The organism is Simplicispira lacusdiani (assembly GCF_003604195.1).
Taxonomy (GTDB): domain Bacteria; phylum Pseudomonadota; class Gammaproteobacteria; order Burkholderiales; family Burkholderiaceae_C; genus Simplicispira; species Simplicispira lacusdiani.
Genome location: NZ_QXGR01000001.1, coordinates 335,269 through 390,638 on the forward strand (window position 1 = coordinate 335,269; position 55,370 = coordinate 390,638).

Here is a 55,370-nt window from a genome sequence, read left to right on the forward strand (position 1 = left end):
TGGTCTTGCCCGCACCCGAGGGGCCGATCACGGCCACCTGCTCGCACGCGCCGATGCGCAGGCCCACGGCGCGCAGCGCCGGTGCCGCGTCCGCGCGGGCGGCCGGGTGGCGGGCGGAAATGCCCTGCAGTTCGATGTCCACGCCGGACGCTCCGGTGCTCTCAGGTCGTGAACCGTCAGAGCAGTTCGGCGCTGCGCGCGGCGGCCTCGATGCCCTTGTAGTTCTCGGCCTTGGTCGGCACGAAGCGGGTGGCGCGCTGCAGTTCCAGGATGCTCTTGCCCTCGGGCGTGGACGGGTTCAGCGCCAGCAGCGCCTGGGCGAGCTTGTCGCGCAGGGCGGCGGGCATGTCGGCGTGCACCGACCAGTTGTAGTCGTAGTACGGCGGCGTGGTGTAGATGACGCGCACCTTCGCCGTGTCCACCTTCTTGTCGGCCACGAACTTTTCCCACACCGAGATGTTGAGCGCCCCGCCCTGCACCTTGCCCGATGCCACGGCCGCGATCGTGGCGTCGTGCGCGCCGCTGTAGGCCACGCGCCGGAAGTCCTTGTCCGGGTGGATGCCGGCCTGCAGCAGGAAGCTGCGCGGCATCAGGTGGCCCGAGGTGCTGCTTTGCGAGCCGAAGCTCACGTCCTTGCCCTTGAGGTCGTTCAGCGACTGGACGGCCGGGTCGGCGGAGATGAACACCGAGCGGAACTTCGTGTCCTCCTCGCGCTGCACCAGCGGAATGACCTTGCCGCCCGAGCGCGCGCTGGCCTGCACGAAGGTGAAGCCGCCGAACCAGGCCAGGTCCACCTTGCGGTTCACCAGCGCCTCCACCGAGGCCGCGTAGTCGGTGACGGGGGTGTACTCCACCTTCACGCCGAGCTGCGCCTCCAGGTACTTCATCAAGGGCGCGGCCTTGCGCGCCAGTTCGGTCGGCGACTCGTCGGGAATCGCGGTCACGCGCAGAACCTGCTGGGCGTGGCCCAGGGGGGCCAGGCACAGCAGGGTGCAGGCGATCAGGGCGCGCCGTGCGCGCGAGGTGGCAGGCTGGTTCATGGGCTTCCGTGGGTGAGGGGGTTGATTGCTATCAATAAAATAGCTTATGGCGCCTGTCTGGCGTGCGCCACAGGCTATTTTCTTTCAATTCACGCGGCGGGATCGACCGCCGAGATCACCCCGCCCCCCAGGCACACCTCGCCGTCGTAGAGCACGGCGCTCTGGCCCGGCGTGACGGCCCATTGCGCCTCGGGGAAGTGCAGGCGGAAGGTGCTGGCGTCGGCGCCTTCCACGGTGCAGGCGGCATCCTGCTGGCGGTAGCGCGTCTTGGCCGCGTAGGCGCCGGGCGCGGGCGGGTGGCCGGCCGTCCAGCTCGCGTCCTGCGCGTCGAGCCGGTGCGACAGCAGCCAGGGGTGGTCGTGCCCCTGCACCACGCGGAGCAGATTTTTTTCCAGGTCCTTGCGCGCCACGAACCAGGGCTCGTGCGCGCCGCCGCCGCGCTGCGCGCCTTTCTCCTTCAACCCGCCGATGCCCAGGCCCTGGCGCTGGCCCAGGGTGTAGAACGACAGGCCCACATGCTGGCCCAGTTTGCGTCCCCGGTCGTCCAGGATGGGGCCGGGTGCGTGGCTGATGTAGCGGTTGAGGAATTCGCGGAACGGCCGCTCGCCGATGAAGCAGATGCCGGTCGAATCTTTTTTCTTCGCGTTGGGCAGCCCGATCTCGGCGGCGATGCGGCGCACCTCGGTCTTGTGCAACTCGCCCACGGGGAACAGCGTTTTCGAGAGCTGGGCCTGGTTCAGGCGGTGCAGAAAGTAGCTCTGGTCCTTGGACGGGTCCAGGCCCTTGAGCAGCTCGAACAGGCCGGTCGTGGCGTTCTGGCGCACGCGCGCGTAGTGGCCGGTGGCGATCTTCTCGGCGCCCAGGCGCATGGCGTGGTCGAGAAAGGCCTTGAACTTGATCTCGGCGTTGCACAGCACATCGGGGTTGGGCGTGCGACCGGCCTGGTACTCGCGCAGGAATTCGGCGAACACGCGGTCCTTGTACTCGGCGGCGAAGTTGACGTGCTCGATCTCGATGCCGATCACGTCGGCCACGGCGGCGGCATCCACGAAGTCGACGTTGGACGAGCAGTATTCGCTGTCGTCGTCATCTTCCCAGTTCTTCATGAAGATGCCGACCACCTCGTGGCCCTGTTGCTTGAGAAGGTAGGCGGTGACGGCGGAGTCCACCCCGCCGCTCAGGCCCACCACGACGCGGTGCTTGTTCATGGGCTCAATTATCCTGCCCCGGCGCGTTTACGATGCCGTCCAAGGAGACAACAACCATGGTCAAGAAAACCCTGTGGGGCCTGCTGGTCCTGCTCGTGCTGCTGGCGGTTGCGGTGGCCGTCAACACGCTGCGCAAGGGCACGCGCCAATTGCAGGTGGAGCCGCTGGCCCCCGTGGCGATCGATGGTGCCGCCGTGGCGGAGCGCCTGGCCGAGGCGGTGCGCCTGCAGACGATCTCCTCGCGCGACGACGCCCAGCTCAACGCCGACCAGTTCCAGGCCCTGCACGCCCTGCTGCAAAAGCGTTTCCCGAGGGTGCATGCCCACCTGCAGCGCGAGGTGGTGGGTGGCCTGAGCCTGCTCTACACCTGGCAGGGCGCCGACCCGAAGGCCCCGCCCATCCTGCTCATGGCGCACCAGGACGTGGTGCCCGTGGCGCCCGGCACCGAGGGCGACTGGCAGGTGCCGCCGTTCGCCGGCGTGGTGAAGAACGGTTTCATCTGGGGCCGGGGCTCCTGGGATGACAAGGGCAACCTGCTGTCGCAGCTCGAAGCGGTGGAGATGCTGCTGGCCGGTGGCTACCAGCCGCCGCGCACCCTCTACCTGGCCTACGGCGCCGACGAGGAGGTGGCCGGCCTGCGCGGCGCGGCGCGCATCGCCGCGCTGCTGCAGGAGCGCGGCGTGCGCCTGGACTTCGTGCTCGACGAGGGCCTGCTGGTGCTCGAAGGCGTGATGCCCGGCATCGCCAAGCCCACGGCGCTCATCGGCGTGGCCGAGAAGGGCTATATGTCGGTGGTGCTCAAGGTTTCGGCCACGCCGGGCCATTCGTCCATGCCGCCGCCGAAGGGCACCAGCGCCATCGCCATGGTGAGCGCGGCCCTCGCGCGGCTGGAGGACAAGCAACTGCCGGCCGGCATCCGAGGCGTGGCAGGCGAGATGTTCGACACCCTGGCGCCCGAGATGGGCGGATTTTCGCGCGTGGCGCTGTCCAACCTGTGGCTGTTCGGCCCGGTGGTGCAAAAGCAGCTCGAAGGCGCGGCCAGCACCAACGCCATGCTGCGCACCACCACGGCGCTGACCATCGTGAATGCCGGCAACAAGGAGAATGTGCTGCCCGGCAGCGCCGAGGCCACGGTGAACTTCCGCATCCTGCCCGGTGATACCAAGGAGGGCGTGCTGCAGCACATGCACAGCCATGTGGCCGACGCGGCGCCGGGCGGCCAGTTCGAGCTGGTGGCGCTGCCGGGTGCGGTGGATGCGTCCAAGGTGGCGCCCACCGGTTCGGCGCAGTACCGGGTGCTGAACCAGACCATCCGCGAGGTGTTCCCCGACGCCCTGGTGGCCCCGGGCCTGATGGTGGCGGGCACGGACTCCATCCACTACGGTGCCATCAGCGACCACATCTTCAAGTTCTCGCCCATCCGCGCGAACAGCGAGGACCTCAAGCGCTTCCATGGCACCAACGAGCGCCTGAGCGTGGCCAACTACCTTGATGCCATCCGCTTCTACCACCGGCTGATTCCGCAGGTGGCGGGGCTGTAGCGCACCGCGCAGGACGATCCCATGGAACTGCGACAGTTGCGTTACTTCGTGCGTATCGTGGAGCTGGGCTCCATGGGGCGGGCGGCGCTGGATTTGAACATGGTGCAGTCGGCCCTGAGCCAGCAGATCAGCCGCCTGGAGGGCGAGCTGTGCACCCGGCTGCTGCAGCGCACCGCCAAGGGCGCGGTGCCCACCGAGGCCGGGCTTGCTTTCTTCCGCGAGGCGCAACTCGTGCTGCGCCATGCCGACCAGGCCGCGCGCGCGGCGCAGCAGGCGCGTCTGACGGGGAGCGTGAGCGTGGGCCTGTCGCCCACCACGGCCTCGGTGCTGGGCGTGCCGCTGATGCGCGCCATGCACGAGCGCTACCCCGACGTGCGCCTGCACATGGTGGGCAGCCTCTCGGGCCACCTCTCGAACATGCTCAACGCGCGCCAGCTTGACCTGGCCGTGCTGTTCGACACGCAGCCGGCGCGCCGCTGGAGCGTGCTGCCGTTGCTGGAGGAGCGCCTGTTCCTGATCCGCTCGGCGCAGCATGGTGCGCGCCTGCCGCCGCTGGCTGGCAAGGTGGCCCTGGCGCAGCTGGGTGATGAGCCATTGATCCTGCCCACCGGTCCGCACGGCTTGCGCAGCCGCCTGGACACGGCCTTCGCCCAGGCGCGCGTGGCGCCGCGCATTGCCATGGAAATCGACTCGCTGGCGCTGCTCATGGACGCCGTGGACATGGGCCTGGGCAGCACCATCCAGCCCTGGGCGGCCGTGGGCCGCTACCCCGATGCGGCGCAGCGCTTTGCCATGGCCGAGATCGCGGACGCCCCGGCCTTCCGGCCCGCCGCGCTGTGCAGCCTGTCGGACGACGAGCTTTCGCCCGCCGCGCTGGCCGCGCGCGTGGTGCTTGGGGACTGCGTGCGGGAGCTGGTGCAATCGGGCCGGTGGATTGGGGCTCATTTGACGACCCCCTGAGGCGCTGCGCGCCTTCCCCCAAGGGGGGTGCCGCCAGCGCCCGCACTGGGTGATGGCGGCCCTTGCGCGGTGGCCGCTGGCTTTGGCCGCGCCCTGTCGAACGGATGTTGCGGTTGCAAGCAGGCAGGCATGAACCGGTTGGGTGGGCAACCCATCACGATCCGTGATGGGGCCATGCCGGCGCAGCCCCTGCGCAAGCGGGGGCATTCTTTCTACATTCAGGTCCCCATGAATGAAGAGAACTGCCCATGAGCCCCGACGTCCTGGTGATTGGCGGTGGCAACGCCGCCCTCTGCGCCGCGCTGATGGCGCGCGAGGCCGGTGCCAGCGTGCTGTTGCTGGAAGCGGCCCCGCGCGCCTGGCGTGGCGGCAACTCGGCCCACACGCGCAACCTGCGCTGCATGCACGATGCGCCGCAGGACGTGCTGGTCGATGCCTACCCCGAAGAGGAATACTGGCAAGACCTGCTCAAGGTGACCGGCGGCCTGACCAGCGAGCACCTGGCGCGCCTGGTGATCCGCGCCTCCAGCCACTGCCGCGACTGGATGCGCAGCCATGGCGTGCATTTCCAGCCGCCGCTGTCGGGCGCTCTGCATGTGGCGCGCACCAATGCCTTCTTCATGGGCGGCGGCAAGGCGCTGGTCAACGCCTATTACCGCAGCGCCGAGCGGCTGGGCGTGCAGATCCGCTACGAGGCGCCCGTGGACCGCATCGAGATCGAGAACGGCCGGTTCGTCGCCGCCCATGTGAAGGGCGAGCGCATTACTGCCAAGGCCTGCGTGCTGGCGGCGGGCGGCTTCGAGTCCAACCGCGAATGGCTGCGCGAGGCCTGGGGCCAGAACGAGCGCGGCGAGTGGCCTGCCGACAACTTCCTGATCCGCGGCACGGCCTACAACAAAGGCGTGCTGCTCAAGCACCTGCTCCAGGATCACGGCGCCGACCGCATTGGCGACCCCACGCAGGCGCACATGGTGGCCATCGACGCGCGCGCGCCGCTGTACGACGGCGGCATCTGCACGCGCATCGACTGCGTGTCGCTGGGCGTCGTGGTCAACCGCGACGGCGAACGCTTCTATGACGAGGGCGAGGACTTCTGGCCCAAGCGCTACGCCATCTGGGGGCGCCTGGTGGCGCAGCAGCCGGGGCAGGTCGGTTACTCCATCATCGACAGCAAGGCCATGGGCCGCTTCATGCCGCCGGTGTTCCCCGGCGTCAGGGCCGACAGCCTGCCCGAACTGGCGCAAAAGCTGGGCCTGCCGGTGGAGCGTTTCATGCGCACGCTCGATGCCTACAACGCCGCCTGCCGCGCGGGCCGCTTTGACCACACGGCGCTGGACGACTGCCATACCGAGGGCGTCACGCCCGCCAAGACGCACTGGGCCCGCCCCATCGACACCGGGCCGTTCCATGGCTACGCGCTCAAGCCCGGCGTCACCTTCACGTACCTGGGCCTGCACACCGACGACACGGCGGCCGTGCGCTTCAACAACCAGCCCAGCCCCAACCTGTTCGTCGCGGGCGAAATGATGGCGGGCAACGTGCTGGGCAAGGGCTACACCGCCGGCGTCGGTATGAGCATCGGCACGGCCTTTGGCCGCATCGCCGGTACCAATGCCGCTTTGGCATCAAAACGGCCTCCAGGGCTTGCAGATAAAGCGCAAGAAGCTACAAAACAAGGAGCGATCCATGCAAACGCTTGAGGCCCTGACGCGCGACGCCCGGGCGCTGGCGAATGGCGAGATCGTGCTGTCCGCACCCGAAACCGAGGTGGCGCGCCAGATGCAGATCTGCAACGCCTGCCGCTACTGCGAAGGCTTCTGTGCCGTGTTCCCGGCCATGACGCGCCGGCTCGAATTCGGCAAGGCCGACATCCACTTCCTGGCCAACCTGTGCCACAACTGCGGCGCCTGCCTGCACGCCTGCCAGTACGCACCGCCGCACGAGTTCGCCGTCAACGTGCCCCAGGCCATGGCCCAGGTGCGCGGGCAGACCTATGCCGACTACGCCTGGCCGCCCGCGCTGGGCCGGCTCTACCAGCGCCAGGGGCTCACGCTGTCGCTGGCGCTGGCGGCGGGGCTGGCGTTGTTCCTGGTGCTGGGTGCCGTGCTGCAAGGCGGCCTTGATGCGCTGTGGGGCGCCAACCTGGGGGGCAACTTCTATCACCTGTTCCCGCACAACCTGCTGGTGGGGCTGTTTGCCCCAGTGTTCCTGTTCGTGGTGCTGGCGCTGGGCCTGGGCGTGCGCCGCTTCTGGCGTGACGTGACGCCCGCCACCAGCGGCGCGCCGCTCTCCGCGCCCGCCACGGCCGAGGCCACCGATGCCGTGCTGCGCCTGAAATACCTCGACGGCGGCCACGGCGACGGCTGCCACAACGAGGACGATGCCTACACCCTCTCGCGCCGGCGGTTTCACCACCTCACGTTCTACGGCTTTCTGCTGTGCTTTGCCGCCACCAGCCTGGCCACGGTGTACCACTACGCCTTCGGCTGGGCGGCGCCCTACGACCTGCCCAGCGTGCCCAAGCTGCTGGGCGCCGTCGGCGGCGTGATGCTGATGCTGGGCACGGCCGGCCTGTGGCACCTGAACCGCACGCGCCACGCGCTGCATGGCGATGCGCAGCAAAAACCCATGGACCTCGGCTTCATCGCCTTGCTGTTCCTGGTGTCGTCCAGCGGCCTGGCGCTGTGGCTGGCGCGCGGCACGCCCGCGCTGGCGCTGTTGCTGTGCCTGCACCTGGGCGCGGTGATGGCGCTGTTTGCCACGCTGCCCTACGGCAAGTTCGCGCACGGTGTTTTCCGCACCGCATCGCTGCTGCGCCACGCCGTGGAAAAGCGCCAGCCCAACCCCATCGGCCTGAGCGCTGACTGACCTTTCCCGCAACACCATTTCACACCCAAGGAGACCCCGATGAACAAACGCCATCTGCTGCGCGCCCTTGCGCTTGCCGCGTCGTCCCTGTGGCTGGCCGGCACGGCCAGCGCCCAGGACTTTCCGCCCAAGAAGCCGGTCACGCTGGTGGTGGGCTTTGCCGCGGGCGGCGCGGCCGATGCAGCCGCGCGCCTGATCGCCAAGAAGCTGGGCGAGAACATCGGCCAGTCGGTGGTGGTGGACAACAAGGGCGGCGCGGGCGGCAACATCGCGCACCAGTTCGTCGCCAATGCCGCGCCCGATGGCTCGGTGCTGCTGTTCGGCTCGGTCGGCCCGCTGACCATCGCCCCGCACCTGATGAAGCTGCCCTACGACCCGTTCAAGGACCTGGCCCCGGTCTCGGGCGGTGTCAACTTCCCCAACGTGCTGGTGGTGCACAAGGCTGCGGGCGCCAAGACACTGGCCGAGTTCATCCAGCTCTCGAAAAGGAAGCCCGGCAGCGTGGACTTTGCCTCCACCGGCGCGGGCTCGGCCTCGCACCTGGCGGGCGAACTGTTCAACCAGCGCGCGGGCGTCGACATGACCCATGTGCCCTACAAGGGCGGCGCACCGGCGCTGCAGGACCTGCTGGGCGAACGCATCACCTCCTACTTCGCCGCGCCGCCCACGGCCATGCCCCACGTGGAAACCGGCAAGCTGATTCCGCTGGCCACCACGGGCCTGACGCGCCCGGCCTACCTGCCCAACATCCCCACCGTGGCCGAGTCGGGCTTTCCAGGCTTCGAGGCCCTGAACTGGTATGCCTTCGTGGCACCCGGCAAGACCCCCGCGCCGCTGCTCGACCGCTGGAATGCCGAGATCGTGAAGGTGCTGAACGACGCGGGCGTGAAAGAGGCGTTGACCAAGCACGGCCTCACCCCCCAGCCCACCACCCGCGCCGAACTCACGGCGTTCATGAAAAAAGAGTCCAACCAGTGGGCCGCCATCATCAAGGAGCGCAAGCTCACGGCGGATTGAACCGGCACGCCTGAGATCGCGCGGGGTTCGGCAGCGCAATGGCGCCCTGCCGGACCGACCTGACAAACCGGACGGGCTGCCAAAGGGCGCACCGTCCCCCAACGGAACCAAATCCATGTTCAAGAAAATCACCTTGGCCGCCGTGGCAACGGCGGCCTGCGGAATCAGTGCGGCCCAGTCCAGCGTGACGCTATATGGCGTGGCGGACGTGGCCCTGGCCAAAACCACCGGCCAGGAAGCCCAAATGGCCAGCAGCAGCACCTTCAACAACGGCACCAGCCGATGGGGCGTGCGCGGCGTCGAAGACCTCGGCGGCGGCCTGAAGGCGGCGTTCAACTTCGAGGCCCAGGTCGGCCTGACCAATGGCGCGGGTGCCAGCAACATGTTCTCCCGCGCGGCCCACCTGAGCCTTGCGGGGGCATGGGGCAGCGTCAAGGCGGGGCGCTCGCTCACGCCGAGCTATTACGGCACCAGTGCCTGGGAACTCACCGGCTCCGCCAACTACTCCGTCGTGAGCAGCCAGTTCGGCTATGGCGGTCTGGGGTCGCGGCACAACGCCGAACTGAGCTACGCCACCCCGCGGTGGCACGGCTGGAGCGCGACCGCGGGGCACGTGTTCGCGGCCGACAACGGGGGCGTGGGCAAGAAGGACCTGAACGTGATCTACCGCTCCGGCCCGCTGTCGGCGGCCCTGGTCTACAACAAGCTGGAGAACAAGGGCAAGAACCTCTCCCTGGGCGCGGCCTACCGCTTCGGTGCCATCAAGCTGGCGGCCAGCCTGCAGGATGCGACAGGCGCCCAGCTCGGCAGGGGTTTCACGGTCGGCGCCAGTGCGCCGCTGGGCCCGCTGACCCTGACGCTCGATGCCGCCCGCGACACGCGGAACAAAGACACCGATGTCCTGCTGGAGGCGAAATATGCGCTGTCCAAGCGCACCCAGGTCTACGGCGTGCTGCTCCACAACGGCGCGGGCAAGGCGCCCCAGTCGGTCCGGTCGGCGGCGGTGGGGGTGCGCCACAACTTCTGAGCATCCGCCGGGCGCCTGGTCGCGGGGGCGATGCACCCGCGCGGCAGGGCCTCAGCCCTTGGCGGGCTCCGTCACGGAACTGTCCGTATGCACCAGGCCCAGCGGAAAGCGCTGGCCCGCCAGGTAGTCCTCCAGGCAGCGCAGCAGCAGCGGGCTGCGGTGGCGCTCGCGGCAGGCGCGGATCTCGTCCGGGGTCATCCACACTGTGCGCACGATGCCCTCGTCCAAAGCGCGCCAACCATGGTGCGTGCCGAGCTGGCCGGCGAAGGCAAAGCGCATGTAGGTGATGTCGTCGCCCGTGCGCGTGCGCCGGAAGCGGTTGAGGTACACCCCCACCAGGGCCGAAGGCGCGAAATCGTGCGCGGTTTCCTCCAGCACCTCGCGGATGCAGGCCTCGATGGGCGATTCGCCCGGGTCCAGGTGGCCGGCCGGGTTGTTCAGGCGCAGGCCGTCGGCGGTGTCTTCCTCCACCAGCAGAAAATGCCCATCGCGTTCGATCAGGGCGGCCACGGTGACATTGGGTTTCCAGCGGTTTGGCATGGCGGCCATTATCGCCATGGCCTGTGACGCCACCGCCCTGGCCCGGGAACCCGGCGCCCTGGCTGGAGTCAGTGCAGGGGCGGGCTGTCACGGGCGGCCCGTTTCTCACCCACCGATGGAAGGCATTTGCATGAACCCCGAAGCACAGCGCGCCCTGCTCACCCTGGCCCTTTTCGCCGCCTTTGCCGACGGCCACAAGGCCGACAGCGAGCGCGAGGCGATCCGCAACCTGGCCGACTCGCTCGCCGACGACCAGGGCGCGCACCCGCTGGCCAGTCTGTACCAGGACGTGCTGCTCAAACGCGTGACCGTGCAGGGCGCTGTGGCGGCGCTGCATGAGCCCGAGCACCGCCAACTGGCCTATGAAATGGCCGTGTGCGTGTGCGACGCCGACGGCAGCCAGAGCGCGGCCGAGCAGCAGTTCCTGGCCGACCTGCGCCGCCAGCTCGGGCTGGAGCAGGATGCCGGCCTGCGCGACTTCGAGGCCCAGGCCGATGCTGTGGCCGCACAGACCACGGCGCCGCCGTCCTGGCGCACCGGCGCGGCGGCAGCTACTGCCCCCGCCGCCACGTCCGCCGCACAGGACGCCGAATTGGACAAGACCATCCTCAATGCCGCCATCCTCAACGGCGCGCTCGAACTGCTGCCGCAGTCGTGGGCGTCCATGGCCATCATTCCGCTGCAGGTCCGGCTGGTGTACCGCATCGGCCAGGCCCACGGCGTGGAACTGGACCAGGGCCATATCAAGGAATTCATCGCCGCCGCCGGCATCGGCATGACCTCGCAGTACATCGAGCAGTTCGGCCGCAAGCTGCTGGGCGGCCTGCTTGGCAAGGCGCTGGGCAAGACCATGGGTTCGGTGGGCGGCGCTGCCACGGGCATGGCGTTCTCGTTCGCCACCACCTACGCGCTGGGGCAACTGGCCAAGCGCTACTACGCCGGGGGGCGCGTGATGGACGCCGCCCTGCTGCGCTCGACCTACCAGGGCCTGCTGGGCCCGGCGCAGAACCTGCAGACGCAGTACCTGCCCCAGATCCGGCAGCGCGCTTCCACGCTGGACGCCGGGCAGATCATGGCCCTGGTCAAGGGCGGCGTCTGAGACTGCGCCGGCTCGCCCCCAGGGCAGGGCGTTACCCGCACGGGCCGGCGCCCGCGCGGAGGCGTGCAGCGGTGGTAAAAGACGGGGCTTCGCACACACCCCTCCCGCCATCCGCATGCCCCGCTTTCTTTTGTTCTTTTCCCGGCCCCGCGCGCTGTGGCTGTGCGCCCTGCTGGGGCTGGCGGCCTGCAGCGGCCGCTACGAGCCGCCCGCGCCGTTCGAGCTGAACATCGCGCACATCAACGACCACCACTCGCAGCTCGAACCCTTCGCCGGCACCGAGCTGCGCCTCGACGGCGTGCCCACGCAGGTCGAGCTGGGCGGCTTCGCGCGCCAGACGGCGGCGTTCAAGGCGCTCGCGGGCACGCCCAATTTGCTCAAGCTGCACGCGGGCGACGCGCTCACCGGCACGCTGTACTACACCTTCTTCCAGGGCCGCGCCGACGCGCGCCTGATGAACACCATCTGCTTCGACGCCTTCATTCCCGGCAACCACGAGTTCGATGACGGCGACGGCGTGCTGCGCGATTTCCTCGACGCGCTGGCCCAGGGCGGCTGCGGCACCGAGGTGCTGTCGTCCAACATCGAACCGCAGGCCGGCACGCCGCTGGCGCCCGAGGGCGGCCCGGCCTACCTGCGCCCCTCCACCGTGCGGCGCATCGGTGGCGTGGACGTGGGCATCGTCGGCGCCACCATCGTGGGCAAGACGGTGAACTCCTCACGCCCGCTGCCCAGCACGCGCTTCCACGAAGAGGCCGCGTCGGCGCAGAAGGCCATCGATGCGCTGCGCGCGCGCGGCGTGCGCCACATCGTGGTCATGACGCACCAGGGCTACGCCAACGACAAGGCCCTGGCCGCGCGGCTGACGGACGTGGACGTCATCATCGGTGGCGACTCGCACACCCTGCTGGGCGACTTCAGCGCCCAGGGCCTGTCCAGCTCCGGGCCCTACCCCACCGTGGCGCGCAACCGTTCTGGCGAGCCGGTGTGCATCGGCCAGGCCTGGGAATACGCCAAGGCCATCGGCCAGATGCGCGTGCGCTTCGACGCCGAGGGCCGCGTGCTCGACTGCGCGGGCCAGGCGCGCCTGCTGATCGGCGAGCCGTTCGCGCGCCAGGACGCGGCGGGCCAGTGGCAACCGCTGCCACCGGCCGAGAGCGCGGCGCTGGCGCGGCGCCTGGAGGCCCAGCCCGCCGTGCAGGTGCTGGCGCCCGACCCCGGTGCGGCGCGCGTCCTGGCGGAATACACCAGCGCCCTCACGGCCGAAAAGGCCAAGACCATTGGCGCCGCCGCCGAGCCCTTGTGCCTGGTGCGCGTGCCCGGCGAGAGCACCAACCGCAGCGCCGGCGTGGCCGGCTGCGCGGACGCCCACCAGCGCGCGCGCGGCAGCGACATCGCCCAGGTGGTGGCCGAGGCTTTCCTGCACGGCAGCCGCCGCGCCGACATCGCGCTGCAGAACGCCGGCGGCATGCGCGTGCCCCTGGCGGCCGGAACGCTCACCATGAACAGCGCGTTCACGCTGCTGCCCTTCGCCAACACCCTGGTGGAACTGGACCTGACCGGCGCCGAGGTGCTGGCCGCGCTGGAGGACGGCATCGCCAACCACCTCGACCGGCACCTGTCCGACGGCTCGCACCCCTACACCGCCGGCCTGCGCTGGACGCTGGACATGCGCCAGCCGCGCGGCCAGCGCCTGGCGAACGTGCAGGTGCGCGACAAGGCCACGGGGGAATGGCGCCCGCTGGACCCGGCGCGCACCTATGTGCTGGTGACGCACGACTTCATCGCCAGCGGCAAGGACGGCTACGCCACGCTGGGCGCGGCCCATGCCGCCGGCCGCTTCGTCAACACCTACCTGCTCTACACCCAGACCTTCGTGGACTACGTGCGCGCGCGCGGCGGCCTGCGCCGCCCGGCGCCGGGCGACTATGCGCACCAGAAGGTCACCACGCAGGCGGGCGTGGTGCTGCCCTGAGTCAGCCGCAATCCGGCAGCGTGCGCGCCATGTAGACGGCGCCCTCGCCATAGGCCGCCAGGCGCAGGCGCTGGGCCGCGTCCGGCAGCGCCTGCACGGCGTAGCCGTGGCGTTCCCAGAAGCCCTGCGAGCCCTGCACCGACACCAGGGCCGAGCGGCGCAGGCCGCGCGCCGTGGCCTGCCGCCACAGCGGCTCCAGCAGCGCGCGCGCCAGGCCGCGCCCGGCGAGGTGGGGCAGCACGGCCATGTCGTGCAGGTACAGCGTGTCGGGCCGGGGCACGGCCTCGAAGTCGCCGTGCAGCGGCGTGACCTTGCCCTGCAGCGTGTCGTAGGCCGCGAGGTAGGCGCAGACCTGCCCTCCGTTTTCCAGCACCAGCGAGCACTGCGCCGGGCTGGCGATGCGGCGGGCGAACGCCTCGGCGCTTTCGACGAAGCCATCGCCGTAGCAGGCGCGTTGCACTTCCAGCAGGCCGGGCAGGTCGCGCAGGGTGAGGGGGCGGGGCGTCAAATGATGTGCTCTTGATTTAATAGCTCCTGGCGCTTTTGGGGCGGGCGCTGCGGGCTGATTTCATTGAAAATCCTCTGGGGCGCGCACCCCCACCACGCCCTGCCAGGCGGCCTCCTGCACCTCCGGGGGTAGCTCGTGGGCCAGCGCGCTGTGCTCGCGCTCGTGGTGGTGTTCCAGCACATGGCGCAGGGCATGCGCCGCGTCCAGCAGCATCAGCACGGCGCGGCGGCGGCCGCTCTCGTCCTGCGGCGGTTGCTCGGCCACGGCCTGCACGCGTGCCTGGTATTCCTCGGCCAGCAGGGCGATGCGGTCGTGCTCCAGCAGGTACACGCGCGCTGCCCAGCGTGCGCCCTCCGGCACATGGGGCAGCAGGCGGGTGTTCTCGATGGTGATGTGCTCCTGCAGGCCCCCGTGCCACTGCTGCAGGTGCCGTAGCGCGCTGGCGAAGTCCGCGCCTGCCACGTCGAGCAGGTGCGCGTGCAGCAGGGCGTCCAGCCGTTCATGCTGGCGCTCGAAATGACCGGGGCTCGGGATGTGGGGCATGGGGCGCAGGGAGGAACTGTGGTGCCGCATTTTCTCAGCCCGGGAGTGTGTGCCTACCCTGCCGCCACACCGCCCGCCGCGTGCCCGCGCGTGAAGGCTTCCTCGAACACCGAGTAGCCCGACCAGTCGGCGTGGGCGAACGCCAGCCGCGCCGTGGCGGGCGTGGGCAGCCAGGGCATGCGCTCTCCATTCGATAGCTGCTTGCGCTTGCTGGGTATGGGCTGGAGGCCAATTTTGCTCAAAAACGCCAGCTGTCCCGGCACCGGAATGGCCATGGCATGGCCGTAGCGCGCGATCTCCACGCCCGTGGCACGGCGTGCCAGATCCGGGTGGGGCACGCCCAGCGTGGCCAGGGCGGCGTTCGCCCAGTGCGTCCAGGGCTGCGTGGCCAGTTGTTCGCGGCCCTGGGGCTGGTCGCCCAGCGCCTGGTAGTAGCTCAGCACGGTGGGTCCGGCCAGCAGCTGGCCGGGTTCCAGGCGCTGGTGGCCGGCGTTCACGTAACCCAGGCCGCCGGGGTTGGCGTCCTGGTAGAGCACGTTGTCCCAGGCGGGCGCGGCGCCGGGGCGGTCCTGCAGCGGCGCGTCGATATGGATGTTGGCCACGAGCCAGGGCGACCATCTCAGGCGCCGTGCGGCCTCCTGCAGAAAGGCCGGGGGGCTGGGCAGCACGCGCGCCGCCATGAACACCGGGAGCGCCACCACGCAGCGCCGGGCCTGCCAGCGCTCCACGTTGCCGGTGGCGTGGTGGAGCGCGTCCACCTCCACGCCATGGCGCCCCTCGGTGATGCGCAGCACGCTGCAGCCGGTGCGCAACTGGCCGCCCGCGCGCAGCGGCTCGGCCAGGCGGCGCGTGAGCCAGCCGTTGCCCTCGGGCCAGGTGAGCACGGCCTCGCGCTCCTCGGGCGCGGCTTCGCCCGGCGCGTGGAAGCCGTGGCGGCTGGCGAAGTAGTGGATGCCGGCCCAGGCCGACACGCGCGCCGTGCCGGCGCCGTAGTCGTCGCGGCAGCAGTAGCCGAGGTACCAGCGCAGGTGCGGATCGTCGAGGCCCTGCAGGGTTAGCCAGTCATCAAAAAGCATAGCATCCAGCGCTTGATGGATGGGTGCCAGAGGTCGTTTTACATCAAAGCTCTTGAGCGCGGGCATGGTAAAGCGCGCGGCCTTGCCCAGCGCCGCCACCTGGGCGGCGAAGTGCCGGTACTGGGCCAGCGTGGCCGCGCCGACGCCTTGCACGGGCAGCAGGCCTTCGTGCCATTCGCCCTCGAAGAACAGGCGCTCCTGCGGGCTGTGGCACAGGTGGCGCTCCTCGTACTGCCAGCGCCCGGCCACGCGGCGGCGCAGGCCCAGTTCCTCCAGCAGGTCCTGCACCTCGCGCGCGTCGTCGCCGGGCAGGGGCAGGTAGTGCGCGCCCAGCGGGCAGGCGATGCCGGCCACCTGGCCGCCCCGGCTGTTGCCGCCGGCCTCGTCTTCCTGCTCCAGCAGCACGAAATCGTCGACGCCCGCCAGCCGCAGCGCGCGCGCCGCAGCCAGCCCGGCCACGCCGCCGCCAGCCACCACGACTTGGGCGCGGCGCAGCACGGCGGGCGCGGGGAGCTGGCCCCCGGCCAGCAGGTCGCGCAGGCGGTGGCCGCGCTCCAGATCCACCCCCGCGAAACCGCCTTGCAGCGCACGCGGCGCAGGCTCGCACCCCGCCGACAGCAGCGCCGTGGCGGCCGATGTGGCGGCGGTGAGGAATTGGCGGCGCTGCATGGCTTCAGCCCCCGAAGCTCCAGCGCCAGGAACATCCCCTCCACTGCATGCCGTGGGCGCGGCCCAGGCCAGGGCTCCCGCGCAAGGGCCGCCCCGCCGCGCCGGGAGCGTCCCCTCTCCCGCATCGCACAGCGATACGAGAGAGGGGGGAAGGCGCGCAGCGCCTCAGGGGGGAGTTCAATGCTTTCCCCATTCGCGCTCGTAGGTATGCACCAGCGCCTGGTTGGACAGGCGGTTCACCTCGGTGGGGATGCGCGCCATGTCGAGCGGGAAGTCCAGCAGCAGCGGCAGGGTCTCGGGGCCGAGGAAGCGCAGCCCCGGCGGCAGCGCCCCGGGCAGGCGCCAGGGGCGGCGGCTGGCGAGGATGAAGCCCCATTCGCCGAAGCTGGGCACATGGGCGTGGTAGGGCGTGGTGCGCAGGCCCACGGATTCGATGGTGTTCACCACCGTCCAGAAACTCTGGCGCGCCACGAGCGGCGAGGTGGTCTGCACCACGGCGTAGCCGCTGGCGGCCAGGCGCTGGTCGAGCAGTGCGTAGAAGCTGTTGGTGTAGAGCTTGCCGATGGCGAAGTTGGTGGGGTCGGGGAAGTCGACCACGATGACGTCGAAAGTGTCCTGCCCTTGCTGCAGCCAGCCAAAGGCGTCGGTGTTGACGATCTTCACCCGGGGGTCGCGCAGCGCGCCGCCGTTGAGCCGCGCGAGCTGCGGGTCCTGGCCGAACAGCCCGGTCATGGCCGGGTCCAGTTCCACCAGGGTGACGGACTCGACCGAGGGGTATTTCAGGACCTCGCGCACCGCCATGCCGTCGCCGCCGCCCAGCACCGCCACCTTGCGCGGCGCGCCGTGCGCGGCCATGGCGGGGTGCACCAGGGCCTCGTGGTAGCGGTACTCGTCGCGCTCGGCGAACTGCAGGTTGCCATTGAGGTAAAGCCGGTGGCCGGCCTTGCCGTGGGTGACCACGATGCGCTGGTAGGGCGAGGCGGCCGAGAGCACGATGCGGTCCTGGTAGAACTTGTCCTCGGCGATGCTGGTGATCTGGTCCGCGCCCGCCAGCCCCGCGCCGAGCAGGCACAGCACCAGGGCGCAGGCGAAGGCGTGCTCGCGCAGGCGGCGCAGCTCATGGCGGAACAGCCACAACGCCCACACGGCCACGGCCGCGTTCATCAGACCGAACAGCAGGCCGGTGCGGATCAGCCCTAGTTGCGGCACCAGCAGCAGTGGGAAGGCCAGCGAGACGGCCAGCGCGCCCAGGTAGTCGAAGGTCAGCACCTGCGAGACCAGGTCCTTGAGCGCCACGTTGCGCTTCAAGATGCGCATGACCAGCGGAATCTCCAGGCCCACCAGCGTGCCCACCAGCAGCACCATGCCGTACAGCAGCAGCCGGAAGGCGCCGGGTACGAAGGCGTTGGCCAGGAAGAGCATGGCGGGCAGCATGCCGCCGATGAGCGCCACGAGCAGCTCGATGCGCAGGAAATGCGCCGGCAGCTGGCGTTCGAAATAGCGCGAGAGCCACGAACCCACGCCCATGGCGAACAGGTAGGTGCCGATGATGGTGGAGAACTGCAGCACCGAGTCGCCCAGCACATACGAGGCCAGGGCGCCCGCCGCGAGTTCGTAGAGCAGGCCGCAGGCGGCCACCACGAACACGCTGGCGAGCAGGGCGACGTCGATGGGGCGGGCGGTGGGGGTGCCGATGTCCTTCATGCGAGAGGGCATGCAATGGGCGCGGCCCATGCCAGCAGACGCCGCGCAAGGGCCGCCCCGCCGCGCAGCCGCTCAGGGGGGTGTCTCATCAATGAATCGCGGCCGCCACGATGATGCTGATGCCCAGGCACATCGCCGCCACCACCATGGCGAGGGACTTGTTCTGCTTCTCGACGATCTCGCGCCACAGGTCGTAGGGCGTGAGCTTGTCGATGATGATGAAGCTGATCCAGAACACCAGCACGCCCACCAGGGCGTAGAGGATGGAGCCAAAAAATGCGGCGGGCCGCAGCCATTCGAAACCCATCATGTTGACCTCCGAGAGAAAAATGTTACTTGTGGCTGCCGCCGCTGGAATAGCCGCCCCAGGAGCCGCCGGAGCTGCGCGTGAAGCCGCTGCCCGATGAGCCCGAGCAGTTGCTCAGGATGATGAGCAGGATGATGATCACGATGGCGATCACGATGATGGTGCCGCAGCCCATGCCCTTGGAGGCCACGAAGGGGCCGGGGTCGTCGCGCTGGAGCAGGTCCTTCTTGTTCTCCAGCCCGAAGGCCTTGGCCACGGTGTCGCTGGCCAGCTTGTCGCCGCTCGACCAGGTGACCTCGCTGGGGGTCTGCTCCAGCGAGAGCAGGCCCTTGGCGCTCGCGAAGTCGCGGTTGCTGGTTTTCTGGCCGCGCGTCACCTGCCAGTAGAACTCGCCGAGCACGTAGGTGGTTTCGGCCTCGTAGTTGTATTTCAGTTCGTATTTGGTGCCCAGGTAGGTGGCGCTGCGGCCGTTGGCGGCCATCTGGGGCGCGCCCGTGGTGGGGCGCACCAGGCTCCAGCCTTCCTCGGAATCGACCAGGAAGGCGAAGCCGCGCTTCTGGTTGTAGAGCAGGTACTCGCTCCAGCCGAAATGTTCGTCATCGCCGGGCTCCACGCCCATGCGGTGCTGGAAGCCCACCACCTGCCAGTGCACGCCCTGCAGCTGGCCCTTGGCGCCCAGCGGGATGAGGGGCTGCACGGGCTCGTCCTGCTCGGCCGAGCGCAGTTCGCCGCCCACGCCGCTCTCCAGGCTGATGATGCTGGCGCAGGAGCCGCAGGTGACGCTCTTGGTGGTGGTGAGCAGCACCTGCACCGGCGCGCCGCAATGCGGGCAGTTGAACTGGCGGCCTTTTTCGCTCTTGGCGGACTCGTCCTTCAGGCCCTGGAGCTTCAAATCATCGAGCAGCACCGCGCGGCCGCGCTCGACGTGCGGCGGCTGGTGGCCGTAGTCGATGGAGAGCACCTCGCCCTCGCTGCTGCGCAGCTCGACCAGGCCGAACGGGTGGCCCAGCGGCGGCAGCTTGGGCAGTTCGCCCTGGGCCGAGATCAGCGTCGCCTGGCCGCTGAAGGCCACGCTGTAGGGCTTGCCATTGATCGCGGTGGTGCTGCCCACGCGGAAGCGGCTGGCCTCGGGCAGCTCGCGCCCCGGGTCCATGGGGCGGGTGAAAACGTAGGCGCCGTTGTCCTCGCCCAGGCTGGCCAGGGTGCCGTCTTCGAGGAAGGCGGCCCACTCGGTCCAGACGCCGGCCTCGGTCTTGTACTGCAGCCGGCCGATGAGCGTGAAGGGCTGCTCCTTGCCATCGAGCGTGATGCGCCCGCTGGCCATGAGCTGCAGCGGGCTGTGGTCGTCGAACAGCTCGGCCATCTTGCCCAGGCGCGTGAGCACGTCGCCATTGCGCACCACGGTGCTCTGGCAGTAGCCGCAGACGGCGTGGGTGGACTGCGCGCTGCGGAATTCGACCGGCGCGCCGCAGCCCGGGCAGGGCGCCCGGTAGCTGCGCTGGGTGGGGCTGGTGGCCATGGTGGGGGCTGCTGCTGGCGCCGCGCTACGCGGTTTCGAGGCCTTTTTGGCCTCTGGCGCTGATCCCTCCAGCGCGAGCAGCTATTTTTATGATAGCAACCAGGTCAGACCAGCTTCTTCAGCAGTTCGGCCTTCTTGGCGTCGAACTCTTCCTGCGTGAGGATGCCCTTGCTCTTGAGTTCGCCGAGCTTCTCCAGCGTGGCCATCACGTCCTCGGGCTTGACGCCCACGGCCGCCGCAGCGGCCGCTGCTGCCGGCGCGGCCTGCGCCGCGCCACCCTGCAGGCCGGCCTGCAGGTTCTGCGCCAGCACCTGGCCCAGCGCCACGCCCGCGCCCAGGCCCATGGCGTCGCCCGCGATGCCGCCACCGCCATTGCCCGCGCCCTCGGCGAACTTGGGGATCGCCTGCGCCGTCTGGTACTGCATGAACTTGCCCATGTCGTTGCCGACCATGCCCATGCCGATCTTCTGGTCGAGGATCTTCTGCAGCTCCTCGGGCAGCGAGACGTTCTGCACCGTCAGGCTCTCGATGACGAGGCCGATCTTGGCAAAGTGGGGCGCCAGCTCCTTGGCCAGCGCGTCGGCGAACATCACCTGGTTGGCCGCCAGGTCCAGGAACGGCAGGCCGCTGCCCGCGATGGCGTTGCTGATGTTCTGCAGCACCATGCCGCGCAACTGGCCTTCGAGGTCGGCCACGGGGTAGCTGTCGCGCGTGCCCGAGATCTCGGTGTGGAACAGCTTGGGGTCGGCGATGCGGTAGGCGTAGTTGCCGAAGGCGCGCAGGCGCACCGCGCCGAAGTCCTTGTCGCGGATCGTGATGGGCTGGGGCGTGCCCCACTTCTGGTCGATCTGCTGGCGCGTGCTGAAGAAGTACACGTCGCTCTTGAAGGGCGACTGGAACAGCTTGTCCCAGTTCTTCAGGTAGGTCAGCACCGGCAGGGTCTGCGTGGTCAGCTTGTAGGTGCCGGGGCCGAACACGTCGGCCACCTGGCCTTCGTTGACGAACACCGCCATCTGCGACTCGCGCACCACCAGCGTGCCGCCGTTCTGGATTTCCATGCCCTCCATCGGGAAGCGCCAGGCCAGCGTTCCGTCGCCGTCCTCGGTCCACTGGAGGATGTCGATGAACTGTTTCTTGATGAAGTCCATGAGTGCCATGCGGTGCTCCCGGTTGCTGTGCAGGGGGTTGATCGGACCGGCCATCATAGAACAAGCCTTGCGCGGCATGAACCGGTGTTTTGGCGTTGCCGTGAAATGCTGCGCACCGTCCATTCCGGCACGGGCTATGCCGGCGGTAGGCAGGTTCAATGGCCGATGTAATTGCGAGCGATTATCATTCATTCAAGGCCGCCACACCGGGCAGCCCCCGCACCAGGAGCCCGCCATGTCCCGCATCCGCCTCGCCGCCCGCCAGAACAAGACCATGCTGCTCAAGACCGGCAGCTACTACGTCATCCACATCTGCGTGGCGGCGCTGGTGGCCTACGCCATCACGGGCAACCTCTGGGCCTCGCTCACGCTGAGCCTGCTGGAGCCCACGGTGCAGGCCGTGGCCTTCTTCTTCCATGAGAAGGCCTGGGAGCGCGCCGGGCGGCGCCAAGCAGCCGCGGCCAGCGCGGCGGCAACGGTGCCCGGGGAAATGGAGTTCAGGCCCGCACGTTGAGCAGCGCGCCCAGCATGCGGTCCTCGGTCTGCAGCGTCTGCAGGTTGGCCTTGAAAGCGTAGGTGGCGGTCATCTGATCCACCACCTCCTGCTCCAGCGCCACGCCGGCTTGCGGCTCGCGCTGCATGGTGGCGTTCACGCCTGCGGGGCCCGCCACCTCGGCCTGCTCGGCGCGAAAGCGCCGGTAGCCGGGCGTGTTCATGTTGGCGATGTTGTTCGCCGAGGCATCCAGGCGCATCTGCGCGGCCTGGAGGCCGGACTGGGCGATGGAGGAGATGCTTGCCATGGTGCGCCTTGTGTGAAGGCCTCCATTCTGTGCCCGTGCCGCTTTCAGCGCAAGGAGCCGCCGCCTTCCCCATGCGCCTGCAGCAGGCATTGCGCGAAGGCCTGGGCCGCGCGCGGCGGCTGGGGCGAGCGGCGCAGCACGCTGACGAACTGGCAGCGGTAGAAGAACCGGGCTGGCTGCACGGCCTGCATCTGCCCCTGGCGCACGAAGGCCTCGGCGTAGTGGTCGGGCAGGAAGCCCAGGTAGCGGCCCGAGAGGATGAGCGTGGCGATCGACTCCTGGTCGAAGCCCGTGGCCTTGCGCGGCAGGCGCGCGCCATGGCTCAACTCCATGTTGGGCGAGTGGTAGCCCAGGCCGGCGAACTGCCAGGCGCGCAGGCCGTCCCAGTCCAGGCCGGCATGGTCCTGGCCGAACAGCGGGTGGCGCGCGCCGCAGTAGAGCAGCATGGTCTCGGTGAACAGGTTGGCGTAGACCAGGCTCTGCGAGGTGCGGTGCGCGGGGATGATGCCGATGTGGAAGCTCCCGTCGATCAGCCCGCGCTCGATGGCGGGGATGGCGGCCACATGCATCTGCAGGCTCACGTCGGGCGCCTGCTCCGAGAACAGCGCGATCGCCGCGCCGATGCGCGCCGCCGGGTTGCTGGCGGTCTTGTCGAACACCGCGACTTCCAGCCGCCCGCCCATGCGGCGGTGGATGTCGTCGATGCTGCTGCGAAACGCATCGACCGCGCTGAGCAGGCGCAGCGTTTCGTCGTACACGCGCTGGCCCTCGGGCGTGAGCGCGAAACCGGCGCGGCCGCGCCGGCACAGCGTCAGGCCCAGGCGTGTTTCCAGGTCCTTCATGTGGCGGCTCACGGTGCTGGTGCCGATGTTCAGCTCCAGCTCAGCGGCCGACAGGCCGCCGCATTCGGCCACGCTCTTGAACACCTGCAGCAGGCGCAGGTCCATGTCGCTGAGCTGGCCGAGTAACGCGCGTTCGCGCTGGGAGGTCTTTACTTGCATAAATCGTCAAGTAAACATTGATATTTGATTATTCAAGAGATTAACACCTGCCGGAACAATGGCGGTTCGCGGGCCAGTCGGCCGCCGCACCCGAACCAGGAGACCCACCATGAGCTTCGTCCACATCGAACAACCCGCCGATGCCGCGCCCCGCCTCGATGCCGCCTGGCTCGACGCCCACTGGATGCCCTTCACCGGCAACCGCAACTTCAAGGCGAATCCGCGCATGGTGGTGGAGGCCCAAGGGGCGTACTACACCGACAGCGAAGGCCGCAAGATCTTCGACGGTCTCTCGGGCCTGTGGTGCTCGGGCCTGGGCCATGGCCGCCGCGAGATCGCCGAGGCCGTGGGCCAGGCCGCTGCGCGGCTGGACTACGCGCCGGCCTTCCAGTTCGGCCACCCGGCGTCGTTCGAGCTGGCCAACCGCATCAAGGCCCTGACGCCCGCCGGGCTGGACTATGTGTTCTTCACCGGCTCGGGTTCCGAGTCGGCCGACACCTCGCTCAAGATGGCGCGCGCCTACTGGCGCGCCAAGGGCCAGGGCACCAAGACGCGCCTGATCGGCCGCGAGAAGGGCTACCACGGCGTGAACTACGGCGGCATCTCGGTCGGCGGCATCGTGGGCAACCGCAAGCTGTTCGGCCAGGGCGTGGAGGCGGACCACATTCCCCACACCCAGCCGCCGGCCGGCACCTTCCAGAAGGGCATGGCCGAGGACGGTGGCCGTGCGCTGGCCGACAAGCTGCTGGACGTGATCGCGCTGCACGACGCGAGCAACATCGCCGCGGTGATCGTCGAGCCCTTCTCCGGCTCGGCCGGCGTGGTGATTCCCCCGAAGGGCTACCTGGAACGCATCCGCGAGATCTGCACGCAGAACAACATCCTGCTGATTTTTGACGAGGTCATCACCGGCTTTGGCCGCTGCGGCACCTGGACCGGGGCCGAGGCCTTTGGCGTGACGCCCGACATCCTGAACTTCGCCAAGCAGGTGACCAACGGTGCGCAGCCGCTGGGCGGCGTGATCGCCACCAAGGAGATCTACGACACCTTCATGGCGCAGGGCGGCCCCGAGTACATGCTGGAGTTTCCACACGGTTACACCTATTCGGCCCACCCCGTGGCCTGCGCGGCGGGCAACGCGGTGCTCGACATCCTGCAGAAGGAAGACATGCCCGGGCGCGTGCGCGCGCTGGCGCCCTACTTTGAGAACGCCGTGCACGGTCTCAAGGGAGCCAAGCATGTGGCCGACATCCGCAACTACGGCTTGGCCGCCGGCATCACCATCAGCGCCCTGCCCGGCGAACCGGCGCGGCGCCCCTACGAGATCGCCATGAAGTGCTGGGAGAAGGGCTTTTACGTGCGCTACGGTGGCGACACCATCCAGCTCGCGCCCCCGTTCATCAGCACCCAGGCCGAGATCGACCGCCTGGTCAGTGCCCTGGGCGATGCCCTGCACGAAACCGCATGAACTCCTGTTTTGATAGCTGCTGGCGCTTGATGGATAAGCGCTGGTGGCACTTTTGATTTGAAATCGCCATGAACCACGACAAGAACGTCACCACCACCGTCGGCCACCTGATCGACGGCAAGCTCGTTGCCGACACCGAGCGCACGCAGCCCGTGTTCAACCCCGCCACGGGCCAGTCCACCACCAGCGTGGCGCTGGCCAGCAAGGCCACGGTGGAGGCCGCCATCGCCTCCGCCGAGGCCGCATTTCCGGCCTGGCGCAACACGCCCCCGCTCAAGCGCGCGCGCGTGATGAGCAAGCTCAAGGTGCTGCTCGAAGAGAACGCCGACAAGATCGCGGCCCTGATCACCGCCGAGCACGGCAAGGTGTTGGCCGACGCGCACGGCGAGCTGCAGCGCGGCATCGAGAACGTGGAATACGCCAGCTACGCGCCCGAGCTGCTCAAGGGCGAGCACAGCCGCAACGTGGGCCCTGGCATCGACTCGTGGTCCGAGTTCCAGGCGCTGGGCGTCACGGCGGGCATCACGCCCTTCAACTTCCCGGCCATGGTGCCGCTGTGGATGTGGCCCATGGCCGTGGCCTGTGGCAACACCTTCGTGCTCAAGCCCTCCGAGCGCGACCCCACCAGCGCGCTGTTCATCGCCCAGCTGGCGCTGGAAGCAGGCCTGCCACCCGGCGTGCTCAACGTGGTCAACGGCGACAAGCTGGCCGTGGACACGCTGCTGCAAGACCCGCGCGTGAAGGCCGTGAGCTTCGTGGGCTCCACGCCGATCGCCGAATACATCTACGCCGAAGGCTGCAAGCACGGCAAGCGCGTGCAGGCCCTGGGCGGCGCCAAGAACCACGCGGTGCTGATGCCCGATGCCGACGTGGGCAACGCCGTCAGCGCCTTGATGGGCGCGGCCTACGGCTCCTGCGGCGAGCGTTGCATGGCCATCCCGCTGCTCGTGGCCGTGGGCGACGAGGTGGGCGATGCCGTGGTGGCGGGCCTCAAGACCGAGATCGCCAAGATGAAGGTCGGCCCCGGCACGGACAACAGCAACGACATGGGCCCGCTGGTGACCCAGCAGCATTTCGAGAAGGTGAAGGCCTATGTGGACAGCGGTGTCGCAGAAGGCGCGACGCTGGTGGTCGATGGCCGCGCCGTGAAGGTGCAAGGCCACGAGGAAGGCTACTTCCTGGGCGCCTGCCTGTTCGACCACGTCAAGCCCGGCATGAAGATCTACCAGGAAGAGATCTTCGGCCCCGTGCTGGGCGTGGTGCGTGTGAAGACGCTGCAGGAGGCGATGAAGCTCATCGATGCCCACGAGTATGGCAACGGCACGTGCATCTTCACCCGCGACGGCGAGGCCGCGCGCTACTTCACCGACCACATCCAGGTCGGCATGGTGGGCGTGAACGTGCCCCTGCCCGTGCCCGTGGCCTACCACTCGTTCGGCGGCTGGAAGCGCAGCCTGTTCGGCGACCTGCACGCCTACGGCCCCGATGCCGTGCGCTTCTACACCAAGCGCAAGACCGTCACGCAGCGCTGGCCCTCGGCCGGCGTGCGCGAGGGGGCGGTGTTCAGCTTCCCGAGCAGCCGCTGACGGCGCGGCCCCGTGCGGGCCGCTTCCAGGCGCAACGCCCTGCAGTTCTGCGGACTGCAGGGCGTTTTGTTATGTGAAATCGATTTTCATGAAAATGCGTCACAATGTCGGCGCCCGGGTCCGCAAAGCTGCTTACCAGGGTTTTTACTGAACGCAACCTACAATCGGTTCCCCCCCGGACCCTGGGGTCCGGCCGCGCCAGCCCCGGCTTGGCGCGGTACCGCCAACTGGAGACTTCCATGCCCGAGAACGCACCGGCCCCGATCCCCCACCCCGACAAGCGCGCGCTGCTGCGCAAGGCCGCCCTCGAGTACCACGAGTTTCCGAAGCCCGGCAAGATCGCCATCGCCGCCACCAAGCAGCTCGTCAACCAGCACGACCTGGCGCTGGCTTACTCGCCCGGCGTCGCCGCGCCCTGCGAGGAAATCGTCAAGGACCCGGCCGCCGCGTTCCGCTACACCAGCCGGGGCAACCTGGTGGGCGTGGTCACCAACGGCACGGCCGTGCTGGGCCTGGGCGACATCGGCCCGCTGGCGGGCAAGCCGGTGATGGAAGGCAAGGGCGTGCTGTTCAAGAAGTTCTCGGGCATCGATGTGTTCGACATCGAGATCAACGAGAAGGACCCGGACAAGCTGGTCGAGATCATCGCGTCGATGGAGCCCACCTTCGGCGGCATCAACCTGGAAGACATCAAGGCGCCCGACTGCTTCTACATCGAGCGCAAGCTGCGCGAGCGCATGAAGATCCCGGTCTTCCATGACGACCAGCATGGCACGGCCATCGTGGTGGGCGCGGCCATCCTCAACGGCCTGAAGGTCGCGGGCAAGAAGCCCGAGGAAGTCAAGCTCGTCACTTCCGGCGCGGGCGCTGCGGCGCTGGCCTGCCTGGGCTTGCTGGTCAAGCTGGGCATCCGGCGCGAGAACGTCTGGGTGACCGACCTGGCCGGCGTGGTCTACGAGGGCCGCACCGAGCTGATGGACGAGGACAAGCAGTTCTTCGCCCAGAAGACCGAACAGCGCACGCTCTCCGAGGTGATCGAGGGCGCGGACGTGTTCCTGGGCCTGTCGGCGGGTGGCGTGCTCAAGAAGGACATGGTGGCCAAGATGGCTGCCCGCCCACTGATCTTCGCGCTGGCCAACCCCAATCCCGAGATCCAGCCCGAGGATGTGCAGGCCGTGCGCGACGATGCCATCATGGCCACGGGCCGTTCGGACTACCCGAACCAGGTCAACAACGTCCTGTGCTTCCCCTACATCTTCCGGGGAGCGCTCGACTCCGGCGCTACCACCATCACGCTGGAGATGGAAATCGCCGCCGTGCACGCCATCGCCGACCTGGCCCAGGCCGAGCAGAGCGAAGTGGTGGCCGCGGCCTACGTGGGCGAGAAGCTCGCTTTTGGCCCTGAATACCTGATCCCCAAGCCGTTCGATCCGCGCCTGATGATGAAGATCGCGCCAGCCGTGGCCCAGGCCGCGTTTGATTCCGGCGTGGCGTTGCGCCCCATCACCGACATGGACGCCTACCGCGACCAGCTGCAGAGCTTCGTCTACGCCTCGGGCACGATGATGAAGCCCATCTTCCTGGCCGCCAAGACCGCCGCCAAACGGCGCGTGGCCTACGCCGAGGGCGAGGAAGAGCGCGTGCTGCGCGCCGCGCAGATCGTGGTGGACGAAAAGGTGGCCCGTCCCACGCTGATCGGCCGCCCGGCCGTGATCGCACAGCGCATCGAGAAATTCGGCCTGCGCCTGCAGGAGGGGCGTGACTACGATGTGGTGAACGTCGAGCAGGACCACCGTTACCGCGACTTCTGGCAGACCTACCACCAGATGACGGCGCGCAAGGGCATCACCGCGCCCATCGCCAAGATCGAGATGCGCCGCCGCCTCACGCTGATCGGCAGCATGATGCTGCACAAGGGCGAGGTCGACGGCCTGATCGTGGGCACCTGGGGCCACACCTCGCACCACCTCAACTACATCGACCAGGTGATCGGCCGGCGCGCCGGCGTGGCCACCTACGCCTGCATGAACGGCCTGCTGCTGCCCGACCGCCAGGTGTTCCTGGTGGACACGCATGTCAACTACGACCCGACGGCCGAACAGCTCGCGGAGATCACCATGATGGCCGCCGAGGAAATGCTGCGCTTCGGCATCAAGCCCAAGGCGGCGCTGCTGTCGCACTCCAACTTCGGCTCCAGCGACCAGCCCAGCGCCGTGAAGATGCGCCAGACACTGGAGTTGCTGCGCGTGCAGGCCCCCTGGCTCGAAGTGGACGGCGAAATGCACGGCGACGTCGCGCTCAACGGCGCCTCGCGCGCGGCCCTCATGCCGCACAGCAGCCTGGTCGGTGACGCCAACCTGCTGGTGCTGCCGAACATCGACGCGGCCAACATTTCCTACAACCTGCTCAAGACCGCCGCGGGCGGCAATATCGCCATCGGCCCGGTGCTGCTGGGGGCGGCGCAGCCGGTGCATATCCTGACGGCCAGCGCGACCGTGCGCCGTATCGTCAACATGACGGCGTTGACCGTGGCCGATGCCAACGCGCAACGGTAATTGTCCGCACGATAGCGTGCGCTAACTTTCAAAGCCCCTTTCGGGCGCGGGCCTCTGCTTAAACAATGGGCAGAGGCTTGCTTTTTTGGGGGGTTTCCGTCACACTAGCGCCTTGAAATTTCGGGTTAACCCGTAGTTTCTGAAAGGTGTTGTTTGATGCTGAAGGCTGTGGCCGCCCGGGCGTACAAGGCTGGCGTTGCGTGTTTTTTGGGTGTCGCTTTCGTGCTCACTCCCACAGCAGGGCAGGCGCGGAACCATCCGTCCACCGATGGACAGGCCACGATCACGGTGGCGCAACTGCCTCCGCAGGGGCGCGAAACCTATGCGCTGATCCGGCAGGGAGGCCCGTTCCCATACGACAAGGATGGAACGGTGTTCGGCAATCGCGAGCGGCTGTTGCCGGCGCACAAGCGCGGCTACTACCGGGAATACACCGTCAGAACACCAGGCGCGCGCAATCGGGGCGCCCGGCGCATCGTGTGTGGTGGCAAGCCCCGGACACCGGACGCCTGCTATTACACCAGCGACCACTACGCCAGTTTTCGCGAAATTGTCGAATGACTCCCGTCCTGCCCAGCGCCCTGGCGCCCGCATGGCGGTGGGGAGTGTGACTTCCCGCTTGATGCCCCCACCCGGGGAGCCGCCATGGGCAGGCCACCGGAGTGACCCGATTTTTGGACTTAAGAGAAAGAGAAGCGGAGATGGATATGCCACTTCGTAAGGACCAGGAAAACCCATTGCGCGGAGTGCGCGCCAACATCGTGCAGTCGATCCGCGCTTTCCGCGTGCAGGACCTGCAGGATGCGGCCGCAACGCTGGGGCAGCACTTCCTTTACGCCAACCTCGCCCATGCGCAATCCAAGCAGGACGTGCTGGACCTGATCGCGCAGCAGTTCACCTTCCCGTCGCACTTCGGCAAGAACTTCGACGCGCTGTCGGACTGCCTGACCGACCCCTTGCACAAGTCCGGTCCGCAACCGGGCTTCATCGTGGTGCTGGAGCAGATTCCAGCCACGGCGAAATTCGACAAGGAAGCACGCGAGCAGCTGCTCGATGTGTTCCGCGATGCGGCGGACTACTGGGGCGACCGGAAAATTCCGTTCCGCTGTTTCTATTCTTTTCTGTAGCCCGTTCTGCAACCAACAGCCAGGCAGAACGGGCGAACGAGGCTACCGAGGCACCTTCCGCGGTGCAAGGCATCGAGCTGGGAGCGGACATGGCCGAGAAGATGCCCACCGACAAGTTGGTCGACATCTCCCCGTTGGCGCTGCGCATGAGCAGCCCCTTCAACTCCGGCTACTGGCTCACCGCGGCCTGACCGTCCCGGCGACTCCCTTGCAAACCCGTCCTCGCGACGGGTTTGTGCTTTTTGGCGCGCCGCTATAGTCGGCGGTCACCGCTACGCGTTCCTCCTCCATGTCCAAGGAAAAAACCACCTTCACCTGTGCCGAATGTGGCGGCAGCACGCCCAAATGGCTCGGCAAGTGTCCGCATTGCAATGCCTGGAACACTCTCGCGGAGACCGTGGTCGAGACCGGCGGCGGGCGCAATCGCTACAGCACGCCGCAACATGCGGGCTGGAACATGGCACAGGCCGTGGCACCGCTGTCCGCGATCGAAGCCACGGAGGTGGCGCGCACGCCCAGCGGCATCGAGGAGCTCGATCGCGTGCTCGGCGGCGGAGTCGTCGAAGGCGGCGTGGTGCTGATCGGCGGCGACCCGGGCATCGGCAAGTCCACGCTGCTGCTGCAGGCGCTCGACGCGCTGCAGCGTGCTGGCCTGCCCACGCTCTACGTGACGGGCGAGGAAAGCGGTGCGCAGGTAGCGCTGCGCTCGCGCCGCCTCGGCCTGAACCAGAGCCAGGTGAACGTGCTGGCCGAGATCCAGCTGGAGAAGATCCTGGCCACGGTGGAGGCCACGCAGCCCGCCGTGGCGGTGATCGATTCGATCCAGACTGTGTATTCCGACCAGCTGACCTCGGCGCCCGGCTCCGTGGCCCAGGTGCGCGAGTGTGCCGCGCACCTCACCCGCGCGGCCAAGGCCACGGGCGTGGCCATTGTGCTCGTGGGCCATGTCACCAAGGAAGGGGCACTGGCCGGGCCGCGCGTGCTCGAACACATGGTCGACACGGTGCTGTATTTCGAGGGCGACACGCATTCGAGCTACCGCCTCGTGCGGGCCATCAAGAACCGCTTCGGTGCCGTGAACGAGATCGGTGTGTTCGCCATGACCGAGCGTGGCCTCAAGGGCGTCACCAACCCGAGCGCCATCTTCCTGAGCCAGCACAGCGAGCCGGTGCCAGGCAGCTGCGTGCTCGTCACGCTGGAGGGCACGCGCCCCCTGCTGGTCGAAATTCAGGCGCTGGTCGATGGCGGCGGCCCGAGTCCGCGCCGACTGTCCGTGGGACTGGAGCGCGACCGCCTGGCCATGCTGCTGGCAGTGCTGCACCGCCACGCCGGCGTGGCCTGCGCGGACCAGGATGTGTTCGTCAATGCCGTCGGAGGCGTGCGCATCAGCGAACCTGCCGCGGACCTGGCCGCGATGCTGGCCATCACCTCCAGCCTGCGCGGCCGGGCACTGCCCAAGGGTTTCATTGCCTTCGGCGAGGTCGGGCTGGCGGGCGAGGTGCGGCCCGCACCGCGCGGACAGGAGCGGCTCAAGGAGGCGGCCAAGCTGGGGTTCACGGTGGCGGTGGTGCCCAAGGCCAATGCGCCGCGCCAGCCCATCCCCGGGCTGGAGATCCACCCGGTCGAGCGCATCGAGGAGGCCATGGAGGTGGTGCGCGGCCTCGCCTGAGCACCGTACGTGCTTTCCACGACGGCCCCGGTGGCCCGGCATAAGACAATCCGCGCATGAACTGGCGAAATGCATGGGTGCCCCTGGTGGGTGCGGTCCTGGTGGTGGCGTCCTACCGGACTTACGGGTGGATGGGCGTGGCTGGCGCGGTGGGCCTGTTGCTGATGTGGCTGCTGCTGCACTTCACGCGGCTCATGACGGTGCTCAAGAAGGCGGCGGACAGTCCCATGGGCCATGTGGGCAGCGCGGTGATGCTCAACGCACGGCTGCGCGTGGGCGTGAGCCTGATGCATGTCATCGCGATGACCCGGTCCCTGGGGGTGCTGCAGTCGCGGGAGAACGAACAGCCCGAGGTCTACCGCTGGACCGACGCCGGCGGATCGCACGTGACCTGCGAGTTCCAGCATGGCCGCCTGTTGGCCTGGACATTGGTGCGGCCGACGCCGCCCGACACGGGCCAGGCCGGGGTGCCGGCGCCGTAAAATCGAAAGTTCCGCGAACACAGCAACCCAAAGGAACCCCATGAGCCCCGTAGTTCCCTCGATGGCCGACCGTGACGGCAAGATCTGGATGGACGGCCAGATGGTCGACTGGCGCGACGCCAAGATCCATGTGCTGACCCACACGCTGCACTACGGCTGTGGCGCCTTTGAAGGCGTGCGCGCCTACAACACCGCCAACGGCACGGCGATCTTCCGCCTGGAAGAGCACACCGAGCGCCTGTTCAACAGCGCCAAGATCCTGCGCATGAAGATCCCGTTCACCCAGGAAGAGGTGAACGAGGCGCAGAAGGCCGTGGTGCGCGAGAACAAGCTCGAATCATGCTACCTGCGCCCCCTGACCTGGATCGGCGACAAGAAGCTCGGCGTCTCGCCCAAGGGCAACACCATCCATCTCATGGTCGCGGCCTGGGCCTGGGGCGCCTATCTGGGCGAGGAAGGCATGAAGCGCGGCATCCGCGTCAAGACCAGCAGCTACACGCGCCACCACGTCAACATCACGATGACGCAGGCCAAGGCGGTGAGCAACTACACCAACTCCATCCTGGCCAACATGGAAGCCACGGACGAGGGCTACGACGAGGCCTTGCTGCTCGACAGCGCGGGCTTCGTGTCCGAAGGCGCGGGCGAGAACATCTTCGTCATCAAGAACGGCGTGATCTACACGCCCGACCTGTCGGCCGGCGCGCTCAACGGCATCACGCGCAACACCGTGTTCCACATCGCCAAGGACCTGGGCCTGGAGATCGTCCAGAAGCGCATCACGCGCGACGAGGTCTACATCGCCGATGAAGCCTTCTTCACCGGCACGGCCGCCGAGGTCACGCCGATCCGCGAACTCGACCGCATCGAGATCGGCGCGGGCAGCCGCGGCCCCATCACCGAGAAGATCCAGAGCGCGTTCTTTGACATCGTCAACGGCCGCAACCCCCGCTACGCCCATTGGCTCACCAAGGTCTGAACATGTCCCAAGCCGTCGTTGAATTGCAGGCCCAAGATCTCAACCACCAGGGCGGGGTGCACTGCCCCAGTCCGAAAGCGGACATGCAGCTCTGGAACAGCCATCCCCGGGTCTATCTGGACGTGGCTCGCACTGGCGAGGCCAAGTGCCCGTATTGCGGCACGGTGTACCGCCTCAAGGCAGGAGAGGTCGTCAGGGGCGCTCATTGAGCATGGACGAGGCCGTGGCTCCGGGCATGGCGATGATGCCGCCGCAGGGCACGGCCACCGCCATCGACACGGGGCTGAGGGTCTCGTTCGGGGTCTACTGGTTCAAGCTCCTGCATCCGCTGCTGGAGCGGCGGGGGCGGTTTTTCCTCCAAGGCCGCCAGCGCCGGCGCTATTTCGTCATGCCGGGCGACTATGTCAGCGGATACACCGCCAAATTCGGCTCCTTCGAGGCGGAAGAGATTGCCGTGGCCCGGCAGGTCTGCCTGCGCGGACTGGGCGCCGAGCGCCTGGCGCGCAGCACCATGGTGGACCTGGGGTGCCACATCGGCAACTACAGCGTCGAGCTGGGGGCTGCCTTTGGCGGGGTGGTCGCGGTGGATGCCGTGCAGAGCTATGCCCATGTGGCCCGTGCCAACCTGGCCTGGAACGGCCTGGAACACAAGTCCACCGTTGTCTGCGCGGCCATTTCGGACCGCGAGGGCGAGGTGCGGCTGCACATGGAGCGCCATGGCAACCTCGGCCACGCCCGCGTGAGCCAGGAGGGCGATGCCGCTGGCGGCGCCACGGCCGTGGTGCCCGCCGAGACGCTCGATGCCTTGGTACGGCGCCTGGGCATCCTGGATGTGTCGTTCATCAAGTTCGATATCGAAGGCCACGAGATCGCGGCCCTGCAGGGGGCGCTGCAGACCATCCGCCAGCACGCGCCCGTGGTCCAGGTGGAAGTGGACAAGGGCAACCTGCCGGCCGTGCTCGACCGGATGCGCCAGACCGGCGTGGCCTACGAGGCCTGGCAGGTGGTGCGCGGCAGCCCCGCGCGCAAGAGCGCGCTGTCGCGGCTGTGGACGGCCTTGCGCGCCGGGGGCAACCCGGTTTTCGTGCAGAAGCTGACCGGGGAGGAGGCCAATGCGCGTCAACTGCCTTGCGTGCTGCTGGTGCCCGTGGCCATGCAGGTCGACTGGCGGGCGCTGTTTCCCGTGCCGGCCCCCACCCTGGAGCCCACGCCTGCCCCGGCGGTCGCGCGCGCTTGCGACCCTGGCGCAGGGCCACATCCCTTGCACGAGGTGACGGCCGTGGTCGTCACCTACAACAGCGCGCACTGCATCGAAACCCTGGCGCGGTCGTTGGCCGCCTGGCCGCACGCCATCGTGGTGGACAACGGCAGCCACGATGGAACGCGCGCTCAGGTGGAGCGGTTCATGCCCCGTGCCCGGTGGATCGGGCTGGGCGGCAACCAGGGCTTTGGCGCGGCAAACAACCTGGCGCTGGCGCAGGTGACCACGCCCTACGCCCTGCTGATCAATCCCGACTGCCTGGTGGAGACCGGCGATGCCGTGGCCTTGCTGCAAGCCGCGCAGCGCTGGCCGCAGACCGCCGTGGTCGTGCCACAACTCATCGACAGCCAGGGGCGTGTCCAGTGCAACTACGGCTGGCCTCGCCTGCAATGGGCCTCGCAAGGGGCGCCCGCCGAGGGGCCGCTGTGCGTGGGCAATGCCTGCGGCGCCGTGATGCTGCTGCGCCTGGAGGCCCTGCCGACGCGGCAGTGGTTCGATACGCGTTTCTTCCTGTACTACGAAGACGAGGATTTGTGCCTGCGGCTGTTCCAGGCCGGGCAAGGGGTGGTGGTCGAGCCGTCCGTGCGGGTGTTCCATGCGAACCGGGGCTCGGTGCGGGGGCCACGGCCCCTCAAGGTCGAATACCAGCGCGGCCGGCACCATGCCATGTCCAAGATCCTTTTCACCGCCAAGCACCTGGGCGAGGCGGCCGCCCGCAGGCAGCGCCGCGTGGCCCGTCTCCAGGCCGTGGCCGTGTTGCTGTTGCGGATGCTGCTGCCTTCGCCGAAGCACATGGCGCGGGCCTGGGGGCGTGTCGTGGGGTTCTGGCAGGCGCCATCCCGGTATTGAACCGCGCGGGCTCCTGAGGCACCTGGTAGCGGGACCGCGCACCACTTGAACACCATGCGGGCACTGGCTCATCCTCTTCAAAACACGGCAGGCGCTTTGTTGGTGGCGCTGGCGTTCGCCATCCCCGTATCGAATGCGCTGACCAGCGTGGCGGCAGCGGCTTTCGTGGCCGTGATGGTGCTGGGCCAGGTGGCCGGAAGCTGGCGTGGACGCTGGGCCCTGGTGCTGCGGCACCCGGTGAGCCTGACCAGCCTGGCGCTGTTCGGCAGCGTGCTCTTGGCCTCCGCCTGGACCTCCGCTGCGCCGCAAGCCGCGGCAAGTCAGGCGATGCGCAATGCCTCCCTGCTGCTGCTGCCGCTGTTCGCTGTGGCGTTGTGGGATTCCGTCTGGGTGCGGCGCTGCCTGCAGGCGTTCTCCGTGGCGATGGTGCTGACGCTGGTGCTGTCGTTCGCCCATGCGCTCTGGGGGCTCGCTGGCGCCGGTTCCTGGCCGCTGCCCTACAAGGGGGGAGGCGATGCGATTTTCCATGTGCACATCACGCACAACGTGCTCATGTCCGTGGCGGTGCTGCTGTGGCTGGGGCAGGCGCTCGCCGACCACGGTCTGCGGCCGGCCCGGCGCGGGGCCCTGGGGCTGCTGGCGGCATTGGCCGTGTTCAATATCCTCTGGATGGTGCCTGGCCGCACGGGGTATGCCACCTTGCTGGCGGGTCTGCTGGTGCTGGCGTTGGCGTGCTGTCCGCGCCGGTGGCGGGCGCACGGCCTGCTGGGCCTCGTGGCCCTGACCGCGGCCGCGCTGTGGATGTCGGACAGCGTGCAGGGCCGCCTGGACCGCACCTGGCGCGAAATTCAGGCCTTCGAGGGCGCCGGCAGCGCACAGCGGGGGGACGTGAACCTGGCGGACCACCGCCTGGCCATCTGGCGCGAGGCGCTGAAGGTCGTCCAGCAGAGCCCCTTGATCGGCCATGGCACGGGCAGCTACCGCACCGTCTTCTGCGCCTCCGCCCAGCCCCCGGACATGTGCAGCTATGGAGGTGGAAAGCACCCGCACAACCAGTTCCTGTTCGCCGCCATCGAAGGGGGGATGCTGGGTGTCGCATGCTATGCGGCCTGGCTGCTGGCCTTGGGCCTCGCCCTCTGGCGGCAGCGTGGCCAAGGCCCCCTGGGGGCCATCGGACCGGGCCTGTGGGTGGTCTGGGTGGTGTACGGCATGGTCGATACGCCACTGCAGTTGCTCACCGAGCGGCATTTTTTTCCGCTTTTCCTGGTCCTGCTGCTGTTCCCGCCACTGGCCTTGCGCCACCCGCCCCCGCTCCCCGAGCCGCGCTGAGAGCGCTGAGAGCGCTGGCGCGCGCGCAGGCCGCCGCCAGCGCGTCTCCGGAGGCCAACGCCATGGGCGCCAGGGCGATCGGGGTGGCCAGGCCAAAACGGCGGGTGAAGCGGGTGGTGAGCGCGGGAGAGATCATGGCGGGCATCGTGGGCTGGCGTGCCGGGGCCGGCCAACGCATTCTTTCCATGGCCGCTGCCGGCGGCGATGGACTATAGTTTTCAGGACGTTCGCCGGGCGCTCGCCCGGCGCGGCCCCGTCATCCGACGCAACACCATGCCTGTCGATATTCCGACCCTTCTGCTGGTTTTCCCCGTGGTGGCGCTTGCCATGGCGCTGGCCGTGCTGATCGTCGCCTGGGGCCAGCCGCGCGGTGACGGGCTGCTGCAATGGGGGGCCGGCCTGCTCATGGTCGCGCTGGCCTTCCCTCTGTTCATCCTGAATATCCGCGCCCACGGCGCGCAGCCTTTCTGGATGGTGGCGGGCAACGTGCTGCTGTCGCTGTCCTATGCGCTCTCCCTGGCGGCGGTCAGCCGCTTCCATGGCAGGCCCTGTCCGCGCCTGCGCACTCTGCTGCCGGTGGCGCTGGCCGCCGCCGGGGCGCTCGCCTTCATGCGCCAGCACGAGCTGCGCGTGGCTTTGGGAGGCGTGCTGTTCGGCCTCCAGGGCGCCATGGTGGCGCACGAGGTTCTGCGCCGGGACAACGCAAGCCTAGGGCGCGGCAGCTGGCTGCTGGCCCTGGGCGCGGGCATGGTGGTGCTGCTCTATGCGCAACGCACCGTGGGCGTGCTGCTGGGCGGGACGGATGTGGCGCTGCTGCAGGTGCCGCACACCCTGCAGATCGGCAGCCAGCTCCTGGGCCTGGCGGGCCTGGTCTTCACCACCCTGGGCTTCATCCTCATGGGCCGGGAGCGTTCCGATGCCGAGCACCAGAAGCTGGCGCGGCTGGACATGCTGACCGGGGTGCCCAACCGGCGGGCGCTCATGGACGCCCTGGAGCGCATGTTCGCGCAGGCCGTGCGCGAGCGCCAGCCGCTGGCCCTGCTGATGGTGGACATCGACCGGTTCAAGCGCGTCAACGACACCTACGGGCACCTGGCCGGCGACGCGGTGCTGGCCGCCGTGGCAAGCTGCCTGGGCGCGGGCCTGCGGACCCAGGACATCCTGGGGCGCTATGGTGGCGAGGAGTTCCTGGTAGGCCTGCCTGGAACCGATCTGGCGGGGGCGGCGCGCCTGGCCGAGCGCCTGCGCCAGAGCGTGCAGGACATGGCCGTGCCCTGGGCGGAGCAGTCGCTGCATGTCACCGTGAGCATCGGCGTGCATGCCCAGGTGCCGGCTGGCACGGCCATGGCCGATGCCATGATCGATGCCGCCGACCAGGCCATGTACGCCGCCAAGCGGGCCGGCCGCAACCGGGTGGAAACCCAGCAGGCGGCCGCTTCGGCCGCCGGTCCGGCATAGGCGCGGACTTAGGTGCGCAGCGGCAGGCGCAGCACGAAGCAGGCGCCGCCACCCGCGTGGTCCACGCAGTGCACCGTGCCGTGGTGGCGCGCGGCGATGGAGCGCACCAGGGCCAGCCCCAGCCCCACGCCACCGGAACGCTCGCTCGCGCCCGGCAGGCGGTAGAAGGGCTCGAAAATGCGTTCGCGCTGGTCCGGTGGAACGCCCGGGCCCCGGTCGCACACCCGCACCTCGGCGCTGTCCCCGGCGCGGCGCAGGCTGACGGTGATGTCGCCTTGGCTGTAGCGGCGGGCGTTCTCCAGCAGGTTGCGCAGCGCGCGGCGCAGCAGCTTGGAGACACCCGAGACTTCGAGCCCCTCGGTGCCGGCATCCAGGTCGGCGCCCAGGCGCGCGCACTCCTCGGCCGCCAGGCCCACCAGATCCACCGGTTCGATGGTGCCCACGTCGGCCTCGCGCGCATCGAGCCGGCTGGCCAGCAGGATCTCGTCCACCAACTGGTCCAGCTCGGCGATGTTGCGCAGGATCTCGTCACGGAACGCGGGCGAGGGTTGCTGCCCGCCCATCAGCTCCAGCCCCATGCGGATGCGCGCCAGCGGCGAGCGCAGCTCGTGCGAGGCATTGGCCAGCAGCGACTTGTGTGACTTCACCAGCGTCTCGATGCGTCCGGCCGCGGCGTTGAACTGGCGCGCCAGGTCGGCCACCTCGTCGTGGCCGTGCTCGGGCACGCGCACCGACAGGTCGCCCTCGCCGAAGCGCTGCACGCTGCGCTGCAGGGCTTCGAGCCGCTGCGTCAGGCGCCGGATGAAGGGAAAAACGCCGGCCGCCACCGCGATGCCCACCAGGGCCAGCATCCACACGAAGCCGAAGGGTGGCCGCGTCCAGAACGTCATGGGATGGGGCGAAGGTCCGCCGCCCGGACGGCCCGGCCGCTCGGCACGCGGCGGGCGCGGCGCCATCTGCAGCACATAGGCCTCGCCCTGGGCGGACTCGATGCGGAACTCCAGCCCCTCGGACGGCGGCATGGGCTGGCGCGTGGCCAGGCCGTGCAGCACGACGCGGCCCGTGCCGTCGCGCAGCACCATCTCGCGCGAGGGCGGCGAGAAGTTCTGCGCGTTCTGGTTCTGCTCGGCCGCGATGCGCCAGGCCCAGCCCACCACCAGCGTGAGCACCGCCACGCCCCCGACCACGGCGAGCCAGATGCGCAGGTACAGGCGGCGGGAAAACGGATTGGCCATGGTGCGCTGGGCGGCGGATCAGTCTTGCTGCTTGGCGAACACATAGCCCACGCCGCGCACCGTGAGGATGCGGCGCGGGTTCTTCGCGTCCTGCTCGATCGCGGCGCGGATGCGGCCCATGTGCACGTCGATGGAGCGGTCGAAGGCTTCGAGCTCGCGCCCGCGCACGGCCTCCATGATCTGGTCGCGCGTGAGCACGCGGCCGGCGCGCTCGGCCAGGGCGACGAGCAGGTCGAACTGGTAGGAGGTCAGCTCGGCCGGCTGGCCGGCCACGGTGACGCTGCGCGCGTCGCGGTCGATTTCGAGCGCGCCGAAGCGCAGCGTCTGGGTGACTGGCGGGCCGCCGTCGCCATGGCGGCGCAGCACGGCGCGGATGCGCGCGAGCAGCTCGCGCGGCTCGAAGGGCTTGGGCAGGTAATCGTCGGCGCCGAGTTCCAGGCCGATGATGCGGTCCATCGGGTCGCCCTTGGCGGTGAGCATCAGCACCGGCACGCGGGCGGCGGCGCCCGGCAGCGCGCGGATGCGGCGGCACACCTCCAGGCCGTCCATGTCGGGCAGCATGAGGTCGAGGATCACCAGGTCGGGCAGCGTGGCGGCCTCCGGGCCTTGCAAGCGGGCGAGTCCGCTGGCGCCGTCGGCGCGGTGTGTCAGCTGCATGCCGGACTGGCCCAGGTATTCGCCCACCATCTGCGCCAGACGGGCGTCGTCTTCGATCATCAGCAGTTGGGTGCTCATGGGTTCAGTGTAGTGGGGGCGTGGGTGCCATGGCCGCATGCTGGGCCCCCAGCGTTGCGCTGTGTTGTGGGCGGCGTAAAGGCCTGGTAAACGCGGCGTGCCAGCAGCACCAGGGTATGCTATTAAATGAGTAGCTGGCGGCGCTTTCTGATATTGCCCTGGAGGCTATTTTTCTGATGAATCAGGGCTTGGAGGCGCCGGGGGGGCGGCAGGGTTTTTGGCGTTGCCCAGGATCAGCGCGCGCCCCGCGAACAGGTCGCCGTTGACTTCCAGCGCCAGGCGCTCGGTGTCGCGGCGGCGGATCTCGGCCGTGATGGCATCGGCCTCGTCGGGCGTGGCGCCCAGCGCCAGGCTGGCGGCACGGCCCAGTGCCATGCCGGACTCGAAGGTCTCGCGGATCTGGAAATCGGTCCCTGCCTTGAGCAGTTCCACCGCGTGCCGCCGGTCGTAGGCGCGCACCAGCATGCGCGCGTGCGGGCAGGCCCGCTTGGCGTGCTCGACGATGCGCGTGGTGGCGTCCTTGTCGTCGATGCACACCAGGATGGCGCGCGCATGGTGCGCGCCGGCGGCGTGCAGCACGTCGGCGCGCGTGCCGTCGCCATAGAACACCTTGAAGCCGAACTCGGTGGCGTCGCGCGTCACCTGCGGGTCGTTGTCGATGATGGTGATCTCCAGCCCCTGCGCGAGCACATGCTGGCTGGCGACCTGGCCGAAACGCCCGAAGCCGATCAGGAGCACGCTGCCGCGCTCGTCCCGTGGCGCCTCGGTGCCTTCGAGCGAGGCCTGCGCGCGCGGCCCCCAGCGTTTCAAGGCCAGCACCGCCAGCGGCGTGAGCGCCATCGACAGCACGACGATGGCCGTCATGTTGGCGTTCACGCCGGGGTCGATGACGCGCGCGGCCAGGGCCGCAGCGAACAGCACGAAGGCGAACTCGCCGCCCTGTGCCATCAGCACGGCGCGGTCCAGCGCGTCGGCGTGGCTGCTGCGGGCCAGGCGCGCGACAAAGTAGATGCACAGCGCCTTCACCGCCATCATGGTCAGCACCCCCGCGACGATGAGCGGCGCGTTGCGCGCCACCTGCGCCAGGTCGAGCGACATGCCCACGCCGAGGAAAAACAGGCCCAGCAGCAGGCCACGGAAGGGCTCGATGTCGGCTTCGAGCTGGTGGCGAAAGCTCGATTCGGACAGCAGCACCCCGGCCAGGAAGGCGCCCAGCGCCATCGACAGGCCGCCCAGCTGCATCAGCAGCGCCGCGCCCAGCACCACCAGCAGCGCGGCGGCGGTCATCACCTCGCGCGCCTTGGCGCGCGCCAGGAGGCGGAACATCGGGTTGAGCAGCCACAGGCCCGCCGCCACCAGCGCCGCGAGCGCCCCAGCCGCCACGGCCGCGCCCAGCCAGCGCGCGCCCGCCGTGGCCGGCGTGGCGCCCGAGGCATCGGGCGGCGCGATGAAGGCCACCAGGGCCAGCAGCGGCACGATGAGCAGATCCTCGAACAGCAGGATGGCCGTGATGCGCTGGCCACGGGGCGTGGCGATGTCGCCGCGCTCGCCCAGCAACTGCATCACGATGGCGGTGGAGGTGAGCACGAAACCCATCGCGCTGACGAAGGACACCGCCAGGCTGAAGCCGAAGGCCAGCCCCACGCCGGTGAGCAGCAGCCCGCACGCCACCACCTGCAGGCTGCCCAGGCCGAAGATGGCGCGGCGCAGGTTCCACAGGTGCGAGGGCCGCATCTCCAGCCCGATGAGGAAGAGGAACATCACCACGCCCAGCTCGGCCGTGTGCAGGATGGCCTGCGGATCGGTGAACAGGCGCAGGCCGAACGGGCCGATGGCCAGGCCCGCCGCCAGGTAGCCCAGCACCGCGCCCAGGCCCAGGCGCTTGAACAGCGGCACGGCCACCACGGCCGCGCCGAGCAGGGTGACGACCTTGACCAGTTCGGTGGCGGTGGCGGCTTCAACGGCCATCGGAGGCCCCTGTGGTGGGGGGCGGGGCCTGCACGCGCGCGGCCAGCGCCACCAGCAGCAGCACCGGCAGGCCCAGCAGCGCGGTGGAAACAAAGAACTGCGCGTAGCCGAAGGTGTTCACATAGTCCCCCGAGAAGCCCGCGATGAACTTGGGCAGCAGCAGCATCATGGAGCTGAACAGCGCGTACTGCGTGGCCGAATAGCTCACGTTGGTCAGGCTCGACAGGTAGGCGATGAACGCGGCCGAGGCGATGCCGCCCGCCAGGTTGTCGGCCGACACCACGGCGATCAGCGCCGTCACGTCGTGCCCGTGCCCGGCCAGCCAGGCGAACAGCAGGTTGGTGCCGCAGCTCAGCAGCGCGCCCAGCATGAGGATGCGCATGACGCCCAGGCGCATCGACAGCACCCCGCCCACGAAGGCGCCCACCAGCGTCATGATGACGCCGTACACCTTGGTCACGGCCGCCACCTCGTCCTTGGTGAAGCCCATGTCCACGTAGAACGGGTTGGCCATGATGCCCATCACCACGTCGCTGATGCGGTAGACCGCGATCAGCGCCAGGATCAGCGCCGCGTGCCAGCCGTAGCGGCGCAGGAAGTCGGCGAAGGGTTCGACCACCGCGCCGCTCAGCCATTCGGCGGCATCCTTGGCCGGGGGCAGGGCGACGGGGCGCGGCTCGCGCGAGAACAGCACGGTGACGATGCCCACCGCCATCGAGGCGGCCATCACCAGGTAGGCCGCTTGCCAGGCGCCGTTTTGGTAGGTCGCCGCGCCCAGCGCCGGCGTGGCCTCGGCCCGCGCGGCGATCCACAGCACGCCCGCGCCGGCCCAGATCATGGCCAGGCGGTAGCCCGTCTGGTAGGCGGCGGCCAGCGCGGCCTGGCGGCCGGTGTCGGCCGATTCGATGCGGAAGGCGTCGAGCGCGATGTCCTGCGTGGCCGAACCGAAGGCCACCACCAGCGCGCACCAGACGATGGGGCCGAGGGCCTGGCGCGGATCGGCCAGCGCCATGCCCACCAGCCCCGCGACGATGGCCGCCTGCGACAGCAGCAGCCAGCCGCGCCGCCGCCCCAGCCAGCGCGTGAGCAGCGGCAGCGGCAGGCGGTCCACCAGCGGCGCCCAGGCCCACTTGAAGCCGTAGGCCAGGCCCACCCAGCTCAGGTAACCGATGGTGCCGCGGTCGATGCCCGCCTCGCGCAGGCGAAAGCTCAGCGTGCCCAGCACCAGCAAAAGCGGCAGGCCGGCGGCGAAACCTAGCGTGAGCATGCGCAGGCTGGCGGGTTCGAGGTAGACGCGTAGCGTCTGCAGCCAGGTGGCGCGGGGTGCCGTGGCGGCGGTGGTCGGGGCGTTGTCTGGCATGGGCGCGCGGGAGTTTTTGTCTATTATTCCTGCATGTGCCTGTTCTGCCCTGCCCCCATCGCCGCGCCATCGTCCCCCTGGCATGCCCGCCGGGCCTTCCTGCTCGCGGCCGGCGCGGGCATGGCCGCGCCAGCGCTGGCCCAGGTCGATGTGGGCTCGGCCTCGGGCATGCGCCGCCTGGTGCCGGCCGAAACGCTGGAAACCTCGGCCGTGCAGCAGTACAGCCAACTGCTGGCACAGGCGCGCGCCCAGCGCGCGCTGGCGCCGGCCGGCCACCCGCAGCTCGTGCGCCTGCACGCCATCGCGCGGCGGATCATCCCGCACACCGCGCCGTGGAACGAGCGCGCGCGCCACTGGCGTTGGGAGGTGAACCTGATCGGCAGCAAGCAGATCAACGCCTTCTGCATGCCGGGCGGCAAGATCGCCTTCTACACCGGCATCCTGGAGCAGCTCCAGCTCACCGATGACGAGGTGGCCATGGTCATGGGCCACGAGATGGCGCACGCCCTGCGCGAGCATGCGCGCGAGCGCATCGCCAAGACGCAGGCCACCAACCTGGGCCTGCGCCTGGGCTCGCAACTGCTGGGTCTGGGGGATCTGGGGAATCTGGCCGCCAGCCTGGGCGGGCAGCTGCTGACGCTGAAGTTCAGCCGGGGCGACGAGAGCGACGCCGATCTCGTGGGCCTGGAACTGGCCGCGCGCGCGGGCTACGAACCCAGCGCCGCCGTGAGCCTGTGGCGCAAGATGGGCCAGGCCACCGGCGGCAAGGAGGGGCTGGCCTTCCTCTCCACCCACCCCAGCGGCCCCGACCGCATCCGCGAGCTGCAGCAGAACGTGCCCAAGGTGCAGGGCCTGTACGAAGCGGCCCGGCAGAATGGCTGAATGCTATTGAATTAGTAGCTGCCGGCGCTTGACCCACGGGCGCTAGAGGCCCAAAACCCTTGAAATATCAGGTTCCACCCACGTAGGGGTTGCTCTGGCGTTCGCGCCCGAAGCTGCTCTCGGGCCCGTGCCCGGGAATGAACACCGTCTGGTCGCCCATGGGCCACAGGCGCTGGGTGATGCTGTCGATGAGCTGCCCGTGGTTGCCCTGCGGGAAATCGGTGCGGCCGATGCTGCCGGCGAACAGCACGTCGCCGACGAAGGCGCGGTCGATCTGCGGCGCGTGGAACACCACATGGCCCGGCGTGTGGCCCGGGCAGTGGCGCACCTGCAGGGTTTCGTCGCCGATCTGCACCTGGTCGCCGTCGTGCAGCCAGCGCGTGGGCGTGAACAGCTGCGCGGGAGGAAAGCCGAACATCGCGCTCTGCTGCGGCAGGCCGTCGATCCAGAACTGGTCGCCCGGGTGCGGCCCGACGATGGGCAGTTGCAGCCGCTCGGCCAGCTCGCCCGTGCCGCCGGCATGGTCGATGTGGGCGTGCGTGAGCCAGATCTGGCCGAGCGTGAGACCCAGGCGCTGGACCTCGGCCAGCAGCAGGTCGAGGTCGCCGCCCGGGTCGATGACGGCGGCCTGGCCGGTGGCATCGCACCAGACGATGGAGCTGTTTTGCTGGAAGGGCGTGACGGGGACGGTGAGGTAGCGCAGCATGGGGCGGAAAGCTGGGTTGCAGGATGATCAGGGCGCAAGTGTAGGCGCGGAGGCGCCGCTGTCGGTGCCGCCGCGCCGGTCCGCGCGGCGTGCGGTCCGCGCCGAGGCCGCGCAGCCCACCGAGGCCATCACGATGAGCCCGATGGCCGCCCACTGCGTGATGCTCAGGCGCTCGTCCAGCAGCCCCAGCGCCAGCACGGCCGCCACGGCCGGCTCCATGCTGATCATGATGCCGAAGGCCTGCGGCGGCAGGCGCTTGAGCGCCACCATCTCCAGCGAGATCGGCACCGCGCTGGAGATGGCGGCCACGCCCAGCCCCACCGCCAGAACAGGCCAGGACCACAGCGCCATGCCGGCATGCGCCAGCCCCACGGGCAGCACCACCAGCGCCGCCACCGTCAGGCCCAGCGACACCGACAGGCCCGCGTGCAGGTGCCCGACCCGCTTGCCGAACAGGATGTAGGTCGCCCAGCACACGGCCGCCACCAGCGAGTACGCCACGCCCAGGGGGTCCAGCGTGCTCACGTCGTGCCCCAGGGGCAGCAGCAGGCCCAGTCCGGCCACGGCCAGCAGCACCCAGACGAAGTCCAGCGCCCGGCGCGACGACAGCACGGCCACCGCCAGCGGCCCGGCGAACTCGATGGCCACGGCCACGCCGAAGGGCAGGGTCTGCAGCGACAGGTAGAAGGTCAGGTTCATCAGCCCGAGCGCCGCGCCGTAGCAGGCGATGGCGCGCAGGTCGCCGCGCGTGAGGCGCCAGCGCCAGGGGCGCCACAGCAGCAGGAGCAGCAGCGCCGAGAAGCCCACGCGCACGGCCGTGGTGCCCTCCGCGCCGACCAGCGGAAACAGGGTGTGCTTGGCCCACGAGGTACCCAGGCCCAGGAAGGTGACCGAGCCGAAGATGGCCAGCAGCGGAATGAAGGAGGAGGCGCGAGAGGACGACATGTGGAAAATATATTGCGCTATCCCTGTGATTCCTGCTCTATTTCCAGACCTGTAACGCAACTTTCGCTCGCCCATGCCCGCCGCCGATCCCCTGAAGCTCGACGCCTTCGACCTCGCCATCCTCGACCTCCTGCAGCGCGACAACACCGTGCCGCAGCGCGAGATCGCGCAGGCGGTGCACCTGTCGGCTCCGGCCGTGCAGCGGCGCATCCGGCGCTTGCGCGAGAGCGGCGTGGTGCGTGCCGAGGCGGCCCAGCTCGACGCCAGCCTGCTGGGGCGCCCGCTCACGCTGCTGGTGGAGGTGCATGTGCACGACGAACACCCGCTGCGCACTGCGGGCCTGCGCCAGCGTATCGCGGACGAACCGGCGGTGCAGCAGTGCTACGCCATCACCGGCGAGGCGGACTACCTGCTGGTCATCACCGCCTCCACCATGGCGGACTACGAGGCGCTGACCGGGCGCCTGTTTGGCGGCGACGACAACGTGCGGCGCTTTCGCACGTCGGTCGCGCTGGGCTGCCTCAAGGTGGGGCTGCAGGTGCCGCTGGACCGCTGCGGCCCGACCGCGTAGCGCGCTTGGCGCGCGGCTCAGAGGTTGGTCGCGCCGAGCACCTCGGACATGTCGGTCAGGCCCTGCAGCACCTTCTCGATGCCGTCCTGGCGCAGCGTGAGCATGCCGGCCTCAAGCGCCGACAGGCGCAGTTCGGAGGCCGGGGCGCGGTGGCGGATGTGGTGGCGGATGGCTTCGTCGCTGATCATCAGCTCGTGGATGCCCATGCGCCCGCGGTAGCCGTGCCCGTCGCATTCCTTGCAGCCCTGGCGGCGCCAGAGCTGCAGCTCGCCCGTGCCGCCACCGTAGTTCTTGCGCCAGCGTTCCACCAGGGCGGATCGCCCTTCGGCGGTGTTGCCCGTGCCGCTGGCGAGGTACTGCGAGGCCATGCTCTGCAGGGTTTCGCCGTCGGCCGGAACGGCCTCGCGGCAGGCCGTGCACAGGCGCCGCACCAGGCGCTGCGCGAGGATGGCGAGCAGCGAATCGGAGAAGTTGAACGGATCGAGGCCGATCTCCAGCAGCCGCGCGATGCTCTCGGGCGCCGAGTTGGTGTGCAGGGTGGAGAGCACGAGGTGGCCGGTGAGCGAGGCCTCGATGGCGATGCGCGCGGTTTCCTCGTCGCGCATCTCTCCGATCATGATCACGTCGGGGTCGGCGCGCAGGAAGGTGCGCATGGCGGCGGCGAAGGTCCAGCCGATGCGCGGGTTCACCTGCACCTGGCGCAGCCCGCTCTGGGTGATTTCGATCGGGTCCTCGGCCGTCCAGATCTTGCGGCCGGCGGTGTTGATGTCGCGGATCACCGAGTGCAGCGAGGTGGTCTTGCCGCAGCCCGTGGGGCCCACCACGAGGATCAGGCCGTAGGTCTTCTTCATGATCTCGCGCATGGCCAGCAGGTTGGCGGGGCTCAACCCGATGGCATCCAGCGGCAAGGGCTTGGCGCCGGCCAGCAGGCGCAGCACCACGTCTTCGAGGCCGCGCGAGGTGGGCACGGTGACCACGCGCAGCTCCACGGGCGGGCCGCCGAAGCGCGAGAAGTCGATCTTGCCGTCCTGGGGCTTGCGGTGCTCGGAAATGTCCATGCTGGCCATGACCTTGATGCGCGCCACCAGGGCGAAGCGAAAGCGCGCCGGCAGCTCCAGGTAGGGCGTCAGGTCGCCGTCGATGCGCAGGCGGATGCGCACGTTCTGCGGCGCGGGTTCGGTCTCGATGTGGATGTCGGACGCATGCTGGTTGATGGCCTCGTCGATGACGGAATTGATCAGCCGCACCAACGTGTTGTCGGACTCGCTCACCACATCGGCTTCCGCCGAGTCGTATTCGGTGGCGGTGCTGTTGAGGTTCTGCACCAGCTCCTGCGAGGAGGCCCGCGCGGAGCCCTGCATGCGGCTGCCATTGCCGTTGCCGGAGGCGCCATTGCCCCGCTTGGGCGACTTGGACTGGTCGCCAGTGTGGATGCTGTAGGCCCGGGAGATGGCGGGCCCCAGGCTGCCCGGCGCCGCCTGCATGGGGATCAGGCGGCGCTGCGTCAGGAAGCGCAGTTCGTCGAGCAGCACCCGGTCGAAGGGGTCGGCCATGAGCAGCACCAGCGAGTCCTCGCGCGTCAGCAGCGGCAGCACGGACTCGCGCTCGGCCACGGTACGCGGCACCAGGGCCAGCGCCGGCGCCTCGGGTACGAGGTGTGCTGGATCGACCATGTATTCGCCCAGCCAGGTGGAGATGACCTGCCGCAGCTGGTCCTGCGTCAGGTCGTGCTGCTCGACCAGGATCTGGCCGATGGGGCGGTCACGCCCCTTGTCCCGTTCCAGCCGCTGCATCTGCAGGCTGCTGGCGAGCGCGGATGGCGTGATCAGCCCCGCGTGCAGCAGGGCCTCGCCCAGGTGGCGTGCCTTGCCGATGACCGGGTGCGGCGTGGTGAGCAGCTTCCACAGGGCCTCTGTGCTGTCCGGCTGGATGCACTCGGGCAGCGACAGGTCCTGATCGGTGGGGGCGGTCATGGGTTAAAGCGTGAAGTCGTAATCCACGGTGATGGGTGCATGGTCGGAGAATTTCTCTCCTTTGTAAATGTGCTCCGCGCGGGCCAGGGCCGCCAGTGCCGGCGTGGCCAGGTGGTAATCCAGACGCCACCCCACATTGTTGGCGTAGGCCTGCCCCCGGTTGCTCCACCAGGTGTAGGCGGTGTCGGTGGTGTCGGGCCGCAGCCGGCGGTACACGTCCACCAGGCCGCCGCCCGGATCGGTTGTGTGCAACACTTTTGTCATCCAGGCGCGCTCTTCGGGCAGGAAGCCGCTGTTCTTCTGGTTGCTGCGCCAGTTCTTCAGGTCGATCTGCTGGTGCGCGATGTTGACGTCGCCGCACAGGATGAACTCGCGCTGGCCCTTGGCCTGCATGAGGTGGGGGTGGAAGGCGTCGAGGAAGCGGAATTTCGCCTGCTGGCGATCCTCGCCCGACGAGCCGCTGGGGAAGTAGGCGCTGATGATCGAGAGCTTGCGCGCCGGGGTGTCGAAGCGCAGCTCCAGGTAGCGCCCTTCGGCATCGAATTCCTCCGAGCCGAAGCCCGCGATCACCTCGCTGGGCTCGTGCCGGGTGTAGATGCCGACGCCGGAATAGCCCTTCTTCTGGGCGAAGTGGAAATGGCCCTGCAGTCCGGCCAGCCGCTCGAAGCGGCCCGCGATATCGGCCGCCTGGGCCTTGACTTCCTGCACGCAAATACAATCCGGCGCGGTGGCGGCGATCCACGGCTCCACGCCCTTGCTGGTGGCGGAGCGGATACCGTTGAGGTTGAGGCTGGTTAACTTGAACAAGGAATTTCCCATGGTGGATGTTGGCGCGCAAACCGGGGCGGGGGGCGATCTGGCGCAGGATTTCGTGCGTTTCGCGGTGGAATCCGGTGTCTTGCGGTTTGGTGAATTCAAGACCAAGGCCGGCCGGCTGAGCCCCTATTTCTTCAACGCCGGCTTGTTCGATGATGGCGCCAAGATGGGCCGTCTCGCGGAATTCTATGCAAAAGCCCTGCTGGCCAGTGGCATTGAATTCGACATGGTGTTCGGCCCGGCCTACAAGGGCATTCCGCTGGCCGCGACCGTGGCCGTGGAGCTGGCGCGGCTGGGCCGCAACGTGCCCTTTGCCTACAACCGCAAGGAGGCCAAGGACCATGGCGAGGGCGGCACCCTGGTGGGCGCGCCGCTCCAGGGGCGCGTGCTCATCGTGGACGACGTGATGTCGGCCGGCACGGCGGCGCGCGAGTCCATCGCCCTCATCCGGGCCGCGGGCGCCACGCCCCATGCCGTGGCCATCGCACTGGACCGGCAGGAGAAAGCCACCGAGAATGGGCAGGATGTGGCGCACAGCGCCGTGCAGTACGTGCGCAACCAGCTCGGACTCCAGGTCTGTGCCATTGCCACGTTGGCAGACTTATTGCAGTATCTGTCCCGTAGTGGGGGCACGGACATGGCGGCCCACCGCGATCGGGTGCTGGCCTACCGCCAGCGTTATGGCGTCGAGGAAGGATGACACCTTGAAAAGCATGGCGTGGAGGATGGGTGCGGGCAGCGTGCTGGCCAGCCTGTGCATGGCCGTGGCCGCCCAGAACACCCCGGGCACCACCAGCATTTACTCCTGCGTGGACAGCCAGGGGCGCAAGCTCACCTCGGACCGGCCCATCCGCGAGTGCATCGACCGCGAACAACGGGAACTGAGCCCTTCGGGGACCGTGCGCCGCGTCATCGGCCCCACCCTCACGGCCCAGGAGCGCGCGGCCCAGGAGGCCCAGCGCCGCAAGGAACAGGAGGAGCAGGCACGCCTGGCCGAGGAGCGCCGGCGCGAGCGTGTCTTGCTGGCGCGCTACCCCGACAAGGCGGCGCACGATGCCGAGCGCGCCAACACCATCGCCCAGGTGGACGAGGTGGCGGCCACGGCCGCCAAGCGCATCGTCGACCTGCAGGCCCGGCGCAAGACGCTGGACCAGGAAATGGAGTTCTACCGCAAGGACCCGGCCAAGGCCCCCATGACGCTGCGCCGGCAACTGGCCGAGAACGACGAGGAGGTGCTGGAGCAGAAGCGCTTCATCGCCGGGCAGGACCAGGAAAAGCGCCGCATCCACCAGCGTTTCGACGAGGAACTGGCGCAACTGCGACGCCTGTGGGCCAGCCAGGGCGCCGTGCCGCACGTGCCCGGCATCGACCCCACCCGCTGACAGGCGCCGGCCGCGCCCGCCAGCGCACGTTTCTTAGGCGCCCAGGCGGGCGCGCAGCAGGTCGGTGGCCTGCTGGGGATTGGCCTTGCCCTTGCTGGCCTTCATGACCTGGCCCACCAGGGCGTTGAACGCCTTGTCCTTGCCGGCCTTGAACTGCGCCACGTTGTCGGGGTTGGCGGCGATCACCTCGTCGACGATCTTCTCCAGCGCACCGCTGTCGTTCATCTGCTTGAGGCCCTTGGCCTCGATGACGGCGTCCACATCGCTGGCTTCGCCGGTCCACAGCGCGTCGAACACCTGCTTGGCGGCGTTGTTGCTGATGGTGCCATCAGCGATGCGCTGGACCAGCGCCGCGAGCTGCTGCGCGGACACGGGGGCCTGCTCGATGCCGATCTCGCCCGTGTTCAGGCGGCGTGACACCTCGCCCATGATCCAGTTGCTGGCCAGCTTGGCCTGGCCGCTGGCCCGGGCGGCGGCTTCGAAATAGGCCGCCATGGCCTTGCTCTGCGTGAGCGTGGTCGCGTCGTACTCGGGCAGGCCGTAGTCCTGCACGAAGCGCGCGGCCATGGCGCGGGGCAGCTCGGTCATCTGCGCGCGCGTGCTCTCCACCCACTCGGGCGCGATCACCAGCGGCGGCAGGTCCGGGTCGGGGAAGTAGCGGTAGTCGGCCGCGTCTTCCTTGGTGCGCATGGCGCGCGTCTCGCCCGTGTCGGGGTTGAACAGCACGGTGGCCTGCTCGATCGCGCGGCCGTCCTCCAGCTCCTCGATCTGCCAGCGGATCTCGTAGTCGATCGCCTGCTGCATGAATTTGAAGCTGTTGAGGTTCTTGATCTCGCGGCGCGTGCCCAGCGGCTGGCCGGGCTTGCGCACCGAGACGTTGGCGTCGCAACGGAACGAGCCCTCCTGCATGTTGCCGTCGCAGATGCCGATCCAGGTGACGATCTTGTGCAGCTCCTTGGCGTAGGCCACGGCCTCCTCGGTGGAACGCATGTCCGGCTCGGTGACGATCTCCAGCAGCGGCGTGCCCGCGCGGTTGAGGTCGATGCCGCTCATGCCGTGGAATTCCTCGTGCAGCGACTTGCCGGCGTCTTCCTCCAGGTGGGCGCGCACCAAGCGCACGGTCTTTTGCTCGTCGCCGAGGAAGAAGCTCACCTCGCCGCCCTGCACCACCGGGATCTCGAACTGGCTGATCTGGTAGCCCTTGGGCAGGTCGGGGTAGAAGTAGTTCTTGCGCGCGAAGATGCTCTTGGGCGCGATGTGCGAGCCCAGGGCCAGGCCCAGCTTGATCGCGCAGGCCACGGCCTCGCGGTTCATCACGGGCAGGGTGCCGGGCAGGGCCAGGTCCACGGCGCAGGCCTGGGTGTTGGGCTCGGCGCCGAAGGCGGTGCTGGCGCGGCTGAAGATCTTGCTGTGCGTGGCCAGCTGGGTGTGGGTCTCGAAGCCGATGACGACTTCGTAACCGTGGATCAGTTTCGCAGACATGGGTAGCTGTCCTTGGCTATCAAAAAGAGGAGCTGCTGGCGCTTGATTGGTAATGCTTTCAGCATGATTTGGTGCTGAATTACCCGTTCATAAAGCGCAAGCAGCTATGGTTTTTAGAGCGGACTGCGCAGGTGGAAGTCCGTCGCCTGCTGCAGGCGGTGCGCCGCATTGAGCAGGCGCGCCTCGCTGAAATAGTTACCGATGAGCTGCAGGCCCACCGGCATGCCGCCTTCGCCAAAGCCGGCGGGCACGCTCATGCCGGGCAGGCCGGCCAGCGAGCCCGGCAGCGTGAAGATGTCGGCCAGGTAGTCGGCCAGCGGGTCGCTGCCGTGCTCGCCGAGCTTCCAGGCCACGGTGGGCGCCACCGGGCCGGCGATCAGGTCGCAGTCCTTGAAGGCGTTCTGGAAGTCGTCGGCGATCATGCGGCGGATCTTCTGCGCCTGCAGGTAGTAGGCGTCGTAGTAGCCGTGCGAGAGCACGTAGGCGCCGATCATGATGCGGCGCTTGACCTCGTCGCCGAAGCCTTCGGCGCGCGTCTTCTTGTACATGTCGAGCAGGTCGCCGTAGTCCTTGGCGCGGTGGCCGAACTTCACGCCGTCGAAGCGCGAGAGGTTGGACGAGGCCTCGGCCGGGGCGATGATGTAGTACACCGGGATCGACAGCTCGGTGCGCGGCAGGCTGATGGGCACCAGCTTCGCGCCGAGCTTTTCGTATTCCTTCAGCGCGCCATCCACGGCGGCGCGCACGTCGGGGGCCAGGCCCTCGCCGAAGAACTCGGCCGGGATGCCGATGCGCAGGCCGTCGAGCGAGTCGTTCAGCGAGCGGCTGAAGTCTTCCGCCGGCACGTCCAGCGAGGTCGAGTCGCGGTCCGGGTCGGGGCCGCACATGGCCGAGAGCAGCAGCGCGCAGTCCTCGGCCGAGCGGGCCATGGGGCCGGCCTGGTCGAGGCTGGAGGCGAAGGCGATCATGCCGTAGCGGCTGGCGCGGCCGTAGGTCGGCTTGATGCCGGTGATGCCGCAGAACGAGGCCGGCTGGCGGATGGAGCCGCCGGTGTCGGTGCCGGTGGCGGCGGGCGCCAGGCGCGCGGCCACGGCCACGGCGCTGCCACCCGAGGAACCGCCGGGGATGCGGCTCTGGTCCCAGGGGTTGCGCACCGGGGCGGGGGCGTCGAAGCCCACCGGGGCCACGGCCGAGTTCTCGTTGGCCGAGCCCATGGCGAACTCGTCGCAGTTGAGCTTGCCCAGGCTCACGGCGCCGGCCTGGGCCAGGCGCGTGACCACGGTGGCATCGAACGGCGACTGGTAGCCGGCCAGCATCTTCGAGCCAGCGGTGCTGGGGAAGTCGCGCGTGACGAAGATGTCCTTGTGCGCCAGCGGCACGCCTTCCAGGGCGCCGGCCGTGCCTGCGGCAAGGCGCGCGTCGGCGGCGCGGGCCTGGGCCAGCGTCGCGTCCTCGTTCAGGGCCACGTAGGCGCCCAGGTGTTGGTGGGCCTGGGCGCGGGCGAGGAAATGCCGGGCGGCTTCGACGGCGGAAACGCGGCGCTGGCGCAGTTCGGTGGCGAGCTGGGCCACGCCCAGGTCGTGCAATGCGGTTTGGGTCATGCGGGGCTCACTCGATCACTTTGGGAACCAGGAACAGGCCGCGCTCGACGGCCGGCGCGCTCTTCTGGTTGGCTTCGCGCTGGTCGGGCTCGCTGGCCACGTCGTCGCGCAGGCGCAGGGCGATGTCCTGGATGGCGGCGACCGGGTGCGCCAGGGGCTCGATGCCCGCGGTATCCACAGCGCGCATCTTCTCCACGATGTCGAAAAAGCCGTTCAATTGCGTGAGCATGCGCTCACTTTCGTTGGGGCTGAGTTCAAGCCGCGCCAGATGGGCGATGCGGCCGATGTCCTGGGATGTCAGTGCCATAGGGGGTCTTAGCCTCGGAAACCGGATGTAAAGCTCGGGATGCGGGCATTCCGGGGGGAGTTATTCACAGGGGATGCGGTATTATCCCGCCTTTGCCGCAACACACCGCAATTGGCAGGATGTTGTGCGCAAAAGAGCCAGTTTAGATGCCACAAACCGGCGATGGCAGGCCGAAGCGCATGCCGTGCCCGAGAGGATTTTTGAATGTTCGGAGCTTTCCGTCGGTACTTCTCCACCGATCTCGCCATTGACCTTGGCACCGCCAACACCCTGATCTTCGCCCGCGACAAGGGGCTCGTGCTCGACGAGCCCTCGGTCGTGGCGATCCGCCATGAAAGCGGCCCGCATGGCAAGAAGGTCATCCAGGCCGTGGGCCGCGAGGCCAAGGCCATGCTGGGCAAGGTGCCCGGCAACATCGAGGCCATCCGCCCGATGAAGGACGGCGTGATCGCCGACTTCGTCATCACCGAGCAGATGATCAAGCAGTTCATCAAGATGGTGCACCCGCGCACCCTGCTCACGCCCAGCCCGCGCATCATCATCTGCGTGCCCTGCGGCTCCACCCAGGTCGAGCGCCGCGCCATCAAGGACGCGGCCGAGGCGGCCGGCGCCACGGCCGTCTACCTCATCGAGGAACCCATGGCTGCCGGTATCGGCGCGGGCCTGCCGGTCAGCGAGGCCAGCGGCTCCATGGTGGTGGACATCGGCGGCGGCACCACCGAGGTGGGCGTGATCTCGCTCGGCGGCATGGTCTACAAGGGCAGCGTGCGCGTGGGCGGCGACAAGTTCGACGAGGCCATCATCAGCTACATCCGCCGCAACTACGGCATGCTGATCGGCGAGCCCACGGCCGAAGCCATCAAGAAGCAGATCGGCAGCGCCTTCCCGGGCTCCGAGGTGCGCGAAATGGAAGTGCGCGGCCGCAACCTCAGCGAAGGCGTGCCGCGCAGCTTCACCATCTCCAGCAACGAAGTGCTGGAAGCCCTGACCGAGCCGCTCAACCAGATCGTCTCGGCCGTCAAGAACGCGCTGGAGCAGACGCCGCCCGAACTCGGCGCCGACATCGCCGAGCGCGGCATGATGCTGACCGGCGGCGGCGCCCTGCTGCGCGACCTGGACCGCCTGCTGGCCGAGGAAACCGGCCTGCCAGTGCTCGTCGCCGAAGACCCGCTGACCTGCGTGGTGCGCGGCTGCGGCATCGCGCTGGAGCGCATGGACCGCGCGGGCAGTATCTTCACCAGCGAGTAAGGGCGCCAGGACCCGCCCCCGCAGGTCCCGCCCTAGAACCATGCCGCTTGGAACCCTGGACCGCAGCGCCCCCTCCTTTTTCAGGCAGGGGCCGTCGGCCCTTTCCCAGCTCGTCCTGTACAGCGCCTTGGCGCTGTTTTTGATGGTGGCCGACGCGCGCTTTCGCGTCACGGACCCGCTGCGCAAGGCCGTGGCCACGGTGCTGTACCCGGCCCAGTGGCTCATGCTCAAGCCGGTCGAGCTGGCCGGCCATGGCGCCGGCTACTTCCAGTCCCTGCAGACCGCGCGCCAGGAGACCGACCAGGCGCGCAAGCAGTTGGCCCTGATGTCGCAGCGCGCCAACCAGGGCGACCAGTTGGCGCAGGAGAACGACCGCCTGCGCCAGTTGCTGGGCCTGCGCGAGCGCCTGCAGGTGCCTGCCCAGGTGGCGCAGATCCTCTACGACACCGCCGATCCCTATTCGCGCCGCGTGGTGGTGGACCAGGGCCAGAACGCCGGCGTGGTGCTGGGCTCGCCCGTGCTCGACGGTGCCGGCATCCTGGGGCAGGTGACGCGGGTCTATCCCTTCGTGAGCGAGATCACCCTGCTCATCGACCGCGAGCAGACCATTCCCGTGCTCAACCTGCGCACCGGCGCGCGCGGCGTGGCCTATGGCGATCCGGTGGCCAGCCACGGCGGCGGCATGGAGCTGCGCTTCGTCTCGGCCAATGCCGATGTGCAGGAGGGCGACCTGCTCACCACCAGCGGCCTGGACGGCGTGTACCCGCCGGGCCTGCCGGTGGCGCGCGTGGTGCGCGTGGAGCGCCGCGCCGACTCGGCCTTCGCGCGCATCTATTGCGATCCGGT

51 protein-coding genes (2 of these 51 only partly in view) are annotated in these 55,370 nt (G+C 69.0%); 27 read left to right on the plus strand and 24 right to left on the minus strand.

What is annotated here, in order from left to right; translation table 11 throughout:
- The 3 genes from D8S75_RS01525 to mnmA all read right to left on the minus strand — a co-directional run.
- Positions 1-142, minus strand: partial view of a phosphonate ABC transporter ATP-binding protein gene (locus D8S75_RS01525; RefSeq protein ID WP_119964162.1) — the beginning only. 692 nt of this gene lie to the left of the window's left edge; only the first 142 of its 834 coding nucleotides appear in the window; its start codon is at positions 140-142; its stop codon lies off the left edge, out of view.
- Between the two features lie 34 nt (positions 143-176).
- Positions 177-1,040 carry a putative selenate ABC transporter substrate-binding protein gene (locus D8S75_RS01530; RefSeq protein WP_119964163.1) on the minus strand — a complete coding sequence of 288 codons (864 nt, stop codon included), beginning with the start codon at positions 1,038-1,040 and terminating at the stop codon, positions 177-179.
- 89 nt (positions 1,041-1,129) lie between these two features.
- Positions 1,130-2,248: a tRNA 2-thiouridine(34) synthase MnmA gene (mnmA, locus tag D8S75_RS01535; protein ID WP_119964164.1), complete on the minus strand. Its 1,119-nt coding sequence runs from the start codon at positions 2,246-2,248 to the stop codon at positions 1,130-1,132.
- 32 nt (positions 2,249-2,280) lie between these two features.
- Between mnmA and D8S75_RS01540 the strand changes: the two genes are divergently transcribed.
- The 6 genes from D8S75_RS01540 to D8S75_RS01565 all read left to right on the plus strand — a co-directional run bounded on the left by D8S75_RS01540 (position 2,281) and on the right by D8S75_RS01565 (position 9,661).
- Entirely contained in the window at positions 2,281-3,789 is a 1,509-nt protein-coding gene (locus D8S75_RS01540; RefSeq protein WP_119964165.1) for a M20 family peptidase, read from the plus strand.
- Positions 3,790-3,810: 21 nt separating this feature from the next.
- Positions 3,811-4,749 carry a LysR family transcriptional regulator gene (locus D8S75_RS01545; RefSeq protein ID WP_119964166.1) on the plus strand — a complete coding sequence of 313 codons (939 nt, stop codon included), beginning with the start codon at positions 3,811-3,813 and terminating at the stop codon, positions 4,747-4,749.
- 248 nt (positions 4,750-4,997) lie between these two features.
- The gene (gene tcuA, locus D8S75_RS01550; protein WP_119964167.1) at positions 4,998-6,449 is read left to right on the plus strand and encodes an FAD-dependent tricarballylate dehydrogenase TcuA; all 1,452 of its coding nucleotides are present in this window, start codon (positions 4,998-5,000) and stop codon (positions 6,447-6,449) included.
- Positions 6,436-7,617 (plus strand): tricarballylate utilization 4Fe-4S protein TcuB, encoded by a 1,182-nt coding sequence (gene tcuB / locus D8S75_RS01555; RefSeq protein WP_119964168.1) that lies wholly within the window; start codon positions 6,436-6,438, stop codon positions 7,615-7,617. Before tcuA ends, tcuB begins: the two co-directional genes overlap by 14 nt.
- A 39-nt stretch (positions 7,618-7,656) precedes the next feature.
- Positions 7,657-8,634 (plus strand): Bug family tripartite tricarboxylate transporter substrate binding protein, encoded by a 978-nt coding sequence (locus D8S75_RS01560; RefSeq protein WP_119964169.1) that lies wholly within the window; start codon positions 7,657-7,659, stop codon positions 8,632-8,634.
- A 115-nt stretch (positions 8,635-8,749) separates the two neighbouring features.
- Complete coding sequence (locus tag D8S75_RS01565) at positions 8,750-9,661, plus strand: porin (protein WP_119964170.1); 912 nt, start codon at positions 8,750-8,752, stop codon at positions 9,659-9,661.
- A gap of 51 nt (positions 9,662-9,712) precedes the next feature.
- On the opposite strand, the gene D8S75_RS01570 is transcribed toward D8S75_RS01565, so the two are convergent.
- Positions 9,713-10,201, minus strand: a complete 489-nt coding sequence (locus tag D8S75_RS01570; RefSeq protein ID WP_232828820.1) for an NUDIX hydrolase — start codon at positions 10,199-10,201, stop codon at positions 9,713-9,715.
- On the opposite strand from D8S75_RS01570, the gene D8S75_RS01575 reads away from it, so the two are divergent.
- Together D8S75_RS01575 and D8S75_RS01580 are read left to right on the plus strand one after the other, a co-directional pair.
- Entirely contained in the window at positions 10,200-11,300 is a 1,101-nt protein-coding gene (locus D8S75_RS01575; protein WP_232828822.1) for a YcjF family protein, read from the plus strand. The genes D8S75_RS01570 and D8S75_RS01575 overlap by 2 nt on opposite strands.
- A gap of 115 nt (positions 11,301-11,415) precedes the next feature.
- A complete protein-coding gene (locus D8S75_RS01580; RefSeq protein ID WP_119964173.1) occupies positions 11,416-13,275 on the plus strand; it encodes a bifunctional metallophosphatase/5'-nucleotidase in 1,860 nt (619 codons plus the stop codon).
- 1 nt (position 13,276) lies between these two features.
- On the opposite strand, the gene D8S75_RS01585 is transcribed toward D8S75_RS01580, so the two are convergent.
- From D8S75_RS01585 to D8S75_RS01615, 7 genes are all read right to left on the minus strand, one after another.
- On the minus strand, positions 13,277-13,783 hold the full coding sequence (locus D8S75_RS01585) for a GNAT family N-acetyltransferase (RefSeq protein WP_119964174.1): 507 nt from the start codon (positions 13,781-13,783) through the stop codon (positions 13,277-13,279).
- 60 nt (positions 13,784-13,843) lie between these two features.
- The gene (locus D8S75_RS01590; RefSeq protein ID WP_119964175.1) at positions 13,844-14,326 is read right to left on the minus strand and encodes a hypothetical protein; all 483 of its coding nucleotides are present in this window, start codon (positions 14,324-14,326) and stop codon (positions 13,844-13,846) included.
- Positions 14,327-14,379: 53 nt separating this feature from the next.
- Complete coding sequence (locus D8S75_RS01595; RefSeq protein WP_119964176.1) at positions 14,380-16,071, minus strand: FAD-dependent oxidoreductase; 1,692 nt, start codon at positions 16,069-16,071, stop codon at positions 14,380-14,382.
- A 177-nt stretch (positions 16,072-16,248) separates the two neighbouring features.
- Positions 16,249-17,787, minus strand: a complete 1,539-nt coding sequence (locus D8S75_RS01600) for a polyamine aminopropyltransferase (RefSeq protein ID WP_232828823.1) — start codon at positions 17,785-17,787, stop codon at positions 16,249-16,251.
- 76 nt (positions 17,788-17,863) lie between these two features.
- Positions 17,864-18,085 (minus strand): DUF350 domain-containing protein, encoded by a 222-nt coding sequence (locus D8S75_RS01605; protein ID WP_119964178.1) that lies wholly within the window; start codon positions 18,083-18,085, stop codon positions 17,864-17,866.
- 22 nt (positions 18,086-18,107) lie between these two features.
- Positions 18,108-19,601, minus strand: coding sequence for a DUF4178 domain-containing protein (locus D8S75_RS01610; protein WP_119964179.1), 1,494 nt, complete (start codon positions 19,599-19,601; stop codon positions 18,108-18,110).
- 104 nt (positions 19,602-19,705) lie between these two features.
- Positions 19,706-20,758, minus strand: coding sequence for an SPFH domain-containing protein (locus D8S75_RS01615; protein ID WP_119964379.1), 1,053 nt, complete (start codon positions 20,756-20,758; stop codon positions 19,706-19,708).
- A gap of 226 nt (positions 20,759-20,984) precedes the next feature.
- Between D8S75_RS01615 and D8S75_RS01620 the strand changes: the two genes are divergently transcribed.
- Positions 20,985-21,263 carry a DUF2061 domain-containing protein gene (locus D8S75_RS01620; protein WP_119964180.1) on the plus strand — a complete coding sequence of 93 codons (279 nt, stop codon included), beginning with the start codon at positions 20,985-20,987 and terminating at the stop codon, positions 21,261-21,263.
- On the opposite strand, the gene D8S75_RS01625 is transcribed toward D8S75_RS01620, so the two are convergent.
- Positions 21,247-21,549, minus strand: coding sequence for a flagellar basal body protein (locus D8S75_RS01625; RefSeq protein ID WP_119964181.1), 303 nt, complete (start codon positions 21,547-21,549; stop codon positions 21,247-21,249). The genes D8S75_RS01620 and D8S75_RS01625 overlap by 17 nt on opposite strands.
- Positions 21,550-21,593: 44 nt before the next feature.
- Positions 21,594-22,550 carry a LysR family transcriptional regulator gene (locus D8S75_RS01630; RefSeq protein WP_119964182.1) on the minus strand — a complete coding sequence of 319 codons (957 nt, stop codon included), beginning with the start codon at positions 22,548-22,550 and terminating at the stop codon, positions 21,594-21,596.
- 109 nt (positions 22,551-22,659) lie between these two features.
- Here D8S75_RS01630 and aptA point away from each other — a divergent pair, with 109 nt between their 5' ends.
- The 12 genes from aptA to D8S75_RS01695 all read left to right on the plus strand — a co-directional run bounded on the left by aptA (position 22,660) and on the right by D8S75_RS01695 (position 37,313).
- Positions 22,660-24,018, plus strand: a complete 1,359-nt coding sequence (gene aptA, locus D8S75_RS01635) for an omega-aminotransferase AptA (RefSeq protein ID WP_119964183.1) — start codon at positions 22,660-22,662, stop codon at positions 24,016-24,018.
- A gap of 68 nt (positions 24,019-24,086) precedes the next feature.
- A complete protein-coding gene (locus D8S75_RS01640; RefSeq protein WP_119964184.1) occupies positions 24,087-25,604 on the plus strand; it encodes a CoA-acylating methylmalonate-semialdehyde dehydrogenase in 1,518 nt (505 codons plus the stop codon).
- Between the two features lie 239 nt (positions 25,605-25,843).
- Positions 25,844-28,159, plus strand: a complete 2,316-nt coding sequence (locus D8S75_RS01645; RefSeq protein ID WP_119964185.1) for an NADP-dependent malic enzyme — start codon at positions 25,844-25,846, stop codon at positions 28,157-28,159.
- A 156-nt stretch (positions 28,160-28,315) separates the two neighbouring features.
- Entirely contained in the window at positions 28,316-28,720 is a 405-nt protein-coding gene (locus tag D8S75_RS01650; protein ID WP_119964186.1) for a guanyl-specific ribonuclease, read from the plus strand.
- A 140-nt stretch (positions 28,721-28,860) separates the two neighbouring features.
- Positions 28,861-29,286, plus strand: coding sequence for a barstar family protein (locus D8S75_RS01655; protein WP_119964187.1), 426 nt, complete (start codon positions 28,861-28,863; stop codon positions 29,284-29,286).
- Positions 29,287-29,575: 289 nt separating this feature from the next.
- Positions 29,576-30,955 (plus strand): DNA repair protein RadA, encoded by a 1,380-nt coding sequence (gene radA / locus D8S75_RS01660; RefSeq protein ID WP_119964188.1) that lies wholly within the window; start codon positions 29,576-29,578, stop codon positions 30,953-30,955.
- 56 nt (positions 30,956-31,011) lie between these two features.
- Complete coding sequence (locus tag D8S75_RS01665) at positions 31,012-31,437, plus strand: glycerate kinase (protein ID WP_119964189.1); 426 nt, start codon at positions 31,012-31,014, stop codon at positions 31,435-31,437.
- Between the two features lie 40 nt (positions 31,438-31,477).
- Entirely contained in the window at positions 31,478-32,416 is a 939-nt protein-coding gene (locus tag D8S75_RS01670; RefSeq protein WP_119964190.1) for a branched-chain amino acid transaminase, read from the plus strand.
- A 2-nt stretch (positions 32,417-32,418) separates the two neighbouring features.
- Positions 32,419-32,625, plus strand: a complete 207-nt coding sequence (locus D8S75_RS01675; protein ID WP_119964191.1) for a zinc-finger domain-containing protein — start codon at positions 32,419-32,421, stop codon at positions 32,623-32,625.
- Positions 32,626-32,627: 2 nt separating this feature from the next.
- A complete protein-coding gene (locus D8S75_RS01680; RefSeq protein WP_119964192.1) occupies positions 32,628-34,526 on the plus strand; it encodes an FkbM family methyltransferase in 1,899 nt (632 codons plus the stop codon).
- Between the two features lie 54 nt (positions 34,527-34,580).
- On the plus strand, positions 34,581-35,855 hold the full coding sequence (locus D8S75_RS01685) for an O-antigen ligase family protein (protein ID WP_119964193.1): 1,275 nt from the start codon (positions 34,581-34,583) through the stop codon (positions 35,853-35,855).
- A 273-nt stretch (positions 35,856-36,128) separates the two neighbouring features.
- Positions 36,129-37,313, plus strand: a complete 1,185-nt coding sequence (locus D8S75_RS01695) for a GGDEF domain-containing protein (protein WP_157982575.1) — start codon at positions 36,129-36,131, stop codon at positions 37,311-37,313.
- Between the two features lie 8 nt (positions 37,314-37,321).
- Here D8S75_RS01695 and D8S75_RS01700 read toward each other — a convergent pair whose 3' ends face one another.
- The 4 genes from D8S75_RS01700 to D8S75_RS01715 form a co-directional block, all read right to left on the minus strand.
- Positions 37,322-38,548 carry an ATP-binding protein gene (locus D8S75_RS01700; protein ID WP_119964195.1) on the minus strand — a complete coding sequence of 409 codons (1,227 nt, stop codon included), beginning with the start codon at positions 38,546-38,548 and terminating at the stop codon, positions 37,322-37,324.
- A gap of 18 nt (positions 38,549-38,566) precedes the next feature.
- Positions 38,567-39,283 carry a response regulator gene (locus D8S75_RS01705; protein ID WP_119964196.1) on the minus strand — a complete coding sequence of 239 codons (717 nt, stop codon included), beginning with the start codon at positions 39,281-39,283 and terminating at the stop codon, positions 38,567-38,569.
- A gap of 165 nt (positions 39,284-39,448) precedes the next feature.
- Positions 39,449-41,251 carry a monovalent cation:proton antiporter-2 (CPA2) family protein gene (locus D8S75_RS01710; protein ID WP_119964197.1) on the minus strand — a complete coding sequence of 601 codons (1,803 nt, stop codon included), beginning with the start codon at positions 41,249-41,251 and terminating at the stop codon, positions 39,449-39,451.
- Positions 41,241-42,611: an AmpG family muropeptide MFS transporter gene (locus D8S75_RS01715; protein WP_119964198.1), complete on the minus strand. Its 1,371-nt coding sequence runs from the start codon at positions 42,609-42,611 to the stop codon at positions 41,241-41,243. The genes D8S75_RS01710 and D8S75_RS01715 overlap by 11 nt, the downstream gene beginning before the upstream one ends.
- A 33-nt stretch (positions 42,612-42,644) precedes the next feature.
- On the opposite strand from D8S75_RS01715, the gene D8S75_RS01720 reads away from it, so the two are divergent.
- Positions 42,645-43,493 carry a M48 family metallopeptidase gene (locus D8S75_RS01720; RefSeq protein WP_119964199.1) on the plus strand — a complete coding sequence of 283 codons (849 nt, stop codon included), beginning with the start codon at positions 42,645-42,647 and terminating at the stop codon, positions 43,491-43,493.
- Between the two features lie 67 nt (positions 43,494-43,560).
- Here D8S75_RS01720 and D8S75_RS01725 read toward each other — a convergent pair whose 3' ends face one another.
- Together D8S75_RS01725 and D8S75_RS01730 are read right to left on the minus strand one after the other, a co-directional pair.
- Complete coding sequence (locus D8S75_RS01725; protein WP_119964200.1) at positions 43,561-44,199, minus strand: MBL fold metallo-hydrolase; 639 nt, start codon at positions 44,197-44,199, stop codon at positions 43,561-43,563.
- Positions 44,200-44,226: 27 nt separating this feature from the next.
- Positions 44,227-45,144 (minus strand): EamA family transporter, encoded by a 918-nt coding sequence (locus tag D8S75_RS01730; protein WP_119964201.1) that lies wholly within the window; start codon positions 45,142-45,144, stop codon positions 44,227-44,229.
- A 73-nt stretch (positions 45,145-45,217) separates the two neighbouring features.
- Here D8S75_RS01730 and D8S75_RS01735 point away from each other — a divergent pair, with 73 nt between their 5' ends.
- On the plus strand, positions 45,218-45,715 hold the full coding sequence (locus tag D8S75_RS01735) for an Lrp/AsnC family transcriptional regulator (RefSeq protein WP_119964202.1): 498 nt from the start codon (positions 45,218-45,220) through the stop codon (positions 45,713-45,715).
- 17 nt (positions 45,716-45,732) lie between these two features.
- On the opposite strand, the gene D8S75_RS01740 is transcribed toward D8S75_RS01735, so the two are convergent.
- Together D8S75_RS01740 and D8S75_RS01745 are read right to left on the minus strand one after the other, a co-directional pair.
- Positions 45,733-47,688: a GspE/PulE family protein gene (locus D8S75_RS01740; protein ID WP_119964203.1), complete on the minus strand. Its 1,956-nt coding sequence runs from the start codon at positions 47,686-47,688 to the stop codon at positions 45,733-45,735.
- 3 nt (positions 47,689-47,691) lie between these two features.
- Positions 47,692-48,495 (minus strand): exodeoxyribonuclease III, encoded by an 804-nt coding sequence (locus D8S75_RS01745; RefSeq protein WP_119964204.1) that lies wholly within the window; start codon positions 48,493-48,495, stop codon positions 47,692-47,694.
- A 10-nt stretch (positions 48,496-48,505) separates the two neighbouring features.
- Here D8S75_RS01745 and pyrE point away from each other — a divergent pair, with 10 nt between their 5' ends.
- The gene (gene pyrE, locus D8S75_RS01750; RefSeq protein WP_119964380.1) at positions 48,506-49,204 is read left to right on the plus strand and encodes an orotate phosphoribosyltransferase; all 699 of its coding nucleotides are present in this window, start codon (positions 48,506-48,508) and stop codon (positions 49,202-49,204) included.
- Positions 49,205-49,217: 13 nt separating this feature from the next.
- On the plus strand, positions 49,218-49,886 hold the full coding sequence (locus D8S75_RS01755) for a DUF4124 domain-containing protein (protein ID WP_370807244.1): 669 nt from the start codon (positions 49,218-49,220) through the stop codon (positions 49,884-49,886).
- Between the two features lie 33 nt (positions 49,887-49,919).
- Here D8S75_RS01755 and gatB read toward each other — a convergent pair whose 3' ends face one another.
- The 3 genes from gatB to gatC form a co-directional block, all read right to left on the minus strand.
- A complete protein-coding gene (gene gatB / locus D8S75_RS01760; protein ID WP_119964206.1) occupies positions 49,920-51,368 on the minus strand; it encodes an Asp-tRNA(Asn)/Glu-tRNA(Gln) amidotransferase subunit GatB in 1,449 nt (482 codons plus the stop codon).
- Between the two features lie 113 nt (positions 51,369-51,481).
- Positions 51,482-52,969 carry an Asp-tRNA(Asn)/Glu-tRNA(Gln) amidotransferase subunit GatA gene (gene gatA, locus D8S75_RS01765; protein ID WP_119964207.1) on the minus strand — a complete coding sequence of 496 codons (1,488 nt, stop codon included), beginning with the start codon at positions 52,967-52,969 and terminating at the stop codon, positions 51,482-51,484.
- A gap of 7 nt (positions 52,970-52,976) precedes the next feature.
- Positions 52,977-53,276, minus strand: coding sequence for an Asp-tRNA(Asn)/Glu-tRNA(Gln) amidotransferase subunit GatC (gatC, locus tag D8S75_RS01770; protein WP_119964208.1), 300 nt, complete (start codon positions 53,274-53,276; stop codon positions 52,977-52,979).
- 204 nt (positions 53,277-53,480) lie between these two features.
- Here gatC and D8S75_RS01775 point away from each other — a divergent pair, with 204 nt between their 5' ends.
- Entirely contained in the window at positions 53,481-54,524 is a 1,044-nt protein-coding gene (locus D8S75_RS01775) for a rod shape-determining protein (protein ID WP_119964209.1), read from the plus strand.
- A 40-nt stretch (positions 54,525-54,564) separates the two neighbouring features.
- A protein-coding gene (gene mreC / locus D8S75_RS01780; protein ID WP_119964210.1) for a rod shape-determining protein MreC crosses the window boundary here: on the plus strand, positions 54,565-55,370 show its 5' portion. 118 nt of this gene lie beyond the right edge of the window; only the first 806 of its 924 coding nucleotides appear in the window; its start codon is at positions 54,565-54,567; its stop codon lies off the right edge, out of view.

Excerpts from the sequence above, each read along its gene's own strand:
- D8S75_RS01725 (WP_119964200.1), bottom strand. The coding sequence starts at position 44,199 with ATGCTGCGCTACCTCACCGTCCCCGTCACGCCCTTCCAGCAAAACAGC.
- tcuB (WP_119964168.1), top strand. The coding sequence starts at position 6,436 with ATGCAAACGCTTGAGGCCCTGACGCGCGACGCCCGGGCGCTGGCGAAT.
- D8S75_RS01570 (WP_232828820.1), bottom strand. The coding sequence starts at position 10,201 with ATGCCAAACCGCTGGAAACCCAATGTCACCGTGGCCGCCCTGATCGAA.
- D8S75_RS01625 (WP_119964181.1), bottom strand. The coding sequence starts at position 21,549 with ATGGCAAGCATCTCCTCCATCGCCCAGTCCGGCCTCCAGGCCGCGCAG.
- D8S75_RS01735 (WP_119964202.1), top strand. The coding sequence starts at position 45,218 with ATGCCCGCCGCCGATCCCCTGAAGCTCGACGCCTTCGACCTCGCCATC.
- D8S75_RS01645 (WP_119964185.1), top strand. The coding sequence starts at position 25,844 with ATGCCCGAGAACGCACCGGCCCCGATCCCCCACCCCGACAAGCGCGCG.
- D8S75_RS01720 (WP_119964199.1), top strand. The coding sequence starts at position 42,645 with ATGTGCCTGTTCTGCCCTGCCCCCATCGCCGCGCCATCGTCCCCCTGG.
- D8S75_RS01605 (WP_119964178.1), bottom strand. The coding sequence starts at position 18,085 with ATGATGGGTTTCGAATGGCTGCGGCCCGCCGCATTTTTTGGCTCCATC.
- D8S75_RS01615 (WP_119964379.1), bottom strand. The coding sequence starts at position 20,758 with ATGGCACTCATGGACTTCATCAAGAAACAGTTCATCGACATCCTCCAG.
- D8S75_RS01675 (WP_119964191.1), top strand. The coding sequence starts at position 32,419 with ATGTCCCAAGCCGTCGTTGAATTGCAGGCCCAAGATCTCAACCACCAG.
- aptA (WP_119964183.1), top strand. The coding sequence starts at position 22,660 with ATGAGCTTCGTCCACATCGAACAACCCGCCGATGCCGCGCCCCGCCTC.
- D8S75_RS01715 (WP_119964198.1), bottom strand. The coding sequence starts at position 42,611 with ATGCCAGACAACGCCCCGACCACCGCCGCCACGGCACCCCGCGCCACC.
- D8S75_RS01730 (WP_119964201.1), bottom strand. The coding sequence starts at position 45,144 with ATGTCGTCCTCTCGCGCCTCCTCCTTCATTCCGCTGCTGGCCATCTTC.
- D8S75_RS01680 (WP_119964192.1), top strand. The coding sequence starts at position 32,628 with ATGGACGAGGCCGTGGCTCCGGGCATGGCGATGATGCCGCCGCAGGGC.
- D8S75_RS01640 (WP_119964184.1), top strand. The coding sequence starts at position 24,087 with ATGAACCACGACAAGAACGTCACCACCACCGTCGGCCACCTGATCGAC.
- D8S75_RS01595 (WP_119964176.1), bottom strand. The coding sequence starts at position 16,071 with ATGCAGCGCCGCCAATTCCTCACCGCCGCCACATCGGCCGCCACGGCG.
- D8S75_RS01740 (WP_119964203.1), bottom strand. The coding sequence starts at position 47,688 with ATGACCGCCCCCACCGATCAGGACCTGTCGCTGCCCGAGTGCATCCAG.
- mnmA (WP_119964164.1), bottom strand. The coding sequence starts at position 2,248 with ATGAACAAGCACCGCGTCGTGGTGGGCCTGAGCGGCGGGGTGGACTCC.
- D8S75_RS01655 (WP_119964187.1), top strand. The coding sequence starts at position 28,861 with ATGGATATGCCACTTCGTAAGGACCAGGAAAACCCATTGCGCGGAGTG.
- D8S75_RS01755 (WP_370807244.1), top strand. The coding sequence starts at position 49,218 with ATGGCGTGGAGGATGGGTGCGGGCAGCGTGCTGGCCAGCCTGTGCATG.
- gatA (WP_119964207.1), bottom strand. The coding sequence starts at position 52,969 with ATGACCCAAACCGCATTGCACGACCTGGGCGTGGCCCAGCTCGCCACC.
- D8S75_RS01700 (WP_119964195.1), bottom strand. The coding sequence starts at position 38,548 with ATGGCCAATCCGTTTTCCCGCCGCCTGTACCTGCGCATCTGGCTCGCC.
- D8S75_RS01705 (WP_119964196.1), bottom strand. The coding sequence starts at position 39,283 with ATGAGCACCCAACTGCTGATGATCGAAGACGACGCCCGTCTGGCGCAG.
- D8S75_RS01665 (WP_119964189.1), top strand. The coding sequence starts at position 31,012 with ATGAACTGGCGAAATGCATGGGTGCCCCTGGTGGGTGCGGTCCTGGTG.
- D8S75_RS01540 (WP_119964165.1), top strand. The coding sequence starts at position 2,281 with ATGCCGTCCAAGGAGACAACAACCATGGTCAAGAAAACCCTGTGGGGC.
- gatC (WP_119964208.1), bottom strand. The coding sequence starts at position 53,276 with ATGGCACTGACATCCCAGGACATCGGCCGCATCGCCCATCTGGCGCGG.
- gatB (WP_119964206.1), bottom strand. The coding sequence starts at position 51,368 with ATGTCTGCGAAACTGATCCACGGTTACGAAGTCGTCATCGGCTTCGAG.
- D8S75_RS01580 (WP_119964173.1), top strand. The coding sequence starts at position 11,416 with ATGCCCCGCTTTCTTTTGTTCTTTTCCCGGCCCCGCGCGCTGTGGCTG.
- D8S75_RS01545 (WP_119964166.1), top strand. The coding sequence starts at position 3,811 with ATGGAACTGCGACAGTTGCGTTACTTCGTGCGTATCGTGGAGCTGGGC.
- D8S75_RS01590 (WP_119964175.1), bottom strand. The coding sequence starts at position 14,326 with ATGCCCCACATCCCGAGCCCCGGTCATTTCGAGCGCCAGCATGAACGG.
- pyrE (WP_119964380.1), top strand. The coding sequence starts at position 48,506 with ATGGTGGATGTTGGCGCGCAAACCGGGGCGGGGGGCGATCTGGCGCAG.
- D8S75_RS01630 (WP_119964182.1), bottom strand. The coding sequence starts at position 22,550 with ATGCAAGTAAAGACCTCCCAGCGCGAACGCGCGTTACTCGGCCAGCTC.
- D8S75_RS01685 (WP_119964193.1), top strand. The coding sequence starts at position 34,581 with ATGCGGGCACTGGCTCATCCTCTTCAAAACACGGCAGGCGCTTTGTTG.
- D8S75_RS01775 (WP_119964209.1), top strand. The coding sequence starts at position 53,481 with ATGTTCGGAGCTTTCCGTCGGTACTTCTCCACCGATCTCGCCATTGAC.
- D8S75_RS01650 (WP_119964186.1), top strand. The coding sequence starts at position 28,316 with ATGCTGAAGGCTGTGGCCGCCCGGGCGTACAAGGCTGGCGTTGCGTGT.
- D8S75_RS01610 (WP_119964179.1), bottom strand. The coding sequence starts at position 19,601 with ATGGCCACCAGCCCCACCCAGCGCAGCTACCGGGCGCCCTGCCCGGGC.
- D8S75_RS01670 (WP_119964190.1), top strand. The coding sequence starts at position 31,478 with ATGAGCCCCGTAGTTCCCTCGATGGCCGACCGTGACGGCAAGATCTGG.
- D8S75_RS01620 (WP_119964180.1), top strand. The coding sequence starts at position 20,985 with ATGTCCCGCATCCGCCTCGCCGCCCGCCAGAACAAGACCATGCTGCTC.
- D8S75_RS01575 (WP_232828822.1), top strand. The coding sequence starts at position 10,200 with ATGGCGGCCATTATCGCCATGGCCTGTGACGCCACCGCCCTGGCCCGG.
- D8S75_RS01565 (WP_119964170.1), top strand. The coding sequence starts at position 8,750 with ATGTTCAAGAAAATCACCTTGGCCGCCGTGGCAACGGCGGCCTGCGGA.
- D8S75_RS01710 (WP_119964197.1), bottom strand. The coding sequence starts at position 41,251 with ATGGCCGTTGAAGCCGCCACCGCCACCGAACTGGTCAAGGTCGTCACC.
- D8S75_RS01600 (WP_232828823.1), bottom strand. The coding sequence starts at position 17,787 with ATGCCCTCTCGCATGAAGGACATCGGCACCCCCACCGCCCGCCCCATC.
- radA (WP_119964188.1), top strand. The coding sequence starts at position 29,576 with ATGTCCAAGGAAAAAACCACCTTCACCTGTGCCGAATGTGGCGGCAGC.
- tcuA (WP_119964167.1), top strand. The coding sequence starts at position 4,998 with ATGAGCCCCGACGTCCTGGTGATTGGCGGTGGCAACGCCGCCCTCTGC.
- D8S75_RS01560 (WP_119964169.1), top strand. The coding sequence starts at position 7,657 with ATGAACAAACGCCATCTGCTGCGCGCCCTTGCGCTTGCCGCGTCGTCC.
- D8S75_RS01530 (WP_119964163.1), bottom strand. The coding sequence starts at position 1,040 with ATGAACCAGCCTGCCACCTCGCGCGCACGGCGCGCCCTGATCGCCTGC.
- D8S75_RS01695 (WP_157982575.1), top strand. The coding sequence starts at position 36,129 with ATGCCTGTCGATATTCCGACCCTTCTGCTGGTTTTCCCCGTGGTGGCG.